The organism is Lysinibacillus sp. BS3 (assembly GCF_039614735.1).
Lineage (GTDB): Bacteria > Bacillota > Bacilli > Bacillales_A > Planococcaceae > Lysinibacillus > Lysinibacillus capsici.
In genome coordinates this window covers 2306069-2363739 of the sequence record NZ_CP154860.1, presented here as the reverse complement: position 1 = coordinate 2363739, position 57671 = coordinate 2306069, and the positions used below count along the sequence as shown (strand labels likewise).

Below are 57671 nucleotides of genomic sequence, written 5' to 3'. Positions count from 1 at the left end.
TCACTCCAAAGTGAATCTAAAATGTTATCACGAGGTACGGGCATATGAAGCTGTAAAAATAGAAAGGCAAACAATTCTTTGCTTTTAATTGTTCTCCAATGAATTACTTTTTCATCAAAAGAAACGACAAACTCTCCAAAGCATCTGATTTGAAGCATAGGCTTTTGATGCGTTCGAGTTTTCTCCGATGATAGATTTTTTTGGAATAGCTTTTGTATTCTGTTAATGGTTATCTCTAAACGAGATTTTGAAACTGGCTTTAATAAATAATCAAGTGATTGTACATCAAATGCCTGAACAGCATAGTCTCGATAGGCAGTTACAAAAATGATACAGATATTTTTATCCCATGTTTTTAACAGTTGTGCTACTTCTAATCCGCTCATACCTGGCATTTCAACGTCTAAAAATGCTACTTGAAAGTCTAAGGTAGGTCCTTCTTTCAATACATCCTTTGCAGTAGTAAAAGTTCGAATGACCTCTATGTTATCAAATTCATTTAAATGTTTTTTCATACTAACCAGAGCTAATGGCTCATCGTCCACGATAATTACCCGAATCACATAAGGAACCTCCTTTAGATAAATATGGCTGTATGATCAGATTGAGATATCTATTATGGATCCTTTATATGGGTGAGTAGGAGCTGTTTGTTGCTGAGGTAGTTCTTTCAGTAATTCAATTGCAGTAGTTGTGTTTAAATTAAGAGCATTTTGCATGACACTCATCTGTACTGTTTGTTGGAGTTCCATCAGCTGGGATGACATAAGTGAATTAACTTCCATTTTTATTCCCTCCTTTTCTTTTTTTATCGGCTAAATATAGCAAATATCTAATATAAAAAAGTCCTAAACAGACCTACTAAATTATAGTTTATACGCAATAAATTGATTAAATTACTAAAAAATTAATTGAAATTGTATATTTTTCCGTTTTTATAGTAATAATTCCTAATATCAGGTAGCTAGTCCTGAGTTATTAATTTGCAAACTTATGGTTGCTTACATATATAGAGCTTTTAACTCTAGTGTGCTAGCAACAGATTTGCAACAAATAATAAAATGATGGAGGTATTACTAAACATGAAGAAAAGAGCATTAGCTTTAGCGGTAGTATTGACATTTGGTGTGAGTCTCTATGCTAGTCCTTCCTTTGCTAAGGACAAGTCGCCAGGCAATATACTATGGGCACTCCCGCAAATTTATAATTTAACAGTTGGTGAGTTCCAGCAATTAAATGAAAAGGATTCATTATGGTTTTACCCAGAGCAAGACTTAGTGAAAGACACGTCAAAAGCAGAAGAACCATCGGGGGATGAATATGTCATCAAAGGTGGGGATACTTTATTTTCAATAGCTCGTATTAATAATGTAACTGTAGATGATTTGAAGAAATGGAATCACCTTGCGTCAGATTTGATTTTAGCTGGTGAATCGATAGCTATTAAAGCTTCAGCTGCAAAACCAAAACCAAAAACTTCCGAGGGGATTGCAACAGCTGCTAAGCCTGCTGCACCTGCCAAAACAAAACCAGCAAGTGCTCCAGCAACTGTCTCTGGTAAAACATTAACAATGCGTGCGACTGCGTATACAGCCTATTGTGAAGGCTGTTCAGGAATTACAGCAAATGGAACAGATATAAGGTCGAATCCTAATTTAAAGGTAATCGCTGTAGATCCACGGGTTATTCCACTTGGTACGAAGGTTTGGGTGGAAGGTTATGGTGAAGCAATCGCTGCTGATACAGGTGGAGCTATTAAAGGAAATAAAATCGATGTATTTATTCCTACTGAAGGACAAGCACTTCAGTGGGGTGTCAAAACAGTAACGGTAAAAATCTTAAATTAATTATGAAAGGGGTTTCTCGAACTTTGGGAAATCCCTTTTACTTTGGTTGAGTTTCCTATTCAAGCTCAAATGAAATAGGAGCCATTATAGAATCGTAAATGATTAATTTTGCATAAGTACTGAAGAAATTGGAAATCATCAGAAAGAGAGGAGGTATTTTTATGAAAAAAATAAGCTTAATGAGTCTTTCTTTACTAATTTTTGTTGCGGGTTGCAGTTTTTTCGATAAGAAAGAGGAGAAAGTAGCTGTCAATGCATCTACCCCTTTAACAGCTACTGCAAAAGTAATTGGTGCAAATAATGAAAGCTATGGCAATGCATATCTTCAAGAGGAAGATAATGGGGTTATGATGACGCTCGCATTAACAGGCTTACCACCAGGCACACATGGTATCCATATTCATGAAGTAGGAAAGTGTGAACCACCTAAATTTGAATCAGCTGGTGCCCACTTTAATCCAACAAACAAGGAACATGGTAAACTAAATCCTAATGGTTATCATTTAGGGGACTTACCAAATTTGGAAATTGGTGAAGATGGCAATGTGGATCTTAATTTTTTAGCTGAGGGGTTAACTTTACAAAAAGATCAACCAAATTCGCTATTAGATAGTGATGGAAGTGCTATTGTCATTCATGAATCAGCGGATGATTATAAAACAGATCCTGCTGGTAATTCAGGAGCTAGAATAGCCTGTGGAGCCATTCAATAGAATGAAAAGTGAGACTGTATCTGAATGTCAAAAGATGCAGTTTTTATTTTGTAAATAAATAGAAAAAATACGATAGTTCAATCTAAAAATGAGATAGGTTTTATAGTTATAATGCATAATGTATATAATTTATTGCAATTTACTAAAAATCTATTGTATAATCCTTTTATCAGAAAATTCAATTAATAAGGAGTGGTACAATGGGGAAGTTGTTAAATTCAAAGTTTGAAACGTATTTAATGGATCAAGAATTCGATTTACGTGAAGAAGAAGAGAAAAATGAGGAGCAAATGGTGAATATTCAGTATGAAGAGTATCCAGAAGGGTTTTTTACAAGTTTATAATGAAAATTTGATGGGCTATGTTGAAAGTATACTAACTTTTAGCATAGCCCATTGTATATTATACCTCTATTGATAAATGGCTTTTCCAGTGCATATGAATGTAATATATGATTAAAATAAGTGTATTAGGTCTGAAGACATATGTACTTTTCTGAAAAAAATTCATGTATAATGGGAAACAAAAATGCGTATAGAGGTGTAGTTATGTCGAAAGCTTTAACAGTAGAAGAAACGATTTATCAATGGTTTGATCATTTTCATCAATATCCCGAAGTAAGTTGGAAAGAGTTTGAGACTACTAAAAAAATTGCTTCCATACTGGATGAATTGCATGTTAGTTATCGTTTATTAGGTGATATACCAGGATTAATAGCTGAAATTGGGACTGGTAATGAAATTGTTGCAGTACGTGCTGATATTGATGCCTTATGGCAGGAAGTTGATGGGAAGTGGCAAGCAAATCATTCGTGTGGACATGATGCGAATATCTCCATGGTTCTTGGTGCATTATTACTACTGAAAGATCGCACCTTACAACATCGTATTCGTTTCATCTTCCAACCTGCTGAAGAACTAGGAAATGGCGCATGTGCAACGTTTGATAGAGGCGCGGTTGATGGAGTATCACATTTATTTGGTGTTCATTTAAGACCAATAGAAGAATTACCACTTGGCAAAGTTTCGCCTGCGATTCATCATGGCGCTGCTTATTTTTTAGAGGGATCTATTCAAGGTATAGATGCACATGGTGCTAGACCACATCAAGGTAAAAATGCCATTGATGTTATTATGGCCGTGCAACAAATGCTACACAGCATTCATTTATCACCATTTGAACCACATTCTGCTAAGTTAACAAAAATCATTGCGGATGGTGGTAGTACAAATATTATTCCAGGTAATGCTAGTTTCTCAATGGATGTTCGCGCACAGCATAATCAACAACTTGAATTGTTGCGCAGTAAAATTGAATCTGGCCTGAAATCAATACAGCAACAATTTGAAATTGATATGAGTTGGAAGTGGATAGATTTCACACCAGGTGCTGAAGTTTCCCCAACTGCTGCGAACATGGCCAAGAATGCCATCATTGAGGCTTTGGGAGAAGGGCATTTAGCAGATGAAATAACTACACCAGGTAGTGATGATTTCCATTTCTATACAGTTAAAAAGCCAGAATTAAAAGCGGCAATGATTGGAATTGGTGCAAATTTAACACCAGGATTACACCACCCTAAAATGACATTTGATCGTAGTGCCTTAATTGATGCTGCGAAAGTACTTGCATGTGTATTAGAAAAAAAGCCTGAATAAAAAAATATTAAAAGCTATATGAAAAAATGTAACTTTTTTTTCATATAGCTTTTTTGCATGAACATTTTTAATGATGCATGGATATTCAAGGGTTTGCATTGTTTTTTATTGCTACTTGAAAGCGTTTTATTACGCTAAAATAAAGGGATTTGCTAGGGAAGCATAAATTTTTTGCGTTGACTTTTAATTTTTTGAATATTAAGCTAAAAAACGTAAAAAATTATTTGCGTCTTGAAAAAACCGAAAAGGGATTTGGTGCAAAAAAAGGGGATGGAAAAATGAAAAAGGATATTAATGCGGGCTGGGCACTACTAACTTTTGCAATTATGATTATTACTATGTTGATTACAGTAGTTGTTTTAGAGCAAAGTCCTCACGTACCTCTTCTTGTTGGCACAACTGTAGCAGCAATTGTTGCCAAAATGCATGGATATAAATGGGCAGAAATTGAAGAGATGATGTATAAAGGGATACGTCTGGCATTACCTGCCATTGTTATTATTATTTTAGTAGGTTTGACAATTGGGGCATGGATTGGCGGCGGTGTCGTAGCAACAATGATTTTCTACGGTCTAAAGTTAATTTCTCCAGCGTGGTTCCTTGTGACAATCATGTTGTTATGTTCAATTGTGTCATTAGCTATTGGTAGTTCATGGTCTACAATGGCTACAATTGGTGTCGCGGGTATGGGTATTGGTTTAAGTATGGGTATTCCAGCGGCTATGATTGCTGGTGCTGTTATTTCGGGTTCATACTTTGGAGATAAGATGTCACCATTATCAGATACAACAAATCTAGCAGCAGGATTAACTGGTACAGATCTGTTTGCACATATTAAGCATATGCTTTATACAACGATTCCAGCGTTGATTATTTCACTTGTTGTTTTTGGATTCATGGGTAGAAAATTTGCAGAAGTTTCAATGCAATCTGAAGAAATATTAACAACTTTAAAAGTGATGGAAGAAAGCTTCGTTATTTCTCCTTTACTATTACTTGTTCCTGTGGGGGTTATTGTATTAGTAGCTAAGAAAGTACCAGCAATTCCAGCTTTAATTATAGGGATTGTTTCAGGTTTCTTACTACAGATTTTTGTACAAGGTGGTTCAGCTGCAAGTGCTGTACAAGCATTACAGGCAGGCTTTGAAATCTCAACAGGTAATCACATGGTGGATGATTTATTTAACCGTGGTGGTCTAGACTCGATGATGAATACGGTTTCAATGACGATTGTAGCGATGACATTTGGTGGTATTTTAGAGTATTCAGGAATGTTAAAGGCATTGATGAATGTAATTGTGAAGTTTGCTAAATCTACTGGAAGTCTTATTGCTTCAACGATTGCAGCTTGTGTAACAACCAACGCAACATGTTCTGAGCAATATATCTCAATTGTTGTTCCTTCACGTATGTTCGCGGGTGTCTATCAACAACGTGGTTTACATTCTAAAAACCTCTCTCGTGCATTAGAGGATGGGGGAACATTAACATCTGTTTTCTTCCCTTGGAATACTTGTGGTGTGTTTATTTTAGCTACTTTAGGTGTAAGTGCAATGGAATATGCACCATATGCAATTCTTAACTTTACTGTACCGATTATTTCTATTATCTATGGATATATTGGATTTGCTATTGTTAAATTAACGCCAGAAGAAATAGCAGAAGCTGAGAAGCGTAAAAAGGCGCAAGAAGCTGAAAATACGGATAATTTGGTAATGGTTGACTAAAATAAAAATTCTCGTAGATTCATGTGTATCTACGAGAATTCTTTTATGAGGCAGTTTAGTAAGTTGCAAAATTCAATTGATAAATTTTACGAGGACGTCCTTGTTGATGGGTCATTTCTTCACCAACAATATTTACATAGCCATTATCAACTAATTTTTTAATAATACGCTCTGTAGTACGTCGTGTTACTTGGAGGTATTCAGAAAGATTTTGAGATGTAAATTGAGCTGACTGTCGTTCGTTACTAAAATTGATTATTTTAGAAATATTTAATGGACTTAAACTTGTAAGCTTAGCCATTTGTAAAACATAAGGATCATCGGTTTTTAAAGAAATTTTACCTTCTGTATTAGGGAAAGGCCCTAATAAGTTTTTATGTTCATCAAGAATATAAATCTCAAAAGGTTTAGTAAATGTTAAAGCATGCTGAGCATTTTGTGTGGCCTCCAAAATGGAATAGCCATAGCCAAATGCTAGCTTAAAAGGTTGTTCAACTTGCTGTATGAGCTGCTCTAAGTTTTCCTTTTCGAGAGCATTTTGAAGATGTCCAGCAGTTGTGTATAGCTCAAAGGAATGCGTTGAAATTTGCTTAAAAGTTGAAAAGGTAGCTTTCGCAATTTGACTTAAAACAGTTGATTCAATGGAAGTATTTTTAGGGATTTCTAAGAGACCCACTACAGCCTTGAAAGCTTCTGACTTGGTTAATAGTGATTTTGATTTTGTTTCTTCAAGGCATTGAATAATAGATTTGGTAGCATCTAACATACGCATTGACGGTATTTGAAGTGCTTGTAATTCATCAAATACACTATGAATACTGGTAATGACAAAATCAATACTTTTTGAATTCCACAGGGCGATATGGCGTTTTAAAATATTCTCAGTTGGCTCAGTAATCGAAATATGCTGAACATGTGGCTTTTGACCATGAAATTCTATTTCTGCTAAAACATTATCAACGAATGCAGGATTCATTACATCAATGGATATCCTGTCGATAGCTACAGCATGTTTGGCTACTAATGATAATAATGTTGTAGAAATGGTTGTTTCATCTTGCTTAATATAATTCCAAGGTATTGGAACTTCTGAAAGTAATGATTGAGTGTGTAGATAAGGTAACGTTCCTCCGAATAATATTGCATCACACGGTTTTATTTGCTTCATTAAAGTAGGCGCTTCAGAGGGGTGGCTGTAAAGATAAAATTCTAATTGAATATCCGTTATGTTTTGTGCGATACTAATAATACGTTTCATAAATGCTTTTGAACATATAATCGCTATTTTGGTAGACATGGACATCACTCCTTTTCTATTTTTTTAAACATTTAGCGACGTATTAGCGACAACTTTAACGACAGAGGAGACTGATTACGATGAAAATTAAACAAGTAGAAATTTTTGCTATACATTTACCGCTAATTGATCCATTCATCATTAGTTATGCTACATATGATACAATGCCTTCCATTATTTTAAAAGTAACTACCGATACAGGTGTGGTAGGGTATGGTGAAGCTGTTCCTGATGAACATGTAACAGGTGAATCATGGGAAAGTACATATGCTGTACTAAAACATCAGCTAGTCCCAGCTATTATTGGAGAAAGTCCAATGGCCTTTGAAAAACTACACGATAAAATGAATAAAGTTGTGAAAGATGTACCAGCAGCAAAAGCAGCGATCGATATTGCTTGCTTCGATATTGCTGGAAAAGCCTTAGGTGTGCCTGTATACCAACTTTTAGGTGGACGTTATCATGAAAAATTCCCAATCACACATGTACTAAGCATTGGAACACCTGAAGCAATGGCAGAAGAGGCAGCTAATCGAGTAGAAATGGGCTATCGCTCTTTTAAAATGAAGGTAGGTACAGAGGTACTTCGTGATGTAGCCCGTATAAAAGCGGTACGTGAGCGAGTAGGCGAAGACATTGCTATTCGAGTGGATGTAAATCAAGGTTGGGGTAATGCTGCCACTACTTTACAAGGTTTACGTGCTATGAAAGATTTAAATATCGATTGGCTAGAGCAACCTGTCGATAGCGAAGACATTGATGGAATGGTAGAAATTAAATCAAAGTCTGATGTAACATTAATGATTGATGAAGGACTACGAGGCGTACGTGAAATGCGTGAAATTATTGCCAAGCGTGCAGCAGATAAAGTAAATATTAAATTAATGAAGTGTGGTGGCATCTATCCTGCTATGAAGCTTGCTGTTATGGCGGAAATGGCAGGAATTGAATGTCAAGTTGGTTCCATGGTAGAGTCGTCAGTTGGTTCTGCTGCAGGCTTCCATGTAGCATTTTCTAAGAAGATAATGACGAGTGTAGAACTAACGGGTCCATTAAAATTCTCAAAGGATGTTGGGAACTTACATTATGATGTGCCATTTATTTGCTTAAATGAGAAACCCGGATTAGGGGTAGATGTAGATGAAGCTGTCATCCAGGAATTATGTAAGTTTTCAACTGTTGTCACAGCCTAAGGAGGCTTAATATGGAAATTATCTATGATGGTATGCTTGGTGAGACACCGTTTTTTGTTATAAAATTAACACTCCAACATTTACAACAAATTGAAGAGCTACAAGTTGAGGTTTATGAAGCTTTAGCAGACCAAAGTATCCTCCAACCCTTAAGCACAGAGGAATTTGAGTATATTTTAAATGGTCATGGAATGATGATAGGTGCTTATGTAGGGGAAGAATTAATCGCCTTTCGTGCACTGTTAAACCCGCCAATTGATGAAGAACACCTTGGCTATGATTGTGGGATTGCAGAAAACGAATTTCAACGTGTTTTATATCAGGAAATATCGAATGTTTCACCAAAATATCGAGGTTACGGATTACAGAAAACATTAGCTACAGTAGTGATGGAAAATATCGATTTAGAAAAATACGATTATGTTTGCTCCACTGTAAAGCCATATAATATTCCGAGCTTAAAGGATAAATTCTCGCAAGACCTCGTTATTAAAGGATTAAAAATTAAATATGTAGATAAGCTTCGTTATATTTTTTATAAAGACTTACGACAAGAGATGTCCCCGAACTTTACTGAAAAACAAGTGATATCGATGGGAGACACAACTGCGCAACAGCAACTTTTAAAACAAGGTTTCCTTGGCACGTCTATGTTTGAAGAAAACAACGGTTGGTTTGTAGTATACGAAAAATAAAGCACAAAGCCTTACCTTTCACATGAATTTGTGGAGGGTAAGGCTTTTTTAAAAGGCTCTATTATTTTTTCATTGGGCAAAAACCACAAGCCATTAAACCAGGGATATCTTTAGAAAAACAGCATGATTTTCTTACAGGAACGTTGACTAAATTAGTCGGGCTAAGACCACCTGTATATTGTGCCCACCAAGATTTATTGGAGAAGCGTGCCCATGTTTTTGGGTCCTCTAAAGCCTCAATATCCTCCATGGCTTGATCGGCTAAGCCAGGATTAGATAATAATATATGATAATGCCATAGCAAATAGCCGAAGAAATTTTCCCAAATGGTAAGGGGGGAGATGGAGGTTACTTTACGAAGCTGTTGGACAATGACATGGCCATCGTAAAGAATTTTCTCAATAACAGCTTGGCGTTCATCTTCATCAACGTAGCGCCAATCATTTGGATTGGCAAACATGGCAACAGTAAAGCTATTAAATTCCTTTGCAGCATCAAAACGCAATTCAAGTGGCTTACCATCCCATACTTCGTCATAAGCGGCAAGCATATAAAATTGCATAGCAAAAAACATCCCATAACGGCGTGCAAAGTGAGAAATAGCTGCTGTTTCTGTTGCTGCATCTGTTATACCCATCATAAGGTTTAAAAAATCAGGATGGTAAAAGTCTTTATGTATATCAGCTAAAGTAAATAAAGTCCGCTTAGGTTCAGTTGTATAAATACTGTACGAGTTTAATTGTTGAACTTGATCCATTGTTAAAGCTGGCATAGTTATCCTCTTTTCCTTTGAACATCTGTTAACTTCATTATAAAGTAATCATTTTTGCTTCACAAATGGAATATCATGTAGTAAAATACATTAAACATATCAGAAAGGTGGGTTTTAGGGTGTCGCAACTTCATACAATTCCAAGACCACTTGTTAGACTGAACCAGTGGACTATTCTTCTGAGTGTCATTTTATCATGGGTAACAGGAATTACCTGGATATTAGTAATTCCACTAGCTGCAAATTTACTAGGTATTTTATGCAACTATAACCCGATACTTCGTGTAGGGAAGCTCTTTTTAACAAAGGCTCCATCTACATATATACCAGAGGATGCTCAGCAGCAAAAATTTAATTCAAGTATTGCTAGCCTTTGTTTAGCAGCTGGTTTATTAGGTTATCTGTTACATTGGCAGGTTGTTGGTCATATCTTTACTGGCCTGGTTGCAATTGCATCGGCCATCGCAATAGCAGGCTTTTGTATAGGCTGTTTTTTACATTTTCAGTTGAAGCAATGGCAGTACCGACGCTCATTAAAAAAATCTTTTTGAAAAAGTAAAAAAATTATAAGATTATGATTGACATTTTAATTGATAATGATTATCATTATCGTATAAAGATTATTCCTCGTCTACAATACAGTGTAGAGAGGATGAACTTTAGCTACTTTTCTCCAGAAGTTTGCTAGTTCATGATTACGCTCCTAAAACCCCCCTCATTTTTTGGGAACGTGAAAATCTCAGACGACTTATTCTAAATTTAGAATAGAGTCGTCTTTTTTTTTGTAAAAAAACAGCCCATAAAATGGACTGCTAAGAAGTTGTGTTTTGTTGCACAGCATTCTTTTTCCCGATAATCATTGTATAGTAACTATGTAATAGCATACCAACAATGATAACTCCGAGACCTGCAAGTGCAATAGGGCTAGGGAAGGCAATTCCTAATAGTAATACCTCACCTATAATAACGAAAAGAATTTCTGTTGACTGAGTTGCTTCCACAGCAGCTAGCTTGCCTTGATGGTCTCTTACGCGATCCGTTGCTATGAAAAATAAAACTGTTGCTATAACGCCTGAGCTAATTCCAACAAGCAATGATTGAAACATTTGACTTGCTGAGGGTAGTCCTACTGTAAGAACGGCATAAATAGCTATGATGATCCATGCTGGCATTGAAGCAATGGTCATTCCTAACACCCGCTGAAAAGTATCGATTCGGCCCCCACAAACTTCCATCATTTTACGATTGCCGAGAGGATAAGCAAAAGCTGCAACGATGACAGGTAAAATACCAAGCATTAAACTTCTAAACGATACTGATTGTGCATGAGGTATTTGTATAAGCAAAATACCTACTAAAATGACGCATGAAATAAGCAAGGATATGAAAGGTATTTTTTGTCGCACTGTTTTACCAGCAATGATCGATACAAAAAGAGGAGCTAATAATACACCAGCAACGATTGTAAACTGCCATGTACCTGAAACCAACCAACCTGGACCAAAAGCAGCAGCAAATGTTAATGGCGCGTAAAATAAAACAAATCCAACAAAGCTCCAAAGTAGCCATGCTATAGGCTGTGCTTTTATTTCACCAGAAAGCTGTGAAAAGCCCTTACGATAAAAGACAATGATAAGCAAGAAAGGGAGCATAAAAAAATAGCGTAATGATGCACTCCATAGCCAACTACCACCTTGCATTTCCATTGCGTGATTTAAAATAAATGTCACGGCAAAGAAAAGGGAAGCTAAAATACCTAATGCAATTTCTTTCATAAACATCACCTCAATTTGAGTTTATAACCTCAAACCCTTTATGTAATTTGAAAATTCAGTAATTATGGCTGAAAAAATTACGAAGAGAGGAAAAACCCCTCTTCGTAGCTATGAAAATTTTTCATGATTCCTTAGGTAAATGCGTATAGAAATAAGCTCACTCAAAATTAAAACTATTATTTTGCTTGCTGTTCAAAAAGCTGAACGATTTCTATGATAACTTGAGTTGCTTTTTCCATTGTTTCAGCGGATACATATTCGAATTTGCCATGCATGTTTTCGCCACCAGCGAAAATATTTGGTGTCGGTAGGCCCATATAAGATAATTGTGAGCCATCTGTACCGCCACGAATTGGCAGGGTATTCGGTGTAATATCTAATTTTTCCATTGCAGTACGTGCAATGTCAACAATTTCTTTTACAGGCTCAATTTTTTCACCCATATTGTAGTATTGATCTTCAATGGTAATACTCAGTGCATGCTCACCAAATTGTGCTTGAATTTTAGCTGCAGCATCACGCATTAATTGTTTTTTCTCTTCAAACTTTTGGCGATCATGGTCACGCACGATATAAGATAGCTCAGTATGCTCAAGAGCCCCTTTAAAGCTCATTAAATGAATGAAACCTTCATAACCTTCTGTCTTTTCAGGAACTGCGTCAGCAGGCATTTCATTTTGGAAGGCAATAGCCATTGTAATAGCATTCACCATTTTATTTTTTGCTGAACCAGGATGGACGCTAGTGCCTTTTGTAATTACTTTTACGCCAGCGGCATTGAAGCTCTCGAATTGTAGTTCGCCAAGTGGTCCACCATCCATAGTATAGGCATAGTCTGCACCGAAAGCGGCGACATCAAATTTATGTGGTCCACGACCGATTTCTTCATCCGGCGTGAAGGCTACACGGATTTTACCATGCTTAATAGTAGGATTTTTAATGAGGTACTCCATTGCCGTCATAATTTCAGCAATCCCTGCCTTATCATCAGCGCCTAATAAAGTAGTACCATCTGTTGTAATAAGTGTTTGGCCTACATAGTTTTTAAGCTCTGGGAAGTCAATCGGAGACATAACTAAGTTTTCGTTTAACTGAATATCTCCACCATCATAATTATCTACACGCTGTGGCTTCACATTTGTGCCTGTATAGTCAGTAGCTGTATCAACATGGGCTAAAAAGCCGATAGTTGGTACTTCTTTTTCTGTATTAGCTTCTAATGAGGCAAATAAATAGCCATTTTCATCTAATGTAATGTCTGTTAAACCAATTTCGGCAAGTTCGTCTTTTAAAACATGTAATAAGTCAAATTGCTTTTGTGTAGAAGGAGTTGTTTCGCTTGTGAAGTCTGATTGTGTATCAATTTTTGCATAGCGTATTAATCGCTCAATTACTTGTTCTTTCATAAGTATGGCCTCCTAATGTATATATGTTAAAATTCTTTGTGCTTTTACAAAGCCGATTCCAGGCGCAATTATGTCTTGGCATAATCGATATTATTGTAACACTTTACTTCGGATTTCGGAATATTGAAGGATACTTAAAGCAATAAGTAATTGGGCGCTATAATAAGTCAGCATGATAATTTCATGAGAAAATGCTAGTGGCATGACAAATTTGTTAATAGCTAAATAAGAATCAGAAGCAATAAATAATATTGCACCACTTGTTGCCAGAGTAGATCCAGTTTTAATAGCTGTCCATCCCATTGTGAGTATCACAGAAATGTAGGCGATTACTGCAATACCAAGTATGGTTTCACCTGTTTTAAAGACAGATCCCGCAATCCATATAGCCATACTTGCTCCATAGAGTAATAATAGTATTTTAGCCCAAGTTGGTACATGCCGCTCATTTGCAGTAGAGAAAGCAAAAATATAAAAGATATGCCCAATAAGAAAGCTAGTTAGACCGATTAAAAACCACTGCAATGTATAGTCTCCAATCATGCAAAATACAAGCCCAGCAATAATCAAAAGTTGGTATTTTTTAATATGTAATGGCTTCTGAATCGCAGCTAAAATAATGATGAGCAACATAGGAATCACTTTAAAGATGAGTTTTAAACTTTCAGCAATATGGGAAAAGAGAAAAATATAATAAAGACCCAATAAAATAATGACACTGATTAATAATTTTTTTAACAAATTTTTCAGCTCCTTTCCTTTTGAAATTCAATATTTATGGTAGAATTCCTTTCTGTACAACGTATGTATGAAACTTTTTTAGTATGTAACCGTAAAGTAAGTAGTGAGAAAGAAGAAGAGAGGATGAACCAAATGACTAAGCTACTGATAGCTTCAGCAGTCATTGCATTGATCGCAAGTGTGCTAGTGACACCGCTTATTACGAAGAAGCGAGAAGATGGACAATCGAAAAAGGTAATAGGATACTTTTTTATTGGAGTCTTTGTACTAGGGTTTTTAGCCACAGGGATTACGTTATATGTAACAAAAATTGATGTAAATTGGCTTGTTTTTTGGCCTGCTATTATTTTATTAACGTTAGTGGGTGCTCTGCTAGCAAGTGGTATCGAAAGGAAAATAAAAGGTGTTTTATTTTTAGCAAGTCTAGGTGTAGCTGTGTATGTTTTATCAGCACCTTTATGGAATGCTAATGAAAAATTTAAGTCATCCGAAATGAAGGAAGAAGTTGAAATAAAACCATTCGATGAGACACAAACACCTGCAAGTGTACCACCGAAATTTGCTCGCAATAAAATGAAGAAGGCTTTCGGTCAAGTGCCAAATACGAGCTACTATGAATTAGGACGCTTACAAATTCAAAAAGTGAAGGGCGAATATGTTTATATCGCACCAGTTGAATTTTCTGGATTCTTTAAATGGATGAACGGTGGTACAACACCTGGTTACTTCATAATGAGTGCTACAGATTCTGCGGATAATCCTAAATTTATAAAAGAGGAAATGAAATATGTACCTTCCGCATATTTAAATGCTAATTTAGAACGTCATATTCGTTTACAACACCCATTCCTTATTTTTTATGGTGACGTACAGCTGGAAGTAGATGATGAAGGAAAGCCATACTATATTCGCTCATATGGGGAATTTATTTCTGCGCGTAATGGCTTTGATGTAAAAGGAATTGTCTTGGTTGATGCGCTGACGGGGAAATCAGAGGTCATTAAACTGGATCAAATACCTGAATTTATTGATGGTGCTGTATCACCAGAGACAGTAAGTTTACAAAACAGTTATTTCGGTAATTATGTACATGGTTTTTGGAATAGTATGTTTGGTAAAAAGGATGTAAAGATTCCTTCTGATGAAGGAACAGAATCGAATGTTAGCCCGATTTTCGATGAGAAGGGTGATATGTATTACTTTACAGATTTTACAAGTCCTAAAGAAGGTGTAGATTCAATGTTAGGCTATTCACTAACAAACGCACGAACAGGGGATGCAACATACTATACAGGGAATCAAGACTCAAGTTATATGGATTCACAAGGTAATTTACAAATAATAGAGAAGAAATTTATTGAGAAAAAGTGGAATGGCGAAATGCCAGTGTTGTATAACTTTTATGGAGAAGCGAGCTGGCTGACAGCGGTGCTAGATTCCAATGGTTTCTTACAAAACTATTTTATTGTTTCTGCAGCCAATCCTGAAATTTCCGTTTACGCTACTACTCCTAAGGAGGCGTTGAAATTATATAAAACAGCCTTAAGTCGAGGAGGAAATACTGTAGATGGTAGCTCAAGTGCTGAGGAAAAACAAATAAGTGGTAAGGTATTACGTGTATATAAAGAACGTCTAGGCGATTTTACAACTGTATCTTTCTTATTAAACAATGGTGAAAATTATTTAGTGAGTGCCGAAACAGAACCTTTAGCAATTTATTTACAGGAGGGTGATGAGGTAATACTCACTTATGGAGATACAGGAGAGCAGTTCCTACCAGTTCGCTCTCTTATAATTAGAGGACTACAATAAAAGAACAAAAGACGATCTTGTTATTACGAAGATCGTCTTTTTTATGTAGCTTGCCCTTGAACATAGGTAAGCATCTTTTCTCTATGGTTCATAAATAGTCTTTTTGCATGATCATTTAGTGTAAAGATTTCTTGTATATACCCCTGTAACAATTTATCTTCATATTCAAAAGCATGGCTTTGAGTGTTTTCTAAAATATAGGATAATAAAAGAGCATGCAAGACAACTACTTCTAAATTCTGTGTATTCGTAACGAATTTTAAATTGAGTATAGTAGTGTGAGAAACGAACTGATTGACATAATCAATGGGTTTTTTATATACATTCAAATCAATATGTGGCTCGAGTCTTTTTCTTAATTGGGTGCATTCATTATTTAGGTCTTCAATTTTTAAGAATAAACCTCTTACACTTCTCTTATGCTGTTGTTCTAAGGTGCGAGCAAGATGTTTATTGATATTGGACATTGTTTCTATAACTCCTTTCTTTAATAGGTATCATTTATTAATATGAATGGAATAGCTGGAAAAGGAAAGAGTCTTTTCGTTTAATTTAAGGTTAGATTTATAGAAGTAATCGTGGCAATATCCCTAGATTGAATATATATATATAATATTTTTATGTAAAAAATGGAATTATTATCATACGATAGTAACTCCATTCTCGTTAATTTATTTCCAATTAAACCCTTTAGTTGCTAAAAACTCTTTGATATGCGGACGTCGTTGTTCAATTAAAAAATCAGCCATCTGTTTTGTCCAGTTATCAATTTTTCTGTTAGACGAACGGCTGTTATAATATATTTCCATTTCCTCGTTGTAGGCTGGTAAAAGTTCTTCATATTTTTCAACATTGTATTCATTTTCATGTAATACAGCAGATACAGGTAAACGAGGTTTTACCTCATTGCGACGTGCAGGAACGCCGATTGTTAGCCCGAATAATGGGAAAACATGGTCAGGCAGATTAAATAATTCACTGATTTCAGAAGGTTTATTGCGTACACCTCCAATATAGCAAATGCCATAACCCATTGACTCTGCCGCAATAACAAAATTCTGTGCAAACAATGATACATCTGCTACCCCGACAAGGACATTTTCAGCTGAATCAGCTACAATATCCACTCCTTCTAGTTTCCCAGCCATTTGAAGTCGCTTGAAATCTACGCAAAAAACAAATGCCCCACCTGAAGTTTCATATTGACGTGGATTACCAGAGAGTAAGCCTAATTTTTCCTTTTTATCTGCATCTGTTACCCATATTACACTATAGGCTTGCACAAAATGTGATGTTGCAGCCATTTGTGCTGTTCCAATTAAATCTTCAATGATTTCTTTTGAAATCGGTTCTCCATCATAGATGCGTACCGAGGAATGGCTACGTAATAGTTCTTTAACCATTAAAAACTCTCTCCTTTGTGTCTGTTCTATACCTTGAGCATAGCACGCTTTTCTAGCAAAATCGAATAATGAGGAACAAAAAGTTATTTATAAATAATTTATAAATGACGAAATTATCTCGTAAAGTAAAATATTTCATTTAATATAGATTAAATATTCTAAATAGTATAAAATTATAGAAGCGACTGTTTATTTGGTTGTGCTACCAAAAAATTACATGATCTTTATTCACAAATGTTTAGACAGCATTAGCTATTAGGTAATGAAATCCTCCTGGAATAAAGATACATTCGCTGACGGATGTCACAGATTTACTGGAACCAAATATGCAAGTTGAACAAAAATAAAGTGGAATGGAGGAATAGGGAATGGAAGAAAAGTTAGCGAAAAAGCTTCGTCATGAACAATTACGAAGCAAGGTTGTAACAGCAGAAGAAGCAGCTTCTTGGATTAAGGATGGTATGGTATTAGGGATGAGTGGATTCACACGTGCTGGTGATGTAAAGGTTGTACCTCTTGCACTTGTAGAGAAAGCAAAAAAAGAGGATTTTCAAGTAGATGTCTTTACAGGTGCATCACTTGGACCTGAGGTAGACCAATATTTAGCAGAAGCAGGGGTCGTACGTAAGCGCGGTCCTTTCCAAGCAGATGCTGGCATTCGTAATAAAATCAATAGCGGTGATATCACATTTGTCGATGCCCATCTTTCCCATAATGCTGAGCTTGTTCGTCAAGGCATTATTGGACCAATTGATTTTGCGATCATTGAAGCGGCTGCTATTACAGAAGAAGGCTTATTAATTCCTACAACTTCAGTTGGTAACTCTCCCATTTTTGTGCAAGAAGCAGACCAAGTCATCATTGAATTAAACGTAGCACAGCTTGATGCATTAGAAGGTATACATGATATTTATGTACCTGCACAACAAGGAAAACGTGATCCAATTCCTTTACAGAATGTCTCTGATCGTCTTGGTATAATTGGAATTCCACTAGATTTAGATAAAGTAAAAGGCATCGTCATTTCGGATATATTAGATGCGCCATCAACGATTGTCCCTGCAGATGAAGAGACAGATGTTATGGCTAATCACTTATTAAATTTCCTACGTGAAGAGATTAAAGTAGGTCGCTTAACAACAAGTTTGCGTCCAATTCAATCTGGGGTAGGTTCAGTAGCAAATGCTGTATTGCTAGGCTTTAAAGACTCTGAGTTTGAGAACTTAGAAGTTTATTCAGAAGTTCTCCAAGATGCAGTATTTGAATTAATGGATGCAGGGAAAGTGAATTTTGCATCTGCTACTTCTATTACCCTTTCTGAGCAAGTAGGAAACCGTGTTTATGGGAATTTTGAAAAATATGCTGATAAATTAGTGTTGCGCCCTCAAGAAATTTCAAATCAGCCTGAAATTATTCGTCGACTCGGATTAATTTCAGTGAATACGGCATTGGAATTAGATATTTACGGCAATGTGAATTCCACACATGTTTCTGGTACAAAGATGATGAATGGTATCGGAGGGTCTGGTGACTTTGCTCGTAATGCACGTTTAGGAATTTTTGTAACAAAGTCTTATGCTAAGGGTGGAGATATTTCGAGTATTGTCCCAATGGTCTCACATGTGGATCATACGGAGCATGATGTTGATGTCATTTTAACTGAACAGGGCGTAGCAGATTTACGAGGACTTGCTCCAAAAGAACGAGTGGGACTTATCATTGATAATTGTGCACATCCTGATTATAGGGAGCAGCTGTGGCAGTACTTTAATGATGCCAATGAGGCAACGGGTGGACATCACACACCACATGACCTAGAAAAAGCACTATCATGGCACGTTAACTATGCGAAAAACGGTACGATGAAGGACCCTGCTTTTACGAAACAATAGTCTTATCTTAAAAGCCTTGAAGGACAGATAGTCTGTTTCTTCAAGGCTTTTACGTTTTAATTTAATGAAAGTTCTATAATAATCCAATCCATTTCCAATAAGTTGCAGAGAACAAAAGTACGAGAAGGAAACCGATAATGGTTAAGGGAATTCCAGATTTCAAGAAATCCTTTGTTGTAAAGGAGCCTGTACCATAGGCAAGCATGTTTTGTGGTGCACTAATTGGTAACAGGAAGCCAAAGCTTATGACGAATTGTTGCACAATAACAAAACCAACTTGATCAACATTAGCCGTTAATGTGGAGGCTAAAACGATAAACACAGGTATAAGTGCTGAGGCTAAGCTAGTTGCGCTTGCAAAACCTAAATGAATCAAAATGTTAAATAAAGTTACGAGTGCGATGGTTGCTAGTAAAGGCATAGTATCTAGCCCAAGTGAACCAAAAACTTTATCTGATAACCATGCAGCACCTTGCGTATTTAGTAAAATGGTTCCTAACATAATGCCTACCGCAAAGACGATAATTGTCCCCCATGGAATATGAGGCTCAACTTCCTTCCATGAATACACACCGATTTTAGGCATTAATAGAATCGCGATAGCAATAATTGTGACTGTTGTCGTATCAAATGGATGTAGCTTCCCTTCAGTTGCCCAGAAAAATAGTAAAACTACGGATGTAATGATTAAACGAATTTCAGGAGCCTTTAATGGGCCAAGCTCTGCAAGCTGTTTTTTGATGACCTCTTTACCACCTTCGATATTGCTAGTCTCAGGTTTAATTAAAGCAATCATAATGAAAAATAAAAAGATCGACATAATAATTGAGAAGGGGGCTGCATAAAGTAGCCAAGCACCCCATGAAATATCCACATTAAATTGCTCTTGGATAAAGTTTAAAGCCACCATATTTTGAGCTGCTGCAGTTTTAATACCAATATTCCAAATGGAAACGGCTTGTACCGAAGTAATAACTAATAAGGCAGCAAGCCGACTATCACGTGGTAAACCAAATGCTGCCACCATTCCAAGCAATATCGGTACTACCGCGCCAGCTCGTGCTGTAGCAGAAGGTACAAAAAATGCGAGGACGATAGACACTAAAATAGCGCCAAATACGATAGCTTTTGTTTTCGTTCCTACCAGTGAAAGAATCCAAAGTGCAAGTCGTTTATGTAGATTAGTAATTTGCATTGCTGCCGCTAGAAAAAGAGCTGCTGCTACTAAAGCAACGGCAGAATTACTAAAGCCACTTAAAGATAATTTTAATGCGCTAGCTGTTCCTAGCTCTGTAGTTGGATTATCCATTGACGGAGCGAGTCCTAGTAAAACAGTTACTAGTGCAATGATCATGGCCGAGCTCACAGGATATGAAACGGCCTCTGTAACCCAAAGGATGACTGCAAAAGCTAAAATGGCTAAAGCTCGTTGCCCAGCTATAGGTAAATCACCATTGTTAGGTAAGAAGGTAATAATGATTAGTAACGCGAATGCCAAGCCAATCCATAGTGGCTTTAAATTAAGTTTTGTAGCTGCTTGCTTTGGTGAAGACATATTTTCTCATCCTTTCTACGATAAAAATGACGATTATTATCCATAACATCGGCCTGTATAATGTTTTATTGAGATAAGAATATGTCTATTTTATTGTAGAAAAAAATCTATGTGAAAATGGTGTTTTTTACAGCAATATGAGTAGATAAAGAGAAAAAATACGGTCACAAAAAATACAAAAATATCCATTAAATATTATTTCTTTTTCTTAAAGGCAGAAGTTACTTTAGGCTCTGTTCCATTGACTAATCGTTTAATATTTTCGAGGTGCAGGATGATGGCTATGCCAAAAAGAAGAAGAGCTATAATGGTTGGGCCAATGCCAGGAATCCATAAATAAGTTGCTGTACAAAACACGAGATAAAATTCTAGAACACCTACAATTAAATAATTTGTTGCAAAGGATAAAATAACAAATAAAATAAGTGCAAATAAACCAATCTTCCAATCAACAGCAAGTAAAATACCAATGATGGAGGCCGTTCCTTTCCCGCCGTTGAAGCCCATGTAGAAGGGGAAATTATGACCTAAAATAACCCCAGCAGCCATAATATAAGTAAGCAGCCAAATTTGTTCTTCTGTTAAATGAATAGCGTCCGCTAGATAAAAATGCGCACCTATAATAGCGACAACGCCTTTGCCTATATCGATGAGGGCTACTAAAACGCCATACTTCCAGCCAAGGGAAAGAGTAGCATTAGAGGCACCAGCATTACCGTGGCCAGCCTTTTTTAAATCAACCCCCGATAAAAATTGAGCCACTTTAGAGCCGTGAATACAGCCTATTAAATAGCCAATCATAAGAAAAATGATCACGGCCTTTACCATAAAAATACTCCTCTCAAAATTTTTTCTAAAATAGTGTATGCGTTCATATTACGTATAAGAGCAGACAGAAGTTTCGGAAAAAATAAAATTTACTTGTTGACAGAAAAAAACTCTATGTTTATACTGTGTAACAACGATGGAAATTGAATCTCATACTCTTATCAAGAGCGGCGGAGGGATAGGCCCTATGATGCCCGGCAACCAGTAAGCAATGAGCTTACTAAGGTGCTAATTCCTACAGATTCTTACTTGGATCTGGCAGATAAGGGGAGGAAAACTTGCAACCGCAACCCTCTTCTTAGCTGAAGAGGGTTTTTGTTTTCTACAGAAAAATCCTCCTCATCTCCGGTACCATCGTAAAAAAATAACCATTTGGAGGTACACAATGACAAATTTTAAACCAGAAACATTGCTGTTGCATGGTGGTCAAGAGCCAGACCCAGTGACGGGTTCTCGCACAGTTCCAGTCTATCGCTCAACTGCTTTCGTATTTAAAGACACTGCTCATGCGCAACGTCTTTTTGCCTTAGAGGAAGCAGGGAACATTTACACACGAATTACCAATCCAACAGTTGATGTGTTTGAAAAACGTGTGGCTTTATTGGAAGGTGGAACAGCAGCAGTAGCACTTTCATCTGGTGCAGCAGCTATCGCATTTTCCATTTTAAATCTAGCGGGAGCTGGTGATGAGATAGTAGCAGCTAGTTCTTTATATGGTGGTACGTATAATTTATTTGCTAACACATTACCAAACTATGGTATTAAAACAATTTTTGTAGATGAAACAAACCCAGAGAATTTCAAAGCAGCGATTACTGATAAAACAAAAGCTGTCTTTGCAGAGGTTTATGGTAATCCAAGTTTAAAGGTTTTAGATATTGAAGCAGTAGCTAAAATTGCACATGATAATGGTCTACCATTAATTATTGACAGCACGTTCGCTTCTCCTTACGGTTCTACACCTATTGAATACGGCGCAGATGTTGTAGTTCATTCAGCAACTAAATGGATAGGAGGTCATGGTACAACTTTAGGGGGCGTTGTTGTAGACGCTGGTAAGTTTGATTGGACTAGCGGTCGATTCCCTGGTTTTACTGAACCAGATGCCTCTTACCATGGTCTACGTTATGGAATTGATACAGCTTCTGCTGCCTTTGCTACAAAGCTACGTGTACAATTATTACGTGATTTTGGTCCAACATTAAGTGCTGATGCTGCTTTTAATTTATTGCAAGGGTTAGAAACGCTTCATCTGCGTATCCCTAAACACAATGAAAATGCATTGGCAGTGGCTGAGTATTTACAAAACCACCCATCTGTGGAGTATGTAAATTATAATGGCCTAGAAGATTTTCCGACACATGAGTTAGCAAAAAAATATTTAAGAAATGGCTTCGGTTCAGTGCTTACATTTGGCATAAAGGGTGGACGAGAAGCTGGGCGAAAGCTTATTGATAGCGTGAAATTATTTTCACATGTAGCAAATGTAGGTGATGCAAAGTCATTAATTATTCATCCAGCTTCCACTACTCATCAGCAACTATCAGCAGACGAATTAGTTCAAGCTGGTGTAACCGAGTCGCTCATTCGCTTATCCATCGGTTTAGAGGCAGTAGAGGATATTATTGCTGATTTAGATCAAGCCATTACACAGGCTACAACAACTGAACAAACAGTAGAAGCTTAAAGTTTAAAGAAAATGGTAAGATGTTGTGACGTTAACGTATTTTCTCATTCGATTAGCCTCATTTGGTAATGCGTTAAACGTTGCTACATCAATCTATTACTGCATCCGTTAATTATCAGAACCTTATAAAAAATAATACCAAGTAATTTTATATGTATTATTGACTTTGTTAAATCCATGTTATATACTAGGAAATAAGTTAACAGTACGAAAATTTTTTTTAAAAGGTAAATGTTTCATAAGTGCTCCCCCACTTTTGAATATATAGAAGAGTAGTTGCCTAGCCAGTGACTACTCTTCCCAAAAACTGATGATAAAGGAGTGTTTAAAATGGGTAACATCTATAGTGCGCAAAACATTGTATCCTATCTAATATATGAGCTAAATGAAGGGCATGTATTTGTCAACAATAAATCCATTCAACACCTTCTTACATCAGTCGAAAGAAAATGGCAGGAAGTATTTGGTCATACAGCATTTCAAGAACATGTTTTTACTGAAAAGGACTTTACTGTAAAGGAAGTATTTGAGGCATATGAACAGTACGGTGTGAGCCATATCTCACTTCCTGCGACAGAGTTTTACTTGAAGTATGGTACATTTCAATTAGTGGAACGTACGTATGCAATACCAAATTTTACAGAAGAAGAGATTAGTCTTGTTCAACAAGCTTTAGCACAATATCGTTATCAATTGCTTTCAAAAGCAAGTTAAAACCCCCTCATATTTTTAAGCTCATTCTCTGCTGCTACAGGGAATGAGTTTTTTCTTTAAAGGGATTGTTATGAGTGTCTGAGCATACATATATATAATAGAAGAAAGACATTCATATATTGAAATGTAAATAGTCAATATTTGTTCAAATCTTATAGATTGATTAATAAAACGTATAATAAAGGGAATGAAACCGATTTCTTTTGCACATCTAGAGAAAACAAATGTCCTTCCTAGAAAGATTTTTCTTGTGCAAAGCGTGTATTTGCGTTACAATTTTCTTTAAGTTAAATTTTGAATTATTTGAATTTGTATGTGTCCTAACACATATAGAAATAGCGAAACTCATACAAAGAGAGTTGTTGGCTAAAGACTGCGGTGGGTGTCAAATTGTCATGACACAACCCCATGGAAAATTAGCTTTAATGAAACTGCGGAATGTAAGTTGGAGGGAATAACAAGAATGGCAACTATAAAGGCAGCGATTTTAGGATTTGGAACGGTAGGTCAGGGGATTTACCATATTTTAAATGAAAAACGAGAAGAGCTAAAAAATAAATTAGGTATTGAATTAGAGGTAGCGAAGATTTTAGTGACAGATGCTAGTCGTGAACGTGTACCAGGTACAGCACATTTAATGACAACAAGTATGGATGAAGTCTTAGCAGAGCCAGGTATGCAGGTAGTGTTTGAAGCAATTGTGAACGAAGAACCTGCATACAGTTATTTAAAGCGAGCGGTGGAACATAAATGTCATGTTATTACTGCCAATAAAGTGATGTTTGCCAAACGAGGTTTGGAGTTGCAGGATCTTGCAAAAGCTAATGGCGTTTTTGTAGGCTATGAGGCTACTACCGCTGGTGGCGTACCTGTGATAAAAACAATGAAAAATATCTTACTTGTAAATGATGTAAGTCGTATACAAGGTGTCTTAAATGGCACATGTAATTATATTTTAACAAAAATGCGTGCACAGGGCTGGTCGTTCGAAACAGCTTTAAAAGAGGCACAAGGCTTAGGTTATGCCGAAGCAGATCCATATAATGATATATCTGGGCAGGATGCATTTAAAAAATTAATGATATTAAGTGCCTTAGCTTTTGGTGAGCAGCCTGACTGGTCAGATGTAGAGGTAATTGGGATCGATAGTATCTCTGCTGAACAGGTTCATGAAGCATGTGAAAAGGGTCTTCGTTACCGCCATGTTGCTGAGGTGGAAAAACTAGCTAACGGTAAGATTATTGCAAAAGTAGGTCCTCAACTAGTTGATAAAGAGCATCCACTTTATCCAGTCGATGATGTGTTCAATGCGGTGGCATTAGAGACTAACTATATTGGTACATTAACATTAATCGGTCCTGGAGCAGGGATGTATCCAACAGCGAGTGTCATGGTAGAAGATTATGCTGAAATCATTGGGAAAAGAGCAGGATTTGTTGTGACAATCTAATAAAAGCTTTAAAAAAGGCCCGCCATTCAACAATGTTCAATTGTATGAATGGTGGGCTTTTAGTCTTCATCTTTGACGTCTATGTCCTCTGGAATAGGAGTAGCACGCCAAATTTCAATTTCCTCTTTTATACGTTCCAATTGTTTAAAATAAGTGCTGAATTGTCCACTATTGATTAAAATTTGTTGGCCATCGTAAACAGAACGGATGCGTCCTTCGTAAATTAGACGCATTACTTGATCCTCAGGCATACCAAGATCAATAGCTGTCTCTTCAATTGATTTGTACATACGATTCGCTCCTTTTACTGTTTTTATTATAACGTCCATTCATGAGAAAACATACTATTGGAATTAAAAGAAAAGTAAAAATGATAATTGTTTGATTTTGGATAAATATGTATGATTAGTATGGAGAAAGATGTGAAGCGGGGATGAGCTGAAAAATGTTAAATTCATTGTTTGTATTACTAGCAGCTATTCTATGGGGAATGACAGGTACTGCCCAGACATATTTGGATGAAGAGGTATCTCCAATAGCTGTAGCCACGATTCGTTCTGCAATTGGTGGCAGTTTATTATTAGCTATTACGATTATAATGAGGAAAATTAATTTTTTAAGGTGGTCATGGAAATGGACAATTTTAGCTGCGGCTAGTATTGCGTTTTTCCAAGGTCTTTTCTTCTCATCAATTCGTCTAACAGGTATAGCCATTGGAACTGTTGCTACTATTGGTAGTGCACCAGTGTTTTCTGGTGTATTAGAGTGGCTAGTATGGAAAACACGTCCCACAGCAGTATGGGGACTTGCTACATTGATGGCCATTATCGGATGTCTTTTATTGTTTATGAATAATGGAGAGGAGTCTGTTCACGTTGGCGGATTCACATTAGCGCTTTGTGCAGGTTTATCCTTTGCATTTTACACAAACATAAGTAAAAAATTAATGGCACAAGAAGAAGCGTTACCCGCAGTTGCTATGACATTCTCCATTTGCGCTTTGTTTTTACTGCCGTTTTCTATACAAGGTGGATTTTCCTGGTTAGTAAATGTGCACAACTTATGGACAATGTTATTTATGGGGATTATGTGTACAAGCGTAGCGTATTTCCTGTTTTTAAGAGGACTACAAAAAATTAGTTCATCCACAGCTGTAACACTTTCATTAGCAGAACCATTGACTGCTGCAATTCTTGGTGTGTTTTTAATTGGAGAACACTTAAGTATAGTTTCCTGGCTTGGAGTAGCGATGCTTTTAGGTGGCATTGTTGTTTTAACATTGGGTGGGAGAAAAAAGCTAAAACCTTAAGAAATTCTTCATTTTTATAATAGCTGGTTTTTAAGATTTAAAAGATACACTTATATTTGAGAGCGAGGTGTATATCATGACGAAATTAACAGTTCTTGTTACAGATGACGATCAAGATATTCGTGATGGTATTGAAATCTATTTAAAAAATGAAGGCTATCATGTTATTAAAGCAGCAGATGGCTTAGATGCATTAAAAAAGCTAGAGAACAATGAAGTACATTTAATAATTTTAGATATCATGATGCCAAATATGGATGGAATTACAGCAACCTTTAAAATTAGGGAAGAGCGCAATATTCCCATTATCATGCTGAGTGCAAAGGCGGAGGATGGCGATAAGATTCATGGATTATCGGTTGGAGCAGATGATTATGTAACAAAGCCATTTCATCCATTAGAGCTGTTGGCACGTGTAAAATCCCAGCTGCGCCGTTATGTTCAGCTAGGAACGTATAGTGAGGGAGCTACAAAAGTGGAAATAGACGGACTTATTCTTGATGAAGAGGCAAAAGAGGTTGTACTAGAAGGAGAACCAGTTCGACTAACCCCGATAGAATATAAAATTACAGAACTATTAATGAAAAATGCAGGGCGTGTGTTTTCGATTCGTGAAATTTATGAACGTGTTTGGAATGAGGAAGCTTATAATGCTGAAAATATTGTAGCTGTTCACATTCGGAAAATACGTGAGAAAATTGAAGCTGATCCGAAAAATCCACGCTATCTAAAGGTGGTATGGGGCGTTGGCTATAAAATGGAAAAATAAATTAGAGAAGTATATGACTATTGCTGGATTTATTGCAGGTGTTATTGGGCTTATCTATTTTGGAATTTATGCCTATCAAATCGTCGATTCTCGCTCCTCAGAGGTTTTACAATTGTTAGAAAGAATTTTTTAGAGGAGTGTAAAAAGGGATGATAAAAAAATGGAAATCTCTTCTCGTATTAATGTGTTTAATCTGGACAATTTTCGGAGTCTTTACTTTTTATAATGTGGGCTATCAGTATATTGGTAAATCATATTTTGATTCGGAAAATTTCCAACATGAAATCGATAATTTCACGGCAGAACTAGGACCGTTAGTAATTAATGTACCAAATGCAGAGGAATTGAAAAATAAAATTGAGATTACTCAAACTGAAATAGAAGATCATCGTAATTATTATGGTACATTAGGACAGCAAATCGATAATATTAAGGCACAATACGAACAACGTATTCAGGAAGCTATAGATGCCAATGCAACAGAATTAAAGACAAAGCTAGTGTCTGAACGTGATAATAAAATTAAAGATATTACAGCAAATTTTGAAGATGATGAGCATGTAAGAAAAAAGATTCTTGCTGAAAAGGAAGCCCTCATTGATAAATATATTAAAGCAGCAAAAGGTGAATCCAAAAACTTTGGAAAAAACTATGACTATTGGTCTTATGAGTTGACCAATACAGAAACTGGTAAAACGTACCGTGCAGGTGATGTTACCGAAAGTAGTGCCTATAAAATTAAGTATACTGATCGAAAACCGCTATATGCATGGAATATCAGTGAGAATTTAAGAGATATTTTTTACAATACCGAAACATACGTGAATGTAGATGATCTTTACGAAACAGCTGAATATACAGGTGTAATAGCTATTTCAAAAAAAGCAGCTATGTCAGAAGATGTTATACAGGGAGGGTATCAACAATTTCAACAGTTTCAACGCAATCAATATACTCATTACTTTATTTGGCTCACAAGTATTTTAATGGCCGTCTTTGTATGGAGGGGGCGTAAAGACTTATTACAGATAGTTACGAGTATGAAGGAAAAAGATCTTTTAACAAAGTATAAAATCGATGTACAAATTATTCTTTTGTTAATAACGAGCCTTATGTATTTCATTTCAGCCCAGGTTGTTTTTGAATCTATTGAATATAATTCTGTTTATAATTATAATTATGTCCGTTTTATACTCGATATTGGCTTTAAAATAGTTGTTTTAATGGTAATTGGTAGTGCTTTCTTCGTGCAATTAATTTGGTTGTATACAAGAGTAAATACTTTGAAAAAGCTAGAGGAAAATGTGAAATCGAGCTATTTATGGTCACTTGGGGATTCGTTGACTGACTTATTTATTAATCGTTCGATCGCATTACATTCAATTGTAATGCTAGCCGCAGCCTTCTTTGGAGGTGGTAGCCTTGTTGCTACCATGATAGGAGGCGGAGCTTTTCCGGTCCTTGTACTTGGCATTTGTATGTTTATAGGATTTCCTGCTATGATTGTTTTCCTATCAAGAATGGGTTATTTAAACCGTATTATGAAAGATACGAAGGATATGGCTGAAGGACGTTTAAATCGTGATGTAAAGGTAAAAGGTAAATCTCCGCTTTCAGGTCATGCAGAAAACCTCAATCATTTACGAGAAGGTGTGCGTACGTCCATGCATGAGCAGGCGAAAAGTGAGCGGTTAAAAACAGAGCTGATTACAAATGTGAGTCATGATTTACGTACTCCTTTAACCTCTATAATTACGTATACCGATTTACTGAAGAAGCCAAATATTACAGAGGAAGAACGGAAACAATACATTCATATACTAGATAAAAAGTCTGAACGTTTAAAAGTGCTGATTGAAGACCTTTTTGAAGTATCGAAAATGGCTAGTGGTAATATTGAACTTCACCGCAGTCGAGTAGATTTAACACAGCTTATCCAACAAGCTGTAGGGGAGCATAAAGAGGATTTAACACAGTCACAACTAGATTTACGAATGACCATGCCTCATGATCCAATCTTTGCATATGTGGATGGTCAAAAATGGTGGAGACTTATTGATAATTTAATTGTCAATGTTTTGAAGTATGCGCTAGAGGGAACGCGTGTTTATGTGACATTTAAGCGTACGGCAGATGGCGATGCTGAATTTACGGTGAAAAATGTAGCAAAGTATGAAATTAGTGAAGATGCTGAGGAATTATTTGAACGCTTTAAACGTGCAGATGCCTCACGTCATACAGAGGGCTCAGGGCTTGGATTAGCCATTGCACAATCCATTGTCGATTTACATGGAGCAAGAATGAGCATTGATGTAGATGGTGATTTATTTAAAGTAATCGTTCGAATTCCAGCAGTTTAATGGTAAAAAGGCGGCAAACTTCTGCCGCCTTTTTTATTATAGGCCTAAATTTTTGGCGATAATAACCTTCATGACTTCATTAGTACCAGCATAGATCGACATAACAGGTATATCTCTATATCTTCTAGCAATCTTATATTCCTCCATATAGCCATAGCCACCATGCAATTGCATACATTGCGTAGCAAGGTCACGTGCATTTTCGGTAATCCAGTATTTTGCCATAGAAACTTTTGTCACAACATCATTGCCTGCAATATGCTCTTCAATCAATGATTCCAAAAAGGATTTACCAAGCTCGATTTTAGTAGCCATTTCAGCTATTTTAAATTGTGTATTTTGGAAGTCACCAATTGTTTTGCCAAAAGCCTGACGTGATTTCACATAGTCTAGCGTTAGTGTAAGCATATCCTCAGCGGCTGTTTGTGCGGCAATCGCTACTGCTAATCGCTCTTGCTGCAGTTTTTCCATCATATAATGAAAGCCCTTGCCTTCTTCGCCAAGTAGGTTTTGAACAGGCACTCGACAATCTTCAAAATAGAGTTCAGCTGTATCTTGGGCATGCATACCAACTTTTTCGAGCTGTCTTCCTTTTGTAAAGCCAGGTGTGCCCTCTTCAATAACAAGTAGGCTAATACCACGATGTTTTTTCTCAGCCTGAGGATTTGTTTTTACTGCAACAACCGCTAAGTTTGTATGGATGCCATTTGTTATAAAGGTTTTTTGACCATTTACAATATAATGGTCCCCATCGCGAATGGCTGACGTTTTGATATTAGCCAAGTCTGAACCTGTACCTGGCTCCGTCATTGCAATAGCTGTTATATAGTCGCCTGTAACACATTTTGGAAGCCAACGAGATTTTTGTTCGTGTGTCCCATATGCTTCGATATATGGAACAACAATATCATTATGCAGGCCAACCCCGATAAGACTTGAGCCTATACGTTCAAGTTCTTCTTGTATGATGACGCCAAAGCTGAAATCCAAGCCCAGCCCGCCATATTGTTCTTCTACTTGTGGACAAAGATAGCCCATATCGCCAAGCTTACGCCAAAAAGAAAGCGGAATAAGATGATCTTTTTCCCACTGGGCATAATGCGGTTCAGCTTCTTCAGCTAAAAACTTACGAAAGGTTTTGCGAAATAATTCATGCTCTGTTGTTTCAAATTTATAACGTGTCATTTGAAATAGCACCCCTTTTTCTTCGTAAATACGCGAATTTGCTCGTTCACCTACTATGTTACTGGAAGAAATGAGAAAATAAAAGTAGCGTTTAGTATGTAAATGACGAAAATGTCATCTATATACAGTGAAATGTCATGTAAAACGAGAGTAACGAATGAAATGAAAAGGTAAACTTAAATTTGGACAAGTTCCTACTTTCTTTAGAAGATTATTCAAGTGCTTTAAGCAATATGATTGATAAGTATAATGGTATAATCAATTAAATTATAGAAAGAAAGTAGAGGACTTGGTTATGCCAAAAGTAATCGGCGCTGTTCTTTTAATTAGTATTTATAGTGCTTTGACTTTCTATTTAGGGTGGGGAGTAAAGCAGTGGCTTGTAGCAATGGGGTGGTTTCGTTTTCCAGTATTATTTTGGATCGTGCTGTATATGGTTGCTTTTAGTATTATAATCGGAAGATTACACGAGTCATTACGTGTGTTTTCTGTAATCAGTAATTATTGGATGTTTATCTTTGAATATGGCTTATTGCTATGTTTAGTTGCACAATTCATTATTTGGCTTACACCTTTTAAAAACGTGCAAATAATAGGTAGTATAGCAGTAGCTATCCTATTCTTGTTAAGTATCATTGGCTCCTATTTAGCCTACTCTCCAGTTGTTCGTCATTTAGAAATAACTGTTGATAAACAAGATAGTGACTTAAACACACTAAGAGCTGTTGTAGCATCTGATTTTCACTTAGGTGTTTTATCACATAAACGACATTTACAACGTTTTGTCAGCTTAGCTAATGAAGCACAACCAGATATTGTGTTGTTAGCTGGGGATATTGTGGACGATGACCCTAAATGGTTTGTTCAAGAGGGTATGGCAGATGTCATGAAACAATTAACATCTACATATGGAACATATGGTATATTAGGTAACCATGAATATTATGGCAAAAAAATTCCTGAATTTATTAAGGAAATGGAAAATGCCAATGTGAAAATGCTCCTAGATGAAACAATTCTTATAGAAGATGCGTTTATATTAACAGGGCAAGAGGACAGAACGAATAAAGAAAGAAAACCACTTGAGGTGCTAAAGCCTTCTGCTAATTTACCATGGCTTGTAATGAATCATACACCTGACGATTTAAACACGCCTTCCCAAATGGGCGTTGATTTACATATGTCTGGTCATACACACAAGGGACAGCTGTGGCCGAATCAGTATATAACAGCTCGTGTATTTGAACTGGATTATGGTTATAAGTTGAAGGAACAGATGCATACACTTGTTTCATCAGGCTATGGCTTCTGGGGCCCACCGATGCGAATTGGCAGTAGATCAGAGCTTTGGGTAGTAGATATAACATTTAAATAGTATGTGATAATCTAACAATCGGCTTCTTAGGTGAAAAGGCAGTAGTATATAAAAACGTAGTATTTTATAATAAGTGGGTATTTGATTAAAAAAGGTAAGGTGACATGGTGGAAATTATAGAGTTATTAAAAGCATTAATATTAGGCTTTGTCGAGGGTATGACAGAATTTGCACCAGTATCTTCTACGGGACATATGATTATCGTGGATGATATGTGGTTAAAGACTGAGGAGTTTTTAGGGAAATATCCTGCCAACACATTTAAAATTGTTGTACAACTTGGTTCCATATTAGCGGTTATCGTAGTTATGTGGAAACGTATGCTAAGCTTAGTTGGTTTATATAAAATTGAAGGTCAAGCTAAGTCCATAAATGGCCGCTTTAACTTATTGCATGTTATTGTTGGTATGCTACCAGCAGTTGTCTTAGGTTTTGCATTCAAGGATTTTATTGACGACCATCTTTTTAAAGTAGAGCATGTTGTTTATGCACTAGTGGCAGGAGCAATTCTGATGATTGCTGCAGATAAGTTGGCACCGAGAAAACCAAAAGTTGATTCTTTAGATAAGATTTCTTATGGTTTAGCATTTAAGGTAGGACTTGTACAATGCCTATCACTATGGCCAGGTTTTTCTCGTTCAGGTGCAACGATTTCGGGTGGGGTACTATTTGGTATGAGTCACCGTGTTGCAGCCGATTTTACATTCATTATGGCTGTGCCAATCATGGCAGGAGCTAGCCTCGTATCCGTTTTGAAAAACTGGGATACTTTATCAATGGACTATTTTGGCTTTTATGCTGTAGGATTCATTAGTTCGTTCGTCTTTGCATTATTGTCCATTAAGTTTTTCTTAGCGCTTATTTCAAAGGTAAAATTAATGCCTTTTGCCATTTATCGTTTAGTTTTAGCAGCAGTTCTTTGCGTTATCATTTTCATGTAAACAATAAGTCACGCTTCTTCTTCAAGAAGCAGTGGCTTTTTTTGCGTTAAGATTATTGAATCATATATCCATTTTTTCAATAAATTGATAGAAAATGAGTATAAAGAATCATGTTAAAGCATAAATTAATAGCGAATTATAATAATATTAGACAACATTTACCTACATATTGTTCATTTAGATGTTTTGAGATTATAATTGATACATAAAGTGTCTAATTATTTGTTGTTTTTTTATAAAAAGTAGGAATATAGACTTATTAAGATATATGATTAAATATATGAGGTGGAGAAAATGTTTCAACTTATCAATAGATCTAAGAAAAATACAATTGAAATAAGCAATGAAACAACAATCGGTATTTTTATAGAAGATCCAGACCGTTTACTACAATTAAATCTTGTAGGGTTAAGTGTGCATGATCTTCAGCTGATTAATAGTTTAAAACCATATGTAGAAAGAAATGTAGTAGAAGTGGTAGCGGCATTTTATCATGCAATAGAAAGTGTTCCTGCCTTACAAAAGGTTATTCAATCACATAGCTCCAGCGAACGTTTACGACAGACATTACGTCACCATATTATTGAAATGTTTGAGGGGAGAATAGATGAAGCCTTTTTAGAAAAGCGAAGACGTGTGGCCAAAATGCATGTAAAGATTAATTTATATCCGAAGTGGTATTTAGCTGCTTTTCAAATACTTGAGAAATCACTTCGCAAAATAGTCTATGAACTACGATTACCAAAGGGCGAAGAAGAGAAGTTTTGTGATGCTATCAGTAAAATATGTAATTTTGAACAACAAATCGTTTTAGAAGAATACGATAGCTATGCAAGTATACTAATTGAAACACAACGCAATAATGTTAGGGACCATGTAAAGGATGTTATCGGCGGAGTTTCTACACAATTAGAGGTTCAATCACAAACTACAACTGAAACAGTAACAGAACTTGTATATAGCGCAAAGCGTGTCAACGCTTCTTTGAAGGAAAGTATGTATGAAGCAGGATCAATGCAAAAAGTGTCTAATGAAGGCTATACTAAAATAATATCTATTAATGAACAAACAGGGAAGATTCATCATAAGACCGTTGAAATGGCAAATATGGTGGAGCAATTAGATGCATCCTCTTCGAAAATAAATGCCGTTGTAGAAATTGTGAAAAGTATTTCTGGGCAAACAAATTTACTTGCGTTAAACTCTGCAATTGAGGCGGCACGTGCCGGTGAGCATGGTAAAGGCTTTGCAGTTGTTGCAAACGAAGTACGCAAGCTTGCGGATCAAACGAAAAGCTCTGTTGAACAGATTGCTGAGTTAATCATGACGTCAAATGGTATCACAACACAAGTTGTACAAGCAATTCAGAACATACAGGAGCTTGTAAATAGTAGTATCGAACGTAATGCTGAATCTCTAAAAGCTTTTGATGCGATTTCGGGTTCTGTAGAAGTTTCGATCTCAAATTTCCAAAAAGTCGATAATCAAGTATCTGAATTAGCTACTATTATTGAATCGATTGGTGAATCTTCGGAAGAATTAGCGAGGGTGGCTAATCGCTTAAATACAACAATAAGAGAGTTTTAAAAGAAATATAGCTATGCATACTATCTATGCATAGTTTTTTAGTATGTGAATTAGGATAAAAGGTCTTATTTTATGGATAAATCAACTAAGAGGCTGATGAATTAGCTAATAGCAAATTTTATAGAAAGAGGAAGATTACAAAACCCTAGAAAATGCTTGTTTTAAGTGTTACGCTATAGGCGAATTAGGGAATTGAGTAGAGGGGTGTTTGGAGCATGAAAAAGAAATTATTTATAACACGTAAGTTTCCTACACATATTGTTGAACTGCTACAGGAGTTTTATGAAATCTCACAATGGGATGAGGAAGAAATTGTGATTCCACGTGAAAAATTGCTCGCAGCTGTCGCTGACTGTGAGGTACTGTGGGTAACGATAGCTGACCAAGTAGATGAAGAATTACTTTCGCATGCACCCAACTTAAAATTAGTGACGAATTTAGCAGTTGGATATAATAATATCGATGTGAAGGCTTTAAAAAAACGAGGCATTATGGCGACAAATACGCCTGGAGTTTTAACTAATACAACTGCGGATTTAGTATTTGGCTTACTGCTTGCAACTGCTCGTAGAATTCCAGAAAGTGAAAGATATTTACGTGAGGGCAAATGGAAAAGCTGGTATCCAATGCAACTGGTTGGCAAGGATGTTTCAGGAGCCACAATTGGCATTATTGGCATGGGGAGAATTGGCCAAGCTGTTGCTAGAAGAGCAAAAGGGTTTGATATGAAAATCTTGTATAATAATCGCAGACGTCGTCATGAAGCAGAAGAAATGTATGGCTTCCAGTATGTTTCGCTGGAGGATCTATTAAAGCAATCTGATTTTGTTGTGATTATGACACCTTATAATAGTGATACGGAAGGACTCATTGGTGCAAAGGAACTTGCTTTGATGAAAGAAGATGCGGTATTAATTAATGCCTCACGTGGTGGAATTATTGATGAGGATGCGCTATACGATGTTCTTAAAAATGGGAAGCTTTGGGCTGCAGGACTAGATGTGTTTGAACAAGAGCCGATTGCGATGGATCATCCCTTATTAACACTTCCAAATGTAGTAGCTCTGCCACATATCGGTAGCGCGTCATTAGAAACGAGAACGGCTATGCTAATGTTAAATGTAAAAGCTTTGACTGCTTATGGACAAGGCAAGGCAATATCCAATCGAATTGATTAAAAAGAGGAGCATATCGGTGAAAGATATGCTCCATTTTTTTATCTATTGAATAAATCGAATAAGCCGCCGATACCGCCTTCACCTTTAGATTGACCGCCTCCACCTTGCGAAATAGGTGCAGCTGCAAAGACACGACTGGCTAAACGGCTAAATGGTAATGATTGTACCCACACTGTTCCAGGACCACGTAATGTAGCAAAGAAGATTCCTTCGCCTCCAAACAGGGCTGTTTTTACGCCTCCAACCATTTCAATATCGTAATCCACATTGGATGTCATTGCTACAAGACATCCTGTATCCACACGTAAAACTTCACCCGGTTGTAATGTTTTTTCATGAATGGCTCCTCCTGCATGAACAAATGCCATGCCGTCACCTTCTAGCTTTTGCATAATGAAGCCTTCACCACCGAAGAAGCCTACTCCAATTTTTTTCTGAAATTCAACGCCAACAGAGACCCCTTTAGCAGCAGCTAAGAATGCATCTTTTTGACAGATAATTTTACCGTTTAATTGGCTTAAATCCATCGGAATAATCTTCCCTGGGTATGGTGATGCGAAATAAACATGCTTCTTACCTGAGCCAACGTTTGTGAATGTTGTCATGAATAAACTCTCACCTGTTATTAGGCGTTTTCCGGCACCTAATAATTTACCCATTAGACCACTTTGTGAGCCACCTCGTGAGCCGTCACCAAAAATAGTTTCCATATGGATCGAATCATCCATCATCATTAACGCTCCTGCTTCTGCAACAACTGTTTCCTGAGGGTCAAGCTCAACTTGCACATATTGCATGTCGTCACCAAATAACTTATAGTCAATTTCATGATTATTCATAAAGGGATTCCTCCAAAAATAAATTTAATGATATTGTATACGATTATAAGTTACATTGGTTTCAATAGAAAATTAAATATTTTAGAAAAAAAGGGAATTAGTTAGAAAATGTCGAATATAAAAAACTAGAATGTTTATTATTTATTTTCATTTAACTAAGGGTATTGTGAATATACATAACCTTAAGAGGCTTCTAAATTTAGAAGTCATCCTCTATATTGAGGTAAGGAAGTTAAGTGGAAATGAAGCCTCTGGCAGTTGTCACCGATTATTATTGAAATGCTAGTATTACAAGGTGTGGTGTATATTGAAAATTCGGAATTTTGACATATTTTATCTCCGCTCACTCCAAGATTCTTAATGAGACATTTTTTCTTTTGGTGGGGAGCAACTATTGATGTATGGAGATAAAGCCACTGGTAGCTGTCACGAATAGTGAAACGTGTAAGCACATTCCACTGCTCGGACGCAATTATTCCAAGGCGAAATGGATTCTGGTTAAATTCATAGACTTATACCTATGGAATACGACTGGTACAACAGCTGAGGCATCATAGAGTATTTCAGGGGGTGTATGTAGTGGAGATTAAAAACTATATCGGTGGTAAATGGATCACACATTCACATTTACAAAGTATAGCAGTGACGAACCCTGCAAACGGTGAGCAGCTTGCCACCATTCCACGCTCTACTTCGAATGAGGTAGGCGAGGCTGTAGCTGTTGCTAAACAAGCACAAAAGAGCTGGGCACTTATACCAGCACCAAAACGTGCAGATTATTTATATGCCATCGGTCAAAAAATGAAAGAGAAAAAAGAACATTTGGCGACCGTTTTAACAAAAGAAATGGGCAAGGTCATTGAAGAGGCTAGAGGAGAAGTCCAAGAAGGAATTGATATGGCATACTATATGGCTGGTGAAGGACGTAGATTGTTTGGTGAAACAACACCGTCTGAGCTTGCCAATAAATTTGCTATGAGTGTAAGGGCACCTATAGGCGTTGTAGCACTCATTACACCTTGGAATTTCCCTGTTGCTATCGCCACATGGAAGTCATTTCCTGCCGTTGTTGCAGGGAATACATTCATTTGGAAACCGTCTAATGAGACTCCAATGATGGCCTATGAAATGGGTAAAATCTTTGAGGAAGTAGGCTTACCAGATGGTGTCGCTAATATCATATTTGGTACAGGACCTACAGTAGGCACAGCATTAATTGAACATCCTGACGTCAAGGTTATTTCTTTTACAGGTTCTACAACAACGGGCAGTAAAGTAGCTGAGCTTGGCGGGAAGCATTTGAAAAAGGTTTCTTTAGAGATGGGTGGCAAAAATGCTGTTATTGTCATGAATGATGCTGATTTACAGCTAGCTACAGAAGGGATTTTATGGAGCGCATTTGGTACTGCTGGGCAAAGGTGTACAGCATGTAGTCGAGTCATTGTGCATAAAGATGTAAAAGAACAATTAGAGAAACGTCTCTTAGATGAAATGCAAAAGCTCACAATTGGGGATGGTCTAGATGAGGGAGTAAAAATCGGGCCAGTGATTAATAAAGCAGCATTGGAAAAAATTAATCACTATGTACAAATAGGTAAACAAGAGGGTGCTACATTATTAGCAGGTGGCAGGATACTAAATGAACCACCTTATGATAAAGGGTTCTATTATGAGCCAACATTGTTTACAAATGTGAAGCCTGACATGATTATTGCTCAAGAAGAAATCTTTGGTCCAGTCGTATCTCTAATTGAAGTGGCAAGTTTGGAAGAAGCAATTGAAGTAAATAATGGTGTGAAATTTGGCTTATCTAGCTCAATATTCTCCCAAGATGTCAATACAATTTTCCGCGCACAACGTGATTTAGATACAGGTATTGTTTATGTAAATGCTGGCACAACAGGTGCTGAAATCCATTTGCCATTCGGAGGTACTAAAGGGACAGGAAATGGACACCGTGATTCAGGTGTAGCAGCCCTAGATGTATACACAGAGTGGAAGAGTATTTATGTAGACTACAGCGGTAAATTACAAAGAGCACAAATCGATACAGAGTAACAGATCAACGAAAGGGGATGTTCTTGATGAAAGTTGTTGTATTAGGTGCAGGTTTAATGGGGAAAGAGGTAGCTCGTGATTTAATAAAAAACGATAAAGTGGAGCGTGTGTATTTAGGTGATATCGATGTAAAAGTTGCACAGGACTTTGTAGATACGCTAGATACAAATAAGGTAGAAGTGGTAGAGCTACACGCAGAACGTGACGATTCATTAATGAGTGTTATTTCGAAGGGGGATGTTGCCGTCAATGCATTGTTTTATTCGTTCAATGAACGAGTAGCAAGAGCAGCTATTGAGGCAGGCGTCCATTCCGTTGATTTAGGTGGTCATATCGGTGGCGTTACAGAGAAGATATTAGATTTACATGAGGTAGCAAAGGCAAAAGGTGTTACAATCATTCCTGACCTAGGTGTTGCTCCCGGCATGATCAATATTCTAGCGGGCTATGGTGCTTCAAAATTAGACGAAGTAGAATCTATTAAACTATTTGTTGGTGGTATTCCAACTGAGCCAAAGCCTCCGCTTCTTTATACACGCGTGTTTTCTTTAGATGGCGTTTTCGATCATTATACTGAGCCTTCAAAAACGATTCAGAAGGGCAAGCTTGAAGAAGTTCCATCCCTATCAGGCGTTGAACCTATTTATTTTGATGATTTCGGTGTGCTTGAGGCATTTTATACATCTGGTGGTATCTCCACATTGTATAAGACATTCCCGAATGTCCGCACATTAGAATATAAAACCATCCGTTATAAAGGCCATGCTGAGAAATTTAAACTTTTAGCAGACTTAGGCTTCCTTGATTCTGCGAATAAGGTAGAAGTGGATAATCAAGAAGTGCCTGTTCGTGCAGTCGTACGAGAGGCACTCAAAAAGAAGCTTGAATTGGGCTCAAAACCTGATGCTGTATTGTTACGTGTTATTGTAGCAGGTGAAAAGGCCCAACAGCAGGTGACATATGAATATGAAATGGTTGTACGTAAAGATATGACAATTAATGAAACAGCTATGGCCCGTGCTACGGCAAATACGATTTCAGTTGTTGCTCAGATGATTGGTGCCGGTGTTATTACAGAGCATGGTGTATTCCCGCCTGAAGCAATCGTGCCAGGTGATACGTATATTGAAGAGATGGCTAAACGAGGTGTTGTCATTAAAGAGACATCACATAAGTCTGCTATGATTGTGAAATGGTAGGTGCTGACCATGAACTTTGAAATGTCCACTGAGCAGGAAATGCTAAGAAAAACAGTAAGACAGTTTGTTGATGAGGAAATCATTCCCTATATTGCAAAATGGGATGCTGAAGGTGGCTTTGATGCTAAAATTTGGTCCAGACTTGCTGAGCTTGGCTTAATGGGTGTTTGTGTTCCTGAACAATACGGAGGTAGTGGCATGGATTATAATGCACTTGCTATCGTATGTGAGGAGCTTGAACGGGGAGATACGGCATTTCGCACAGCCGTATCTGTTCATACAGGTTTAAATAGCATGACCTTAATGCAGTGGGGGACTGAAGAGCAAAAGCAGAGATACCTTGTTCCGCAAGCTAAAGGTGTACGGATTGGAGCTTTTGGTCTCACAGAACCAGGGGCTGGGTCTGATGTAGCTGCCATGTCAACAACTGCTGTCCGTGATGGGGATCATTATATCCTCAATGGGCAAAAAACGTGGATCTCTTTATGTGATATTGCAGACCACTTTATCGTATTTGCCTATACAGACAAATCGAAAAAACATCATGGAATTAGTGCGTTTATTGTAGAACGTTCCATGGCTGGCTTTACATCTAAAGCGATAAAAGGAAAATATGGTATTCGTGCTGGTAATACAGGTGAGCTCTTTTTTGAAGATTTACGCGTGCCAATTGAAAACCGACTTGGTGAAGAGGGCGAGGGTTTCAAAATTGCCATGTCTGCGCTAGATAATGGTCGATTTACAGTAGCAGCAGGTGCTGTTGGTTTGATCCAAGCTTGCATAGAGGCTAGTGTGAAATACTGTCATGAACGAGAGACATTTGGTAAACCTATTGGTGAGCATCAGCTTGTCGGACGAATGATTGCTAATATGGAAGCAGGCTATCAAATGAGTCGTCTCCTTGTCTATCGTGTTGGAGAATTGAAAAATAAAGGTGTTCGAAATACTCGAGAGACATCATTGGCAAAATGGCAGTCTTGTGATTTTGCGAATAAGGCTGCGGATGATGCGGTCCAAATTCATGGAGCCTATGGCTATTCAGACGAGTATCCAGTTGCCCGTTATTTAAGAAACTCCAAAGCACCAGTCATTTATGAAGGGACTCGCGAAATTCATACTATTATGCAGGCAGATTATGTATTGGGAAGACGACAAGATAAGCCATTAAAAAATATGTTGCCTAAATGGCCATTTGAAGAATAGACGAGAGGGAAGTGTTTCCCTCTCGTTTTTTATTGTGCCTCAACTTACTTAGAAAATTTCAGAAAAATGTAACTTTCCTCTTTTTTACTAGTCTAATTAATAAACAAGTATATGAAGGAGAGGAAAAATGATGAAAAGTAAATGGTTCGCAATTATGCTGATTATCGTTCTAGCTATCGTGCCTGGAATTTTTACATTGATAGTGAATACAGATGTGACGGCAAAGGCGGCTAGCGCAAGTATGGCAACACAAAACTGGCAAGCATCTTTTTCAGTTGCTTTAAAGAAAAACAAAATAACTGAGGAATATGTCTATATCACTACGGAAAAAGGAAGCAAAGTACCTGCAACAATTGAATTGTTGGAAGATCAAAAAACGATAGTAGTGAAAAAGTTAGCACCAGGTAATTATCAATTGCATGTAAAAAAGGAGGCCTTTGCACAAGGCGGACTGAATGTAGCTTCACAGACAATTCCATTTACAATTATCGAGACATTAACAGCCGTTAAATCGGAGAAAGAGTTACAGCAGTATTTTAAAAAGTTGTTAACAACTCAAAGAGTAGAAATTAGAGAAGAAGAGAGCTTACAAAGTACAGCAAGTGAAGATAAAGCAACAGCTAATAATGAGTCTACAACTAATAATCAAGTAGAGGGGGTAGAAGAGGGTGACATTGTAGTAGTAAAAGATGACTTTATTTACACTGCAAAAGATCAGAGCATTACAGTGGTGAATGCTAAAGATCCTAAGAATTTAAAGATGGCTACAAGTATCAAATTAAAACATTCCCAATATATTTCTAAGCTTGCCCTATATGACAATCTATTAATTGCCATCGGGGATCAATATATTGAAAAAGCAGGCACAGCTATGGTAACAGCCTCAATTTATGATATTTCAAATCCAAGCAATCCAAAGCATGTACGTGATGTTGGGCAAGAAGGCTTCTTGCAGGATATTCGCATAACGAATGACACATTATATTTAATCGGTAATATGTATCCAAATTACTGGATGCTACAAGAAGACAATAAAACCGATTTAAAGCCTAAAACATTTGATAGTATGGCAGGAACAGAGTACCAAAGTCTGCCTTTAGAAAAAATCTCAATCTTACCAAATACGATGGATGGTACCTATAGTTTAATTACAGCTGTCGATTTAAAAAATGGAGCTAAGACAACTGCCAATACGAAAGGGTACTTAGGTGGAAGTAGTGGTCTTTATATGTCAGAGAATGCCCTGTATTTAACGACACCAATGTATGAAAGTAGTATTGATGTTTCATCAGAAAAGCGCGTTATGGATATGATTTGGTTACCGAGGTCAGCCGACACTCAAATTTTCAAGTGGAATGTAGATGGAACGACTTTGAACTTTGTCGGAAGTACGGAAGTAAAGGGAACTGTGTTAAATCAGTATTCAATGGATGAATATAAGGGGAACTTCCGGATCTTTACAACAGAAGGTAATACGTTGAATGAGAAAAGTACTTCCTATAACCATCTCTTTATTTTGGATGAACATTTAAAACCGCTTGGTGCAGTAAAAGATATGGCGCCTGGAGAAAAGATATATTCAGCTAGATTTATGGGAGAAAAAGCATATGTGGTGACATTTAAACAAGTGGATCCACTATTTGTCATTGATGTAGCGAATCCGAAAAAGCCTGCTGTACTAGGGGAATTGAAGATTCCTGGCTTCAGTAATTACCTACATCCATTAGATGATACGCATTTAATTGGTATTGGTTATGATACGGAGCAACGCTATGATTCGTATACGAAACGTAATTTTACTGTGACAACCAATATGAAGATGTCCCTATTCGATGTATCAGACTTCCGAAATCCGAAAGAACAATCAACCGTAAAAATTGGTGGGAAAGGTTCTTCCTCTGAAGTGCAATACAATCCTAAAGCGCTATTCCGCAATAAGGAATACAACTATTTTGGCTTCCCTGTAGTACTGTATGAGGCAGGTAAGGGAGACGAAGTTGTCTATCAAGGTCAAGGTGCTCAAATTTATGAAATTACTGCAGAGAAAGGGATAGTATTGAAAGGAAATATAATCAATCGTAATAATAATGAGTCCTATGAAAATTGGGAGCAAGTTGTACAACGTGTTGTCTATATAGATGATACGCTGTATACAATAGCGCGTAACGAGATAAAAAGCTATCAGTTAAATGACTTCAAGCCTTTAGATACATTAACAATAAAATAATAAGAAAAACAAAACAGTCAATTGAAAGGTATCAAGTAGCCTTTACTCCAATCCTGTATCTTTAGCAACGGTTTTCAAATATAGTGAAGGTGTTCATTATTCTTTATGAAGAGGTGTTGTCACCCATCATCCTCTGATAATGGGCTATTTGATCACTATGCTACTATGAAAAAGTAAAGACAATTGGCAGAATGGTTGATTGGAGTGGAGCCAGCGTCACTCCTAGGGGATTTAGTGAACTGCACCCAAAATATTGGACTTAAAAAATCTAATATAGGGGGTGCAGTTAGTGATTTCTGATGAACAAAAGTTAGCCGCAGTTCTAGCTTACATTGAAGAAAAGGAAAGTACGTATCAGATTGCCAATAGATTACAGAGGGATCGACAGTACGTTCGATTATGGATTGAATTATATCGATACCATGGCATTGAAGGAATTATTCGTCCTCAAGGGTTCACGAATTACGAAGATTCTTTTAAAATAAAAGTAATTCAACACCTGATAGAGACGGGCGATTCGCTCCTTCAGACTGCTGCGAAGTTTAATATTCCTTCTCGTGAAACCATTCGGAGATGGAAAAAACAGTGGATGTCCAAGGCTGGAAAGGTGCTCTATCAAATAGAAAAGGAGCACCAATCAATGCCAAAAAAACAACCACCTTCGTCTGATTTAAATGAAAAAACAACGGAAGAGTTAAAAGCGGAAATTGAGTATTTACGGATGGAAAATGCCTATTTAAAAAAGTTGAAAGCCTTAGTTCAAGAAAAGGAAGCATTCAAACCGAAGAAAAAATGAGAGCTGTGTATGAGCTAAGGCTGGAATTTCCACTTCAAGCTCTATTAAAAGTGGCAAAAATCAAGAAAAGTACGTATTATTATCATCTTCAAAAATGGGTAAAACCAGATAAATATCAGGCGATCAAAGAACGAATCCAGACACTTTTTCATCACCATAAGGGGCGTTATGGCTATCGTCGTATTTGTCTTGCCCTCCGAAATGAAGGTTTTTTCATCAACCATAAAACGGTACAACGATTGATGCAAGAATTGGGCTTAAAAGGGACGGTACGCCCTAAAAAATACCGTTCGTATAAAGGGACAGTCGGCTATGTCGCAGAGAATGTCATCCAACGTGATTTTGAAGCCACTGCATCCAATCAGAAATGGGTAACCGATGTCACAGAGTTTAAAATAAACGGTCAAAAAATCTATGTATCGGCTGTATTAGATTTATTCAATCGAGAAATCGTTGGATATGAGGTATCAAAATCACCTAATTTTGAGTTAGTTCAACAGTCTTTTAAAAAGGCGTTTACGTATACAAAGTTATCGAAAAAGAGTGGCTTAATCATTCATTCTGATCAAGGATGGTTATATCAAATACCCCGTTTTAAAGCGTTATTGACAACGCATGAAATCAAGCAAAGTATGTCACGGAAAGGAAATTGTTTAGATAATGCCGTAATAGAAAGCTTTTTTGGTATTCTGAAATCAGAATTTCTGTACACAACTACGTTTAAAAACTATGTAGAATTTACAAAAGCATTAGCAGATTATATTTACTATTACAATCATGAGCGGATTAAAAGAAAACTCAACGGAAAAAGTCCCGTTGAGTATCGAAAAGCTTCGTAAAAAAGTTTATATTTTTGGGGTCAGATCATAGCGTCACAGATGAGACCCTGGATGAACGTAGGTGAGTGAAGCGGCTCATTGGACGCCCTGGAAAGGACGCTGGCGGAACAGAAGTCAACCTCTCGCCTTGCAAAGTTGCTTTTTCTGCCGTTGACATCATCTTTTTCAACCAAAAAGAAAGTCCAATGAATATGGAGAAATTCATTGGACTTTTTGTTTATTACTATTGTCGATATGGCAGTATCTCGGATACAGTCACAAATTCATAGCCCTGCTCTTGTAAATAGGCAAGAACAGCGTCAAGTCCGTCTGCAGTGGATTGATGAATATCATGCATTAAGACAATGGCATTATTGTGTAAATTATTTTTTACATGTGGCAATAGCTGCTGTGCATTTCGATGTTTCCAATCCAATGTATCAATTGTCCATAGCACAACAGGGATAGGAATCTCGGCATTAATTGTGTCATTAGTTGCACCGTATGGTGGTCTAAAAACTGTGGCACCTTGATTGATTGCCTTCTCAATTTCAGTGGCAGTCGTGTTATATTCTTTCATCACTTGTTCCTGCGTAAGCTTTGTTAAGACAGGGTGGTTCCACGAATGGTTTCCAATTTCATGACCGCGCGCAAGAACATCTTTTACGATGTCAGGATAGTATTGTACACGACTACCGAGCATGAAGAAAGTAGCCTTTGCGTGATACTTATCAAGAATATTTAAAATTTGCTCCGTGACTTTTGGATGTGGACCATCATCAAATGTTAAAGCAATACGTTTTTTATTCGGATCACCAGTTGGTGGTGGATTAATTGGTTTTACATTTTCCATTGCGATTTGAAATTCGGAGGCTAACAAAGGGTTAATAAGCGAAAGGGGTAGTTTCACTATTGGGGTACCTGCTGCTCCACTAGCAATCTCATATTCATCGAAATAGATTTGTAATGAATCATCAACAATAGCAAAGCGATTGAAGTTAGACCATTTTGGTTCGGTAGCTTTTAATAGTTCATCGTTGAAAAGCTCATCCTTTAATTGGAGGTTTTTTTGCAAATCTTTTCGGACGTTTACAGCCAACGTAGATAAGTTATTCTCATCATTTTGTAAGAGCGTTTGGATCGTAATTTGTTCGCCCGTTTCGTTGTTAATGAAGAATGTTTTTGTGGAGACTTCGTGATTGGCTCCACCTACATATAGCATTTTTGTTAGCACAAAGGAATAGTAATGCTCTCGGTACGGAAAAGTTTCTAGACTAATATTTAATTCACCCATAGCATCTGTATCTTTATTTTTCTTCATCGATGTTAGATAGTTTTCTTTTGAATCCGATATGTATTGTAATACGGCATCATTAAAAACCTCGTTATCTGTTTGTGGGTAATGTATAGCAAATGGTGTTCGTTTGTCATTTGAAACGTCTGTAACAATACGTATGCCTGGAAACGCAGAACTTTCGGTCGATAAATGACTATTCACCGATTCCGTCTCGGATTCTTTTGAAGCACTAATCTTTTGAAACTTAAAGTCATCCTTTGAAAGGATAATAAAAAGTATAATAGTTGTTAAGGTCACAATAAGGCTAAGTAATAAGAAATCAATTATTGGACCGCGTCTTTTTCTGCGTTCCTGCATGGTTTTGGATACGCTCCCCTCTTTTTTTATTTTCTATACAATCAGACGTGCCAGTCATTAAAAAAGTTATACAAATCTAGAATCTTTTTATGTAATTTTGTGGAAAATTATTAAGATCACTTTTTCTTCAAGAATCAGCGAATTAATTGTAGTTGTACTTCTATTTAAGAGGTTGTAAAATACCTACTAAAATAGAAAAAACACATGCGTAATATTAGTGTAACTGTAAAAATAAATTGAAAGATAATCCGTTGCTTAAGAAAAAAATTTTCAGTTGAGTTTTTATTGGCAGTTCGTTAATATTGGCAAGGAACCTTTTGAAGGAGGCAGATAGCTGCAATGGTCTTACAAGATGCGGATAATGAACTTACGATTGACTGTTTGTTGCTTGCAGGACGCATTATGATTGAAAGTGGTGCAGAAACATACCGCGTTGAGGATACGATGCTGCGTATGGCACATTCTCAAAATATGCCAAATGCTCAATGTTATGCCACACCAACGGGCATCATTTTTTCGTTAGGCAAGACACAGCCAACAAGAATTACATCAATTCCCAGTAGGGTTACAGATTTGCAAAAAATCGCCTTGGTAAATTCAGTATCTCGTAGACTCACATCTCAAATCATAACATTAGAAGAAGCTTATGACGAGTTAAAGTCGATACAAAAAACAAATTATTTTTTACCAACTTATTTGCAGGTTTTGGCAGCTGCGCTTGCTAGTGGTTGTTTCCTTATTATGTTTAAGGGTGGATGGTCGGATTTTCCGATAGCTTTTTTGGCAGGCGGGCTCGGTTTCCTAGTACTTGTAATCATTAATCATTTAACAAGGGTAAAGTTTTTTTCTGAATTTACTGCATCACTCGTCCTCGGCTTTGTTGCCTTCTTTGCAGTAAAGTATGGTTATGGTACTGAACTTGATAAAATTATTATTAGTTCCGTCATGCCACTAGTACCAGGTATTTTGATTACAAATGCTGTACGTGATTTAATGGCAGGTCATTTTATGTCAGGGATGGCAAAGGGAGCAGAGGCCTTTTTAACAGCCTTTGCTATTGGTGCAGCAATAGCCGTCACACTAGGATTTTAGGAGGCGGATAATATGCAGATGATGGACATTATTATACAATTAATAGTTAGTTTTTTTGCGACAGCTGGGATTGCCATTATTTTTAATGTTCCTAGAAAAACACTACTTCATTGCGGACTCGTTGGGGTAATTGGCTGGATTATATACTATGTTCTAACAGAGCAAGGCATGGATGTTGTCAAAGCTTCTTTCTTTGGCTCATTTGTCATTGCCATCGTTGCTCATTTATATGCCCGACGCTTTAAAATACCCATGATTATTTTTATTGTTGGGGGAATTATACCATTAGTACCAGGGGGCATGGCTTATAATGCAATGAGAAATGTGGTAGAAGATGATTACTTACAAGGCTTGCAATATGGCTTAAAGGCATTTTTAATTACAGGTGCTATTGTTATTGGACTAGTTTTTGCAGAAGTAATTATCCAACTCATATTCCGCTCAGTTCGTTCCAGTAAAGTAAAATTACAAAAGGTTTATAAAAAATAGAAGGAGACTGCGTGCAAAATAAACGCAGCCTCCTTCTTCATTATTGTTATTTTGTCAGTAATAGTTCAATCTCTTCAGGTGTAACAGGTTTACTAATATAATAGCCCTGAATGGCATCGCAGCCGTAAGTGATTAATAGATCTGCTTGTTCAGCTGTTTCTACACCTTCAGCGACCACTTTCAATTCCATGGATTTACCTAGTTGTACCATACCATTCATAAGCTTTTGGCTCTTTTCGGATTTCAAGAGTGAATTTGTAAACGTTTGATCGATTTTTAATGTACTTATTGGTAAAATTTGCATATATCTAAATGAGCCGTAGCCAGTACCGAAATCATCTAATACAAAAGAAATGCCTTCGTTTTCAAGCTTACGCATTTGCTGTGCAATAGACGTTGCGGCTTCAGCTTCTAAAGCAAATTTTTCAGTAATCTCAATTTGTAATAGGTTCGCTGGACAACCTGTTTTTGTAATCATTTCAAGTATAGATTTTGCCATATTCTTATCACGGAATTCGCGTACAGAAGAGTTAATAGATACTTTTAAATCATAGCCAGCCTTTTTCCAAAGTAATGCTTGTTCACAAGCCTTTTCCAGCATGAAGGACCCAATATTATTAATTAGGCCTGTTTCTTCAGCGATAGGAATTAACTCATCAGGCGTTACGACACCTATGACCTCATCTTCCCAACGTACAAGTGCTTCAACAGCAGTAACTTTTCCAGAATACACATCGATTTGTGGCTGATAGAGTACCTTCAAGTTCTTTTGGTCAAGTGCTTGGAGTAAGCGCTTTTCAATTAATGCTTTACGATTTAAAGCCTTATGTGTTGCTGTTGATAAAGAAACAATTTTATCTCCGCCAGCCTCACGGACTGTAGAAATAGTAGCAATGGATGCCTTCATAAGCTGAGAGAATGTTGATTGATCCTCAGGATATCTAGTTATGCCACCACTAATAGAAATTGGTACAGCAATATTGCCGCTATAAATCGGATGTTGTTGTAAGTAAGATAAAAAGCCTTGAATAAACCATTCACTTAAAGGCGTAATGACAACAAAATCATTTTCATTTATACGAGCCATCGTGCTATCTTGGAAATACATTTTTATACGATTTGTAAATTCAACAATAAGGCTTTGATCGATTTGTTGATCATGTAATTCTTTAAGTGTATAAAATTTATCAATACTTAGATAAACAAATGAAAAGTGTCTCTCATCGTCAATCATATTGGTGATTACTTTTTCAAGTCGATGTGCATTCATCAAACCAGTTTCTGTATCGATGTAAGCAATTTTTTCAAGCTGGTGTTGAATCGTTTTTGATTTTGTTACATCCTTTTCAATTAGGATAAACTGTTGTTCATTTGTTTCAAGATTAACGAGGGGAATAGCCGTTAGTAGCACCCAATAGGATTGCCCCGTTTTTGTAATTTTTTCAACTTCTCCTTGCCATGTATGACCATTATTTAAATTACGCCAGATCGTATGTGTAATTTTTTCACTCATTTCATTATCAGGGAACAGTTGCCAAAAGGTTTTGCCGATAACACGCTTTGGTGTCCATTGGCTTGTTTTTAGAAATTCATTATTACATTCCAAGATAAATCCATCGTGATCGAGTGTAACAGTCATAAAGGTTGCATCTAAACCTTGCTTAAGGTTTACAAAGGTATTGCATTGAGAGATAGCCTGCGTCATTAATTCTGGGAGCATAAAAATCAATAGAATAAAACGTTCTCCCTCATCTGTAAAAGGTTTAGCTAGCAGAGCTGTTGTTATTTCTGCATTTGAAGTTGTGTGTACTTGAATTTTTTCTAGATACGTACTGTCCTCATTTTGTAAAATAGATTGAAGTGTTTCGACAGGAAGCTGACGCAGTAGATTTTCGTGTATAGATGGAGTAGTATTTCCTTTAATATCATTAGCTAATAAGCCAATCAGATGTTCAGCACTCTTTCCCCAGACTGTTGCTTGTCCATCTTGATTAATGATAATTGCAGGAAAAGGAAGTGAATTTAAATAATGTTCATCAATCGTAAATGATTTATGCATATGACTCATGATTATTCGATCTCCTTGGGTAATCAATATATACTAATATTATAGATAATAATCGGGAATTAGTCATTATGAATATATTTGTAAATATTTGATAGTAAAAATTAATAGGACTTTTCTAGTGAAATATAAGAAATGATTTGAAGAAAAGTAACAATTTTTAGTACGTATATAGGAAGCAGGATTGGTATGAAACGTTTAAAAGGAATAATATTTATCGTCTCGGGTGCTATGTTATGGGGAGCAACTGGCCCTTTAATGGAGTGGTTGCTTAATCATACACCTTTGACTGTATCCTTTATGTTAACAATCCGTTTATCGGTTGCAGGTATATTACTACTTACATATTTATTGTTAACAGGAAAAAATATTTTTGGAATTTGGCAGCACAAGCTATGGGGGAGGCAACTCATAGTTTTTGGTATTGCAGGTATGCTTGGTGTCCAATTTACATTTGTTGCTGCAATTAATGAAAGTAATGCTGTGCTTGCTACCTTACTACAGTTTTTAGCGCCAATATTTGTTGTCGCGTATGTCTCTCTTAGTTTAAAGAAATGGCCACCAAAATATCAAGTGTTAGGTATTATTGGTACCCTTATAGGGTTATTTCTGTTACTAACGAATGCATCATTTGAAAGTTTACTTATTAGTCCAAAAGCCTTGTTATGGGGAATAGGAGTAGGCTTAACATTTGCATTTTACACCTTGTATCCTGCACGCTTAATGAAGGAGTGGAGTGTGCTTTTAGTAGTGGGCTGGGGGATGCTGGTGGGTGGCTTCACTTTGGGCTTAGTAAGCCGTGTTTGGCAGCAGTCCACTCAATGGGTTGTTCTAGTAGATTTTAAAATTTTAATGTTATTAGTTGCTTTAATATTTTTTGGAACAGTAGCTTTTATATTGTTTTTAAGTAGTATGAAATACATTACGGCAGTTGAAACGAGCATTCTTTCTAGTATTGAACCATTAACAGCAATGGTGATCTCTGTTATTATTTTCGGTACTTCTTTAGGTTTTTGGCAATTAATAGGAGTATTCGTTATGCTTGTTTGTGTAACCTGGCTTTCTATAGCAGGAGAAAAAGCATAAATATACTATAGTGTTAGTAGTTTTTAACTATCATTAAATTTTATCTACCAACAAGGGGGAAAGAATATGAAAGAAGTTTTTTCCTATGTAAAGCCATATAAATGGACAGCTATTTTTGCTTTATGTTTAATGCTTTTAGAGTTATTTGTAGAGCTTGTGCAGCCACTCATTATGGCAAAAATAATCGACGAGGGAGTAAGGGCACAAAATCAAGGAATGGTTTTGCAATGGGGGGCTGTTTTACTTGGGCTATCTTTTGTTGCCTTTCTGGCGGGCGTTATCAATTCTTATTTTTCTTCACATACAGCTCAAAGCTTTTCGTATGACCTTCGAAATGCCCTGTTTGATAGGATTCAATCCTTTACGCTAGCAACCTATCAAAAATTCTCCACTGCATCGCTTATTACTCGATTAACAAATGATGTTACACAGGTACAAACGGTGCTGTTTATGAGCTTACGTATTATGCTTCGAGCGCCACTTGCTGTGATAGGAAGCATTATTATGGCTTTTGTCGTAAATCCGAAATTAGCTTTATTTTTAGTTATTGGTGCACCGATCATTTTTATTTTTCTTCTTTTTATGGTGGCAAAAGGTGTGACTTATTTTGGGCGTGTACAAAAGAGGGTCGATCGTTTAAACAGAGTTTTACAGGAGAATTTACAGGCGATACGATTAGTAAAGGCTTACTTAAGAGGGGCATATGAGGCTACACGCTTTGATGAAGTTGCATCACGGTTAAAGGTTGATACTGTGAAGGCCTTACGCATAATGGAATATATTATGCCGGTTCTTTTGTTCATTATGAATATGAGCCTGCTCGCAGTTTTATGGTTTGGTACAAAACAAATTGCTACAGGAACAACGCCACTTGGTGATATTGTGGCTATTGTGAATTATGCAATGCGTATGACAGGCTCATTTTCAATGTTCGCTTTTATTATTATCTTCTACGCACGTGCAAAGGCATCTGCAGAACGTATGGCAGAAATCCTTTCCATTGAAAATGAGGTTGAAGATACATCTCTTTTAGAAGAAGTAGGTCATGCCACACAATATGGAGAATTAACCTTTGACCATGTTAGTTTTACTTATCCAGGAGGAGATGTTCCTGTTCTGTCAGATGTGAGCTTTCAAGTTAAGTCTGGCGAGAAACTAGCGATCATGGGGGCAACTGGTGCAGGAAAATCAACATTATTACAGCTCATTCCTCGGTTCTATGAAGTAACGCAAGGCAGAATACTTGTGGAAGGTCAGGATGTGCAACATTGGGATTTACAAGAGTTGCGGGAAGTGATTGGCTATGTCCCCCAGCAGTCATTGTTATTTACAGGAAGTATTGCAGATAATGTGCGTTGGGGAGATACACAGGCTGAAATGGATGCTGTATTACAGGCTACAATGCAGGCGCAAATTCATGCATCTGTTGAAGATTTTCCAAATGGTTATGATACCAAGGTTGGGCAAAAAGGTGTCAATTTATCGGGGGGGCAAAAACAGAGATTATCTATAGCTAGAGCTCTTTTGAGACAGGGACATATTTTAATGCTTGATGATAGTACTAGTGCTTTAGATGTGAAAACTGAACAGTCTTTGTGGGCGGCACTGAGTGAAGAAAAAGCAACGATGCTTGTTGTTACGCAAAAAATACGTACAGCTAAAGGTGCAGATCGCATTTTACTGATTGATGCTGGAAAAGTAGTTGCTTATGGCACACATGAAGAGCTTTTAGAGACTTCCTCGCTTTATAAAAAAATAGCTATCTCTCAACAGGAGGTGGAGGATTAATGGGATTTTTCCAGAAACCTTTTGGCTATGAACCGCTTTTGACAAAAGATGATCTGAAACAGGGTGTGAAGAAAAAGAAGGGGCCACGTGCAGCTGATTGGAGAAGTACATTGCTGCGGTTATGGAAAATTGTCGACGAACAACGTGCACTGCTTATTGTGGTGCTCTTATTAGTGATGATTAGCTCCATATTAGCTTTAGTTGGTCCTTATGTAATCGGTCAAATGATTGATCACTATGTTATGCATGGCGAGCTTTCAGGCTTAGATAAAGGGATTGGCTTATTAATTGGTATTTATGTGTTATTAGCCGTTTCACTTTTCCTACAAAACTATTGGATGATTGGCATCGCCCAGCAAACGATCTATAGATTAAGGACAAGTGTATTCACTCATTTTCAAAGACTGCCAGTGGCATTCTTTGATCGTCGTCAGCATGGAGAATTGATGAGTAGAATGACGAATGATATTGAAGCTGTCAGCTCAACATTGAACAGTTCCTTTATTCAGGTATTTTCAAGTGTTCTTACGCTTGGTGGAACCGTCATTATTATGCTCAGTTTAAGCCCATTGCTGACAGTTCTGACGATGATCATTATTCCACTGATGTTTTGGGCGATGCGATGGATTACACGTCGTACAGCACCACTGTTTAAAGAACAGCAGGTAGCTATTGGCGCCTTAAACGGGATGATCGAAGAAACAATTTCAGGACAGCGGATTGTGAAGGCATTTTCACAAGAGGAGCGAATGAAAGCAGAATTTCGTGAAAAAAGTTTGCGCTTAAAAAGAACTGGTTTTTGGGCACAGACATACTCAGGTTATATTCCTAAAGTTATGAACTTCTTAAATAATATGAGCTTTACCATTGTAGCAGGTGTAGGAGGAGTTCTTGCGTTATATGGACATGTATCGATAGGGGTAATTGTTATATTCACTGAATATGCACGACAATTTACACGTCCTTTAAATGATTTAGCAAACCAGTTTAATACAGTACTGTCAGCCATTGCTGGTGCAGAACGTGTATTTTCCTTGCTTGATGAACAACCAGAGGCAGAAAATGTGTCAGCACAAAAGCATCAGCTATTGGGACATGTAACGTTTAAGCAGGTGTACTTCAAATATGAACTAGAAGAAGAGGGGTACACACTAAAAAATGTAGATTTTAAAGTGGAACCTGGTCAAACGGTAGCCCTTGTTGGTGCAACGGGGGCTGGTAAAACGACAATACTTCAACTTATTGCAAGATTTTATGACGTCTCAAAGGGAGAGGTATTATTTGATGGTATAAATGTACAGCAAATTGATCGACAATCCCTTCGTTCACAAATGGCCTTTGTCTTACAGGATCCATTTTTGTTTGAGGCTTCTGTTCGCGAGAATATCCGATATGGTAGACTGGATGCGAGTGATGCAGAGATTGAGGAAGCGGCCAAGCAAGCTAATGCACATGAATTCATTATGAAACTAAAGGATGGGTATGATACTATTCTTGCAGCGGATGGACGCGAGATTTCCCAAGGCCAAAAGCAATTACTTTCTATAGCAAGGGCACTTATAGCTGATCCGAAAATTTTACTATTGGATGAAGCGACAAGCAGTATCGATACTGTGACAGAACTGGCGATACAAGAGGCACTCGATACGTTAATGCAAGGGCGCACGAGCTTTGTGATCGCACATCGTTTAAATACTGTCCATAATGCCGATATGGTCTTAGTGATGCATAAAGGGGAATTAGTGGAGGCTGGACCTCAGCAAAAGCTCATCGAATCAGGTGGTCTTTATGCACAAATGCTGCATTCATCCACATACCATCTTGAGGAATAGATGGAAAAAGAGCAATTTCATTTGAAGTTGCTCTTTTTTATTGAATTAAAAATGTTATTAATTTGAATAAATGGTATAATTATTATATAACATTATTAAAATATGAAGCAGTAGATAGTTTAAAAGTAATGGGTTGTGAAAGAATAAATATCTCTATTTTAGAAAAATTAGTATATTATTTCTAGTAAATTTCAGTCATTTTACTGAATTTTTATAGTATAAATCCTTTTATTTTTCTAATATTTGAAGTAAAATTCTGATTAATAGCGGGTATTAATATATTTTGTTGCCAGCTTATTTTCATTCTTGCTACAATAGGGCAATAGTCTGTTACAGGAACGGAGTAAATGATGAATATTTCAGTGATGACAGTGTCTTTTCCATTAGATGGAGAAACATTGAAAGAAGTAAAGTTATTATGTGAAGAAGCAACAGTTCAAGATTATCGAGTCTATGAAACCATTATGAATGTACCTATGGCTAGCTCTTTCGAGAATAAAGGCTTCATGGTACTAGCGTATGAGGATGATAAGGATTTACTAGTTGGTGCTGCTAGTGCTATCGACTTAATGGGACTTCATACATATGAGTGGTCATTAGTGGTGACACCTGCATATCGACAAAAGGGTATTGGAACTGCGTTAGTTGAGGGTATACAAGTAGGGCTAAAAGAAAGAGGGGCAGAGGGGCAATTAGCTGTAGTAATTGATGGTTCCCCTTATGGGCACACATTTATTGAAAACAAAGGGTTTACCTATAGTTTTTCAGAAACGACCCTAGAAACAAAAGCAGAGCCTGTTACATTACGAAGTGATATAAATATTCAAGCCTATAACGGAGAGCAAGCTGAACTGATTACTATTTATTGTGAGGCTTTTGGAGATCTACCCAAAGAATCAGAAGAGCTTATTGCTTTTAATACATCAACAAATGGAAGAGAGCTTTGGGTTGCTTACAGAGATGGTGCAGTTGTTGGCACAGTGACTACAGCTAAGGAAAATGAAATCCAGTGGGTAACAGCACTTGCTGTACATCCAAATTGTGAAGGACAAGGTATTGGGACAGCCCTTCTTTCCTTTTCAAAGGATTATGCGAGTAAGGTTGGTGCAGCGTTTGTCATGCTAGATGTAGAAGTAGACAATAAAAAAGCACTTTCTGTCTATGAAAAAGCAGGCTTTATGAAAGCACAGCAAATTGATTATTATGTAAAACAATAGAAAAAAGGGTGATGAGAGGTATTTAATATCAACTCATCGCCCTTTTTTATCATAATCACCTACTATCTTCATATAATATTAATAAGCTTTAAGAAAGGAGTCGTGATCATGCGCATGCCAGCATTGCCAAAGAAGAAGTCTCCTCCGAAGGAAGCCCCTAATTCATGGTGGAAAGTTGTGAAAGCTTATTTATCCAAAGGGAAGTTTTATAAATTACCCCCAAGAAATTAATGATGCAAAGAAAAAAGTCGCCTTTTAGCGACTTTTTAATTTTCTAATAAAAATGTCTTTTTGGATGGACCGATTAAGTATAGCTCGTGCATGGCTCGTGTAAGAGCTACATAAAGTAGCTTTCGGTCAATGGGTGTATCGTAAAATGGTGTATCGTAGGCAGCTACAATGACAGCATCAAATTCAAGTCCCTTAGCTAAGTGACTTGGCACAACAAGTAACATTTCTTGATTAATAGATTCATTTTCCGTTAGTAGTTGTGAAGCAATATCATTGTCTTTTAATGCCTGTTGCATAGTAATGGCTTCTGCAGTAGTTTTGCAAATTAAAGCGATGGATCGATGGCCATTTTGACGAATAGCTTCAAAGATCTCTTTAACTTTGAAGGCATCAAATTGCTCCGCTTGAATAAAACTTGGTACGCTACCGTGACGCACAACGGGTTCTACTAAAGGTAGCTGTTCATTCATCTGTGCTAGAATTTGATTCGCGACTTCCATAATTTCAATTGTTGTTCGATAGCTTTTTTGCAAAGTGCGGAAGCTTGCACGAGGAAATAAGCTTTGGACAGGTTCCCAGGCTGTTAATGAGCGATAGCTATGGATACCTTGTGCTAAATCACCGACCATAGTAAACATATCTGTATCAAGACCTGCTTTTAAAGCAGCAAGCTGAAATAAACTGTAATCTTGGACCTCATCGATAAAGACAACACGCATCTTCCATTCATCTGCAATGCCTTTTAAACGTGCTTGTAAATAGTATAGTGCAGCTAAATCTTCGAGTGCCCATTGTTCTTTACGATGTGCCTGCAAAAATTGTTGCTGTTCAAGGTAATGCCATTCAGGGGCGAGTTCTGCTAATAATTCTGCATCGGTGAGAAGGGTACGATAGAGTGTTTTAATATTATGTTTGGGAAAGCGACGCATATAAGCTGATGCCGTTGTCTTCGTTTCTTTTTCAATGGCAGGAATTCGTTCATCACGCTCATCAATGAATTTTGTGACAACACGTCGCCGTTTTTCATCATCTCGAATTCCATTTAAGGCTTTACCCAATGCTTCATCATACTTTTTATGGAGTGTAGCTAAAACAGCCTGTTTTTTTTGACGTACATGGCTTGCTAAGACCTTTTTAATATGTTCAAGTCGCTTTTCGATAGGCATATATGAGAATTCATATAAAAACAGCTTCTTCAGGTGGGAAGC

At 37.0% G+C, this 57671-nt stretch carries 50 protein-coding genes and 1 riboswitch (2 of these 51 running past the window's edge); of the genes, 33 read left to right on the top strand and 17 right to left on the bottom strand.

Annotation, left to right across the window (positions count from 1 at the left end):
• Together AAJG31_RS11670 and AAJG31_RS11665 are read right to left on the bottom strand one after the other, a co-directional pair.
• Nucleotides 1-563, bottom strand: partial view of a response regulator gene (locus AAJG31_RS11670; RefSeq protein WP_279493749.1) — the beginning only. Its footprint begins 598 nt before the window's first position; 563 of the gene's 1161 nt are visible here — the first part of the coding sequence; the start codon lies at nt 561-563; the stop codon falls past the left edge of the window.
• A gap of 36 nt (nt 564-599) precedes the next feature.
• Nucleotides 600-785 carry a putative motility protein gene (locus tag AAJG31_RS11665; protein ID WP_004229797.1) on the bottom strand — a complete coding sequence of 62 codons (186 nt, stop codon included), beginning with the start codon at nt 783-785 and terminating at the stop codon, nt 600-602.
• A gap of 297 nt (nt 786-1082) precedes the next feature.
• On the opposite strand from AAJG31_RS11665, the gene AAJG31_RS11660 reads away from it, so the two are divergent.
• The 5 genes from AAJG31_RS11660 (at nt 1083) to nhaC (ending at nt 5945) form a co-directional block, all read left to right on the top strand.
• Nucleotides 1083-1847, top strand: a complete 765-nt coding sequence (locus AAJG31_RS11660; RefSeq protein ID WP_279493750.1) for a 3D domain-containing protein — start codon at nt 1083-1085, stop codon at nt 1845-1847.
• Between the two features lie 161 nt (nt 1848-2008).
• Nucleotides 2009-2560: a superoxide dismutase family protein gene (locus AAJG31_RS11655; protein ID WP_054549059.1), complete on the top strand. Its 552-nt coding sequence runs from the start codon at nt 2009-2011 to the stop codon at nt 2558-2560.
• Between the two features lie 200 nt (nt 2561-2760).
• Nucleotides 2761-2904: a hypothetical protein gene (locus AAJG31_RS11650; protein WP_167444843.1), complete on the top strand. Its 144-nt coding sequence runs from the start codon at nt 2761-2763 to the stop codon at nt 2902-2904.
• A gap of 204 nt (nt 2905-3108) precedes the next feature.
• Nucleotides 3109-4218 (top strand): amidohydrolase, encoded by a 1110-nt coding sequence (locus AAJG31_RS11645; RefSeq protein ID WP_054549062.1) that lies wholly within the window; start codon nt 3109-3111, stop codon nt 4216-4218.
• A gap of 278 nt (nt 4219-4496) precedes the next feature.
• Nucleotides 4497-5945, top strand: coding sequence for a Na+/H+ antiporter NhaC (gene nhaC, locus AAJG31_RS11640; protein WP_048393453.1), 1449 nt, complete (start codon nt 4497-4499; stop codon nt 5943-5945).
• Nucleotides 5946-6000: 55 nt separating this feature from the next.
• Here the strand turns inward: nhaC and AAJG31_RS11635 are convergent, their stop codons facing one another.
• Nucleotides 6001-7242, bottom strand: a complete 1242-nt coding sequence (locus AAJG31_RS11635; RefSeq protein WP_048393260.1) for a hypothetical protein — start codon at nt 7240-7242, stop codon at nt 6001-6003.
• Nucleotides 7243-7322: 80 nt separating this feature from the next.
• On the opposite strand from AAJG31_RS11635, the gene AAJG31_RS11630 reads away from it, so the two are divergent.
• Both AAJG31_RS11630 and AAJG31_RS11625 read left to right on the top strand, forming a co-directional pair.
• The gene (locus AAJG31_RS11630; protein WP_004229770.1) at nt 7323-8435 is read left to right on the top strand and encodes a dipeptide epimerase; all 1113 of its coding nucleotides are present in this window, start codon (nt 7323-7325) and stop codon (nt 8433-8435) included.
• 11 nt (nt 8436-8446) lie between these two features.
• Nucleotides 8447-9130: a GNAT family N-acetyltransferase gene (locus AAJG31_RS11625; RefSeq protein ID WP_257961687.1), complete on the top strand. Its 684-nt coding sequence runs from the start codon at nt 8447-8449 to the stop codon at nt 9128-9130.
• Nucleotides 9131-9191: 61 nt separating this feature from the next.
• On the opposite strand, the gene AAJG31_RS11620 is transcribed toward AAJG31_RS11625, so the two are convergent.
• Nucleotides 9192-9902 carry a hypothetical protein gene (locus AAJG31_RS11620; protein ID WP_036078049.1) on the bottom strand — a complete coding sequence of 237 codons (711 nt, stop codon included), beginning with the start codon at nt 9900-9902 and terminating at the stop codon, nt 9192-9194.
• A 119-nt stretch (nt 9903-10021) separates the two neighbouring features.
• Between AAJG31_RS11620 and AAJG31_RS11615 the strand changes: the two genes are divergently transcribed.
• Nucleotides 10022-10453, top strand: a complete 432-nt coding sequence (locus tag AAJG31_RS11615) for a DUF4395 domain-containing protein (protein WP_054549066.1) — start codon at nt 10022-10024, stop codon at nt 10451-10453.
• Nucleotides 10454-10714: 261 nt separating this feature from the next.
• Here AAJG31_RS11615 and AAJG31_RS11610 read toward each other — a convergent pair whose 3' ends face one another.
• From AAJG31_RS11610 to AAJG31_RS11600, 3 genes are all read right to left on the bottom strand, one after another.
• Nucleotides 10715-11677: a multidrug resistance efflux transporter family protein gene (locus AAJG31_RS11610; protein ID WP_048393266.1), complete on the bottom strand. Its 963-nt coding sequence runs from the start codon at nt 11675-11677 to the stop codon at nt 10715-10717.
• 176 nt (nt 11678-11853) lie between these two features.
• Nucleotides 11854-13083: a peptidase T gene (pepT, locus tag AAJG31_RS11605; RefSeq protein ID WP_279493751.1), complete on the bottom strand. Its 1230-nt coding sequence runs from the start codon at nt 13081-13083 to the stop codon at nt 11854-11856.
• A gap of 90 nt (nt 13084-13173) precedes the next feature.
• A complete protein-coding gene (locus AAJG31_RS11600) occupies nt 13174-13824 on the bottom strand; it encodes a lysoplasmalogenase (protein WP_279493753.1) in 651 nt (216 codons plus the stop codon).
• Nucleotides 13825-13956: 132 nt separating this feature from the next.
• Here AAJG31_RS11600 and AAJG31_RS11595 point away from each other — a divergent pair, with 132 nt between their 5' ends.
• Nucleotides 13957-15636 (top strand): tripartite tricarboxylate transporter TctB family protein, encoded by a 1680-nt coding sequence (locus tag AAJG31_RS11595; protein WP_054549130.1) that lies wholly within the window; start codon nt 13957-13959, stop codon nt 15634-15636.
• A gap of 41 nt (nt 15637-15677) precedes the next feature.
• Here AAJG31_RS11595 and AAJG31_RS11590 read toward each other — a convergent pair whose 3' ends face one another.
• Together AAJG31_RS11590 and chrR are read right to left on the bottom strand one after the other, a co-directional pair.
• Entirely contained in the window at nt 15678-16103 is a 426-nt protein-coding gene (locus tag AAJG31_RS11590) for a hypothetical protein (protein ID WP_054549068.1), read from the bottom strand.
• A gap of 204 nt (nt 16104-16307) precedes the next feature.
• Nucleotides 16308-17039 (bottom strand): class II chromate reductase ChrR, encoded by a 732-nt coding sequence (gene chrR / locus AAJG31_RS11585; RefSeq protein WP_048393273.1) that lies wholly within the window; start codon nt 17037-17039, stop codon nt 16308-16310.
• Between the two features lie 368 nt (nt 17040-17407).
• On the opposite strand from chrR, the gene AAJG31_RS11580 reads away from it, so the two are divergent.
• On the top strand, nt 17408-18931 hold the full coding sequence (locus tag AAJG31_RS11580) for a succinate CoA transferase (protein WP_279493755.1): 1524 nt from the start codon (nt 17408-17410) through the stop codon (nt 18929-18931).
• Nucleotides 18932-19004: 73 nt separating this feature from the next.
• Here the strand turns inward: AAJG31_RS11580 and AAJG31_RS11575 are convergent, their stop codons facing one another.
• Nucleotides 19005-20486 (bottom strand): DASS family sodium-coupled anion symporter, encoded by a 1482-nt coding sequence (locus tag AAJG31_RS11575; RefSeq protein ID WP_048393276.1) that lies wholly within the window; start codon nt 20484-20486, stop codon nt 19005-19007.
• Between the two features lie 195 nt (nt 20487-20681).
• Nucleotides 20682-21314, bottom strand: coding sequence for a glycerol-3-phosphate acyltransferase (locus AAJG31_RS11570; protein ID WP_112117201.1), 633 nt, complete (start codon nt 21312-21314; stop codon nt 20682-20684).
• A 155-nt stretch (nt 21315-21469) separates the two neighbouring features.
• Nucleotides 21470-21583: riboswitch (SAM riboswitch) on the top strand.
• A 116-nt stretch (nt 21584-21699) separates the two neighbouring features.
• Between AAJG31_RS11570 and AAJG31_RS11565 the strand changes: the two genes are divergently transcribed.
• The 3 genes from AAJG31_RS11565 to AAJG31_RS11555 all read left to right on the top strand — a co-directional run bounded on the left by AAJG31_RS11565 (nt 21700) and on the right by AAJG31_RS11555 (nt 25165).
• The gene (locus AAJG31_RS11565; RefSeq protein WP_054549070.1) at nt 21700-23001 is read left to right on the top strand and encodes an O-acetylhomoserine aminocarboxypropyltransferase/cysteine synthase family protein; all 1302 of its coding nucleotides are present in this window, start codon (nt 21700-21702) and stop codon (nt 22999-23001) included.
• A 330-nt stretch (nt 23002-23331) separates the two neighbouring features.
• Entirely contained in the window at nt 23332-23715 is a 384-nt protein-coding gene (locus AAJG31_RS11560) for a hypothetical protein (protein WP_048393282.1), read from the top strand.
• A gap of 463 nt (nt 23716-24178) precedes the next feature.
• Nucleotides 24179-25165: a homoserine dehydrogenase gene (locus AAJG31_RS11555; RefSeq protein WP_048393283.1), complete on the top strand. Its 987-nt coding sequence runs from the start codon at nt 24179-24181 to the stop codon at nt 25163-25165.
• Between the two features lie 59 nt (nt 25166-25224).
• Here the strand turns inward: AAJG31_RS11555 and AAJG31_RS11550 are convergent, their stop codons facing one another.
• Complete coding sequence (locus tag AAJG31_RS11550) at nt 25225-25455, bottom strand: hypothetical protein (protein ID WP_004229745.1); 231 nt, start codon at nt 25453-25455, stop codon at nt 25225-25227.
• Between the two features lie 155 nt (nt 25456-25610).
• On the opposite strand from AAJG31_RS11550, the gene AAJG31_RS11545 reads away from it, so the two are divergent.
• From AAJG31_RS11545 to AAJG31_RS11530, 4 genes are all read left to right on the top strand, one after another.
• The gene (locus AAJG31_RS11545) at nt 25611-26474 is read left to right on the top strand and encodes an EamA family transporter (RefSeq protein ID WP_257961677.1); all 864 of its coding nucleotides are present in this window, start codon (nt 25611-25613) and stop codon (nt 26472-26474) included.
• Nucleotides 26475-26550: 76 nt separating this feature from the next.
• Nucleotides 26551-27243 carry a response regulator transcription factor gene (locus AAJG31_RS11540; protein WP_048393287.1) on the top strand — a complete coding sequence of 231 codons (693 nt, stop codon included), beginning with the start codon at nt 26551-26553 and terminating at the stop codon, nt 27241-27243.
• Complete coding sequence (locus AAJG31_RS11535) at nt 27221-27376, top strand: hypothetical protein (RefSeq protein WP_155483369.1); 156 nt, start codon at nt 27221-27223, stop codon at nt 27374-27376. Before AAJG31_RS11540 ends, AAJG31_RS11535 begins: the two co-directional genes overlap by 23 nt.
• A gap of 16 nt (nt 27377-27392) precedes the next feature.
• Nucleotides 27393-29603 (top strand): HAMP domain-containing sensor histidine kinase, encoded by a 2211-nt coding sequence (locus AAJG31_RS11530; RefSeq protein WP_279493756.1) that lies wholly within the window; start codon nt 27393-27395, stop codon nt 29601-29603.
• Nucleotides 29604-29639: 36 nt separating this feature from the next.
• Here AAJG31_RS11530 and AAJG31_RS11525 read toward each other — a convergent pair whose 3' ends face one another.
• On the bottom strand, nt 29640-30788 hold the full coding sequence (locus AAJG31_RS11525) for an acyl-CoA dehydrogenase family protein (RefSeq protein ID WP_004229727.1): 1149 nt from the start codon (nt 30786-30788) through the stop codon (nt 29640-29642).
• A gap of 295 nt (nt 30789-31083) precedes the next feature.
• Between AAJG31_RS11525 and AAJG31_RS11520 the strand changes: the two genes are divergently transcribed.
• From AAJG31_RS11520 to AAJG31_RS11505, 4 genes are all read left to right on the top strand, one after another.
• Nucleotides 31084-32163: a metallophosphoesterase gene (locus AAJG31_RS11520; RefSeq protein ID WP_066038436.1), complete on the top strand. Its 1080-nt coding sequence runs from the start codon at nt 31084-31086 to the stop codon at nt 32161-32163.
• A gap of 107 nt (nt 32164-32270) precedes the next feature.
• Complete coding sequence (locus tag AAJG31_RS11515) at nt 32271-33104, top strand: undecaprenyl-diphosphate phosphatase (RefSeq protein ID WP_048393460.1); 834 nt, start codon at nt 32271-32273, stop codon at nt 33102-33104.
• Between the two features lie 294 nt (nt 33105-33398).
• A complete protein-coding gene (locus tag AAJG31_RS11510) occupies nt 33399-34691 on the top strand; it encodes a globin-coupled sensor protein (protein ID WP_279493760.1) in 1293 nt (430 codons plus the stop codon).
• Between the two features lie 215 nt (nt 34692-34906).
• On the top strand, nt 34907-35869 hold the full coding sequence (locus AAJG31_RS11505) for a D-glycerate dehydrogenase (protein ID WP_004229713.1): 963 nt from the start codon (nt 34907-34909) through the stop codon (nt 35867-35869).
• 38 nt (nt 35870-35907) lie between these two features.
• On the opposite strand, the gene AAJG31_RS11500 is transcribed toward AAJG31_RS11505, so the two are convergent.
• Nucleotides 35908-36708, bottom strand: coding sequence for a TIGR00266 family protein (locus AAJG31_RS11500; protein WP_004229711.1), 801 nt, complete (start codon nt 36706-36708; stop codon nt 35908-35910).
• A gap of 579 nt (nt 36709-37287) precedes the next feature.
• On the opposite strand from AAJG31_RS11500, the gene AAJG31_RS11495 reads away from it, so the two are divergent.
• From AAJG31_RS11495 to AAJG31_RS11470, 6 genes are all read left to right on the top strand, one after another.
• On the top strand, nt 37288-38766 hold the full coding sequence (locus AAJG31_RS11495) for an aldehyde dehydrogenase family protein (protein WP_279493761.1): 1479 nt from the start codon (nt 37288-37290) through the stop codon (nt 38764-38766).
• A 26-nt stretch (nt 38767-38792) separates the two neighbouring features.
• A complete protein-coding gene (locus AAJG31_RS11490; protein WP_279493762.1) occupies nt 38793-39965 on the top strand; it encodes a saccharopine dehydrogenase C-terminal domain-containing protein in 1173 nt (390 codons plus the stop codon).
• 9 nt (nt 39966-39974) lie between these two features.
• Complete coding sequence (locus AAJG31_RS11485; protein ID WP_048393298.1) at nt 39975-41168, top strand: acyl-CoA dehydrogenase family protein; 1194 nt, start codon at nt 39975-39977, stop codon at nt 41166-41168.
• A 130-nt stretch (nt 41169-41298) separates the two neighbouring features.
• Entirely contained in the window at nt 41299-43395 is a 2097-nt protein-coding gene (locus AAJG31_RS11480) for a beta-propeller domain-containing protein (RefSeq protein WP_259955546.1), read from the top strand.
• Between the two features lie 289 nt (nt 43396-43684).
• Nucleotides 43685-44191 carry a helix-turn-helix domain-containing protein gene (locus AAJG31_RS11475; RefSeq protein ID WP_066038258.1) on the top strand — a complete coding sequence of 169 codons (507 nt, stop codon included), beginning with the start codon at nt 43685-43687 and terminating at the stop codon, nt 44189-44191.
• Nucleotides 44188-45030, top strand: coding sequence for an IS3 family transposase (locus AAJG31_RS11470; RefSeq protein WP_066038259.1), 843 nt, complete (start codon nt 44188-44190; stop codon nt 45028-45030). Before AAJG31_RS11475 ends, AAJG31_RS11470 begins: the two co-directional genes overlap by 4 nt.
• A gap of 223 nt (nt 45031-45253) precedes the next feature.
• Here AAJG31_RS11470 and AAJG31_RS11465 read toward each other — a convergent pair whose 3' ends face one another.
• On the bottom strand, nt 45254-46663 hold the full coding sequence (locus tag AAJG31_RS11465; RefSeq protein WP_048393300.1) for a polysaccharide deacetylase family protein: 1410 nt from the start codon (nt 46661-46663) through the stop codon (nt 45254-45256).
• Between the two features lie 339 nt (nt 46664-47002).
• On the opposite strand from AAJG31_RS11465, the gene AAJG31_RS11460 reads away from it, so the two are divergent.
• Nucleotides 47003-47755, top strand: coding sequence for a threonine/serine exporter family protein (locus AAJG31_RS11460; RefSeq protein ID WP_009371811.1), 753 nt, complete (start codon nt 47003-47005; stop codon nt 47753-47755).
• A 21-nt stretch (nt 47756-47776) separates the two neighbouring features.
• Nucleotides 47777-48244 carry a threonine/serine exporter family protein gene (locus AAJG31_RS11455; protein ID WP_175400783.1) on the top strand — a complete coding sequence of 156 codons (468 nt, stop codon included), beginning with the start codon at nt 47777-47779 and terminating at the stop codon, nt 48242-48244.
• A 46-nt stretch (nt 48245-48290) separates the two neighbouring features.
• Here AAJG31_RS11455 and AAJG31_RS11450 read toward each other — a convergent pair whose 3' ends face one another.
• Nucleotides 48291-50312 carry a GGDEF domain-containing phosphodiesterase gene (locus tag AAJG31_RS11450; RefSeq protein ID WP_279493764.1) on the bottom strand — a complete coding sequence of 674 codons (2022 nt, stop codon included), beginning with the start codon at nt 50310-50312 and terminating at the stop codon, nt 48291-48293.
• Nucleotides 50313-50498: 186 nt separating this feature from the next.
• Here AAJG31_RS11450 and AAJG31_RS11445 point away from each other — a divergent pair, with 186 nt between their 5' ends.
• The 4 genes from AAJG31_RS11445 to AAJG31_RS11430 all read left to right on the top strand — a co-directional run bounded on the left by AAJG31_RS11445 (nt 50499) and on the right by AAJG31_RS11430 (nt 56232).
• Nucleotides 50499-51395 carry an EamA family transporter gene (locus tag AAJG31_RS11445; RefSeq protein WP_048393305.1) on the top strand — a complete coding sequence of 299 codons (897 nt, stop codon included), beginning with the start codon at nt 50499-50501 and terminating at the stop codon, nt 51393-51395.
• A 66-nt stretch (nt 51396-51461) separates the two neighbouring features.
• Entirely contained in the window at nt 51462-53183 is a 1722-nt protein-coding gene (locus AAJG31_RS11440) for an ABC transporter ATP-binding protein (RefSeq protein WP_279493767.1), read from the top strand.
• On the top strand, nt 53183-55015 hold the full coding sequence (locus AAJG31_RS11435) for an ABC transporter ATP-binding protein (RefSeq protein ID WP_279493768.1): 1833 nt from the start codon (nt 53183-53185) through the stop codon (nt 55013-55015). The genes AAJG31_RS11440 and AAJG31_RS11435 overlap by 1 nt, the downstream gene beginning before the upstream one ends.
• 347 nt (nt 55016-55362) lie before the next feature.
• Nucleotides 55363-56232, top strand: coding sequence for a GNAT family N-acetyltransferase (locus tag AAJG31_RS11430; RefSeq protein WP_279493769.1), 870 nt, complete (start codon nt 55363-55365; stop codon nt 56230-56232).
• A gap of 266 nt (nt 56233-56498) precedes the next feature.
• On the opposite strand, the gene helD is transcribed toward AAJG31_RS11430, so the two are convergent.
• A protein-coding gene (helD, locus tag AAJG31_RS11425) for an RNA polymerase recycling motor HelD (RefSeq protein WP_279493770.1) crosses the window boundary here: on the bottom strand, nt 56499-57671 show its 3' portion. 1053 nt of this gene lie beyond the right edge of the window; only the last 1173 of its 2226 coding nucleotides appear in the window; the start codon falls outside the window, past its right edge; the stop codon is at nt 56499-56501.

Excerpts from the sequence above, each read along its gene's own strand:
- AAJG31_RS11635 (WP_048393260.1), bottom strand. The coding sequence starts at position 7,242 with ATGTCTACCAAAATAGCGATTATATGTTCAAAAGCATTTATGAAACGT.
- chrR (WP_048393273.1), bottom strand. The coding sequence starts at position 17,039 with ATGGTTAAAGAACTATTACGTAGCCATTCCTCGGTACGCATCTATGAT.
- AAJG31_RS11630 (WP_004229770.1), top strand. The coding sequence starts at position 7,323 with ATGAAAATTAAACAAGTAGAAATTTTTGCTATACATTTACCGCTAATT.
- AAJG31_RS11460 (WP_009371811.1), top strand. The coding sequence starts at position 47,003 with ATGGTCTTACAAGATGCGGATAATGAACTTACGATTGACTGTTTGTTG.
- AAJG31_RS11455 (WP_175400783.1), top strand. The coding sequence starts at position 47,777 with ATGGACATTATTATACAATTAATAGTTAGTTTTTTTGCGACAGCTGGG.
- AAJG31_RS11665 (WP_004229797.1), bottom strand. The coding sequence starts at position 785 with ATGGAAGTTAATTCACTTATGTCATCCCAGCTGATGGAACTCCAACAA.
- AAJG31_RS11565 (WP_054549070.1), top strand. The coding sequence starts at position 21,700 with ATGACAAATTTTAAACCAGAAACATTGCTGTTGCATGGTGGTCAAGAG.
- AAJG31_RS11430 (WP_279493769.1), top strand. The coding sequence starts at position 55,363 with ATGATGAATATTTCAGTGATGACAGTGTCTTTTCCATTAGATGGAGAA.
- AAJG31_RS11595 (WP_054549130.1), top strand. The coding sequence starts at position 13,957 with ATGACTAAGCTACTGATAGCTTCAGCAGTCATTGCATTGATCGCAAGT.
- AAJG31_RS11445 (WP_048393305.1), top strand. The coding sequence starts at position 50,499 with ATGAAACGTTTAAAAGGAATAATATTTATCGTCTCGGGTGCTATGTTA.
- AAJG31_RS11580 (WP_279493755.1), top strand. The coding sequence starts at position 17,408 with ATGGAAGAAAAGTTAGCGAAAAAGCTTCGTCATGAACAATTACGAAGC.
- AAJG31_RS11525 (WP_004229727.1), bottom strand. The coding sequence starts at position 30,788 with ATGACACGTTATAAATTTGAAACAACAGAGCATGAATTATTTCGCAAA.
- AAJG31_RS11645 (WP_054549062.1), top strand. The coding sequence starts at position 3,109 with ATGTCGAAAGCTTTAACAGTAGAAGAAACGATTTATCAATGGTTTGAT.
- AAJG31_RS11450 (WP_279493764.1), bottom strand. The coding sequence starts at position 50,312 with ATGAGTCATATGCATAAATCATTTACGATTGATGAACATTATTTAAAT.
- AAJG31_RS11550 (WP_004229745.1), bottom strand. The coding sequence starts at position 25,455 with ATGTACAAATCAATTGAAGAGACAGCTATTGATCTTGGTATGCCTGAG.
- AAJG31_RS11545 (WP_257961677.1), top strand. The coding sequence starts at position 25,611 with ATGTTAAATTCATTGTTTGTATTACTAGCAGCTATTCTATGGGGAATG.
- AAJG31_RS11440 (WP_279493767.1), top strand. The coding sequence starts at position 51,462 with ATGAAAGAAGTTTTTTCCTATGTAAAGCCATATAAATGGACAGCTATT.
- AAJG31_RS11620 (WP_036078049.1), bottom strand. The coding sequence starts at position 9,902 with ATGCCAGCTTTAACAATGGATCAAGTTCAACAATTAAACTCGTACAGT.
- AAJG31_RS11510 (WP_279493760.1), top strand. The coding sequence starts at position 33,399 with ATGTTTCAACTTATCAATAGATCTAAGAAAAATACAATTGAAATAAGC.
- AAJG31_RS11505 (WP_004229713.1), top strand. The coding sequence starts at position 34,907 with ATGAAAAAGAAATTATTTATAACACGTAAGTTTCCTACACATATTGTT.
- AAJG31_RS11435 (WP_279493768.1), top strand. The coding sequence starts at position 53,183 with ATGGGATTTTTCCAGAAACCTTTTGGCTATGAACCGCTTTTGACAAAA.
- AAJG31_RS11490 (WP_279493762.1), top strand. The coding sequence starts at position 38,793 with ATGAAAGTTGTTGTATTAGGTGCAGGTTTAATGGGGAAAGAGGTAGCT.
- pepT (WP_279493751.1), bottom strand. The coding sequence starts at position 13,083 with ATGAAAGAACAAGTAATTGAGCGATTAATACGCTATGCAAAAATTGAT.
- AAJG31_RS11470 (WP_066038259.1), top strand. The coding sequence starts at position 44,188 with ATGAGAGCTGTGTATGAGCTAAGGCTGGAATTTCCACTTCAAGCTCTA.
- AAJG31_RS11570 (WP_112117201.1), bottom strand. The coding sequence starts at position 21,314 with ATGGTAAAGGCCGTGATCATTTTTCTTATGATTGGCTATTTAATAGGC.
- AAJG31_RS11610 (WP_048393266.1), bottom strand. The coding sequence starts at position 11,677 with ATGAAAGAAATTGCATTAGGTATTTTAGCTTCCCTTTTCTTTGCCGTG.
- AAJG31_RS11480 (WP_259955546.1), top strand. The coding sequence starts at position 41,299 with ATGAAAAGTAAATGGTTCGCAATTATGCTGATTATCGTTCTAGCTATC.
- nhaC (WP_048393453.1), top strand. The coding sequence starts at position 4,497 with ATGAAAAAGGATATTAATGCGGGCTGGGCACTACTAACTTTTGCAATT.
- AAJG31_RS11520 (WP_066038436.1), top strand. The coding sequence starts at position 31,084 with ATGCCAAAAGTAATCGGCGCTGTTCTTTTAATTAGTATTTATAGTGCT.
- AAJG31_RS11660 (WP_279493750.1), top strand. The coding sequence starts at position 1,083 with ATGAAGAAAAGAGCATTAGCTTTAGCGGTAGTATTGACATTTGGTGTG.
- AAJG31_RS11485 (WP_048393298.1), top strand. The coding sequence starts at position 39,975 with ATGAACTTTGAAATGTCCACTGAGCAGGAAATGCTAAGAAAAACAGTA.
- AAJG31_RS11540 (WP_048393287.1), top strand. The coding sequence starts at position 26,551 with ATGACGAAATTAACAGTTCTTGTTACAGATGACGATCAAGATATTCGT.
- AAJG31_RS11560 (WP_048393282.1), top strand. The coding sequence starts at position 23,332 with ATGGGTAACATCTATAGTGCGCAAAACATTGTATCCTATCTAATATAT.
- AAJG31_RS11590 (WP_054549068.1), bottom strand. The coding sequence starts at position 16,103 with ATGTCCAATATCAATAAACATCTTGCTCGCACCTTAGAACAACAGCAT.
- AAJG31_RS11500 (WP_004229711.1), bottom strand. The coding sequence starts at position 36,708 with ATGAATAATCATGAAATTGACTATAAGTTATTTGGTGACGACATGCAA.
- AAJG31_RS11555 (WP_048393283.1), top strand. The coding sequence starts at position 24,179 with ATGGCAACTATAAAGGCAGCGATTTTAGGATTTGGAACGGTAGGTCAG.
- AAJG31_RS11465 (WP_048393300.1), bottom strand. The coding sequence starts at position 46,663 with ATGCAGGAACGCAGAAAAAGACGCGGTCCAATAATTGATTTCTTATTA.
- AAJG31_RS11650 (WP_167444843.1), top strand. The coding sequence starts at position 2,761 with ATGGGGAAGTTGTTAAATTCAAAGTTTGAAACGTATTTAATGGATCAA.
- AAJG31_RS11575 (WP_048393276.1), bottom strand. The coding sequence starts at position 20,486 with ATGTCTTCACCAAAGCAAGCAGCTACAAAACTTAATTTAAAGCCACTA.
- AAJG31_RS11625 (WP_257961687.1), top strand. The coding sequence starts at position 8,447 with ATGGAAATTATCTATGATGGTATGCTTGGTGAGACACCGTTTTTTGTT.
- AAJG31_RS11530 (WP_279493756.1), top strand. The coding sequence starts at position 27,393 with ATGATAAAAAAATGGAAATCTCTTCTCGTATTAATGTGTTTAATCTGG.
- AAJG31_RS11655 (WP_054549059.1), top strand. The coding sequence starts at position 2,009 with ATGAAAAAAATAAGCTTAATGAGTCTTTCTTTACTAATTTTTGTTGCG.